General features: G+C 52.8%; 54 protein-coding genes, 3 tRNA genes and 2 pseudogenes. 25 read left to right on the forward strand and 34 right to left on the reverse strand.

Annotated features, from left to right (window positions below; translation table 11 throughout):
• Window positions 1–122 precede the first annotated feature (122 nt).
• From VA597_RS12880 to VA597_RS12910, 7 genes are all read right to left on the reverse strand, one after another.
• Complete coding sequence (locus tag VA597_RS12880; protein ID WP_128743178.1) at window positions 123–1,157, reverse strand: glycosyltransferase; 1,035 nt, start codon at window positions 1,155–1,157, stop codon at window positions 123–125.
• The gene (locus VA597_RS12885) at window positions 1,154–2,326 is read right to left on the reverse strand and encodes a glycosyltransferase family 4 protein (protein ID WP_128743179.1); all 1,173 of its coding nucleotides are present in this window, start codon (window positions 2,324–2,326) and stop codon (window positions 1,154–1,156) included. The genes VA597_RS12880 and VA597_RS12885 overlap by 4 nt, the downstream gene beginning before the upstream one ends.
• Window positions 2,327–2,364: 38 nt before the next feature.
• Window positions 2,365–3,402: a sugar phosphate nucleotidyltransferase gene (locus VA597_RS12890; protein ID WP_128743180.1), complete on the reverse strand. Its 1,038-nt coding sequence runs from the start codon at window positions 3,400–3,402 to the stop codon at window positions 2,365–2,367.
• A 181-nt stretch (window positions 3,403–3,583) separates the two neighbouring features.
• Window positions 3,584–4,570 (reverse strand): glycosidase, encoded by a 987-nt coding sequence (locus tag VA597_RS12895; protein ID WP_128743181.1) that lies wholly within the window; start codon window positions 4,568–4,570, stop codon window positions 3,584–3,586.
• Window positions 4,571–4,781: 211 nt separating this feature from the next.
• A complete protein-coding gene (locus VA597_RS12900; protein WP_128743182.1) occupies window positions 4,782–5,447 on the reverse strand; it encodes a DUF6320 domain-containing protein in 666 nt (221 codons plus the stop codon).
• Window positions 5,434–6,723, reverse strand: coding sequence for a hypothetical protein (locus VA597_RS12905; protein WP_128743183.1), 1,290 nt, complete (start codon window positions 6,721–6,723; stop codon window positions 5,434–5,436). Before VA597_RS12905 ends, VA597_RS12900 begins: the two co-directional genes overlap by 14 nt.
• A 1-nt stretch (window position 6,724) precedes the next feature.
• Window positions 6,725–7,648, reverse strand: coding sequence for an alpha/beta hydrolase (locus VA597_RS12910; RefSeq protein ID WP_442861493.1), 924 nt, complete (start codon window positions 7,646–7,648; stop codon window positions 6,725–6,727).
• A 332-nt stretch (window positions 7,649–7,980) separates the two neighbouring features.
• On the opposite strand from VA597_RS12910, the pseudogene VA597_RS12915 reads away from it, so the two are divergent.
• The 5 genes and pseudogenes from VA597_RS12915 to VA597_RS12935 form a co-directional block, all read left to right on the forward strand.
• A pseudogene (locus VA597_RS12915) lies at window positions 7,981–8,949 on the forward strand (DEAD/DEAH box helicase); the annotation flags it as partial.
• 96 nt (window positions 8,950–9,045) lie between these two features.
• Complete coding sequence (locus tag VA597_RS12920) at window positions 9,046–9,648, forward strand: DbpA RNA binding domain-containing protein (protein ID WP_442861494.1); 603 nt, start codon at window positions 9,046–9,048, stop codon at window positions 9,646–9,648.
• 795 nt (window positions 9,649–10,443) lie between these two features.
• Window positions 10,444–10,656, forward strand: a complete 213-nt coding sequence (locus VA597_RS12925) for a cold-shock protein (RefSeq protein ID WP_128743187.1) — start codon at window positions 10,444–10,446, stop codon at window positions 10,654–10,656.
• A gap of 165 nt (window positions 10,657–10,821) precedes the next feature.
• On the forward strand, window positions 10,822–10,980 hold the full coding sequence (locus VA597_RS12930) for a hypothetical protein (protein WP_164919061.1): 159 nt from the start codon (window positions 10,822–10,824) through the stop codon (window positions 10,978–10,980).
• Window positions 10,981–11,175: 195 nt separating this feature from the next.
• Window positions 11,176–11,457, forward strand: a complete 282-nt coding sequence (locus tag VA597_RS12935; protein ID WP_128743188.1) for a zinc-ribbon domain containing protein — start codon at window positions 11,176–11,178, stop codon at window positions 11,455–11,457.
• A 617-nt stretch (window positions 11,458–12,074) separates the two neighbouring features.
• Here the strand turns inward: VA597_RS12935 and VA597_RS12940 are convergent.
• From VA597_RS12940 to VA597_RS12955, 4 genes and pseudogenes are all read right to left on the reverse strand, one after another.
• Window positions 12,075–12,230: pseudogene (locus VA597_RS12940) on the reverse strand (DJ-1/PfpI family protein); the annotation flags it as partial.
• A 165-nt stretch (window positions 12,231–12,395) separates the two neighbouring features.
• Window positions 12,396–12,473, reverse strand: a tRNA-Ala gene (locus tag VA597_RS12945).
• 53 nt (window positions 12,474–12,526) lie between these two features.
• A tRNA-Ala gene (locus VA597_RS12950) sits at window positions 12,527–12,603 on the reverse strand.
• A gap of 459 nt (window positions 12,604–13,062) precedes the next feature.
• Window positions 13,063–14,289, reverse strand: a complete 1,227-nt coding sequence (locus VA597_RS12955; protein ID WP_128743194.1) for an O-antigen ligase family protein — start codon at window positions 14,287–14,289, stop codon at window positions 13,063–13,065.
• 264 nt (window positions 14,290–14,553) lie between these two features.
• Between VA597_RS12955 and VA597_RS12960 the strand changes: the two genes are divergently transcribed.
• Window positions 14,554–16,911, forward strand: coding sequence for an HAD-IC family P-type ATPase (locus VA597_RS12960; protein ID WP_128743195.1), 2,358 nt, complete (start codon window positions 14,554–14,556; stop codon window positions 16,909–16,911).
• Here the strand turns inward: VA597_RS12960 and VA597_RS12965 are convergent, their stop codons facing one another.
• The 6 genes from VA597_RS12965 to VA597_RS12990 all read right to left on the reverse strand — a co-directional run bounded on the left by VA597_RS12965 (window position 16,912) and on the right by VA597_RS12990 (window position 21,688).
• Window positions 16,912–17,775: a polysaccharide deacetylase family protein gene (locus VA597_RS12965; protein WP_128743196.1), complete on the reverse strand. Its 864-nt coding sequence runs from the start codon at window positions 17,773–17,775 to the stop codon at window positions 16,912–16,914. It lies immediately after the preceding gene.
• Window positions 17,776–17,846: 71 nt separating this feature from the next.
• The gene (trhA, locus tag VA597_RS12970; RefSeq protein ID WP_128743197.1) at window positions 17,847–18,533 is read right to left on the reverse strand and encodes a PAQR family membrane homeostasis protein TrhA; all 687 of its coding nucleotides are present in this window, start codon (window positions 18,531–18,533) and stop codon (window positions 17,847–17,849) included.
• Window positions 18,534–18,593: 60 nt separating this feature from the next.
• A complete protein-coding gene (locus tag VA597_RS12975; protein ID WP_128743198.1) occupies window positions 18,594–19,496 on the reverse strand; it encodes a radical SAM protein in 903 nt (300 codons plus the stop codon).
• Entirely contained in the window at window positions 19,486–20,331 is an 846-nt protein-coding gene (gene pgeF, locus VA597_RS12980) for a peptidoglycan editing factor PgeF (protein WP_128743199.1), read from the reverse strand. Before pgeF ends, VA597_RS12975 begins: the two co-directional genes overlap by 11 nt.
• A gap of 149 nt (window positions 20,332–20,480) precedes the next feature.
• Entirely contained in the window at window positions 20,481–20,837 is a 357-nt protein-coding gene (locus VA597_RS12985; protein ID WP_164919062.1) for a helix-turn-helix domain-containing protein, read from the reverse strand.
• Between the two features lie 299 nt (window positions 20,838–21,136).
• A complete protein-coding gene (locus VA597_RS12990; protein WP_442872777.1) occupies window positions 21,137–21,688 on the reverse strand; it encodes a superoxide dismutase family protein in 552 nt (183 codons plus the stop codon).
• A gap of 337 nt (window positions 21,689–22,025) precedes the next feature.
• On the opposite strand from VA597_RS12990, the gene VA597_RS12995 reads away from it, so the two are divergent.
• Both VA597_RS12995 and VA597_RS13000 read left to right on the forward strand, forming a co-directional pair.
• Window positions 22,026–22,346 (forward strand): AbrB/MazE/SpoVT family DNA-binding domain-containing protein, encoded by a 321-nt coding sequence (locus VA597_RS12995; protein ID WP_128743201.1) that lies wholly within the window; start codon window positions 22,026–22,028, stop codon window positions 22,344–22,346.
• An 814-nt stretch (window positions 22,347–23,160) separates the two neighbouring features.
• Window positions 23,161–23,298 carry a hypothetical protein gene (locus VA597_RS13000; protein WP_164919063.1) on the forward strand — a complete coding sequence of 46 codons (138 nt, stop codon included), beginning with the start codon at window positions 23,161–23,163 and terminating at the stop codon, window positions 23,296–23,298.
• 79 nt (window positions 23,299–23,377) lie between these two features.
• Here VA597_RS13000 and VA597_RS13005 read toward each other — a convergent pair whose 3' ends face one another.
• The 6 genes from VA597_RS13005 to VA597_RS13030 form a co-directional block, all read right to left on the reverse strand.
• The gene (locus VA597_RS13005) at window positions 23,378–24,271 is read right to left on the reverse strand and encodes a 3'-5' exonuclease (protein ID WP_128743202.1); all 894 of its coding nucleotides are present in this window, start codon (window positions 24,269–24,271) and stop codon (window positions 23,378–23,380) included.
• Window positions 24,271–26,091: a translational GTPase TypA gene (typA, locus tag VA597_RS13010; RefSeq protein WP_128743203.1), complete on the reverse strand. Its 1,821-nt coding sequence runs from the start codon at window positions 26,089–26,091 to the stop codon at window positions 24,271–24,273. Before typA ends, VA597_RS13005 begins: the two co-directional genes overlap by 1 nt.
• A gap of 191 nt (window positions 26,092–26,282) precedes the next feature.
• Entirely contained in the window at window positions 26,283–26,474 is a 192-nt protein-coding gene (locus VA597_RS13015; protein WP_128743204.1) for a hypothetical protein, read from the reverse strand.
• Window positions 26,471–26,641, reverse strand: a complete 171-nt coding sequence (locus tag VA597_RS13020) for a hypothetical protein (RefSeq protein ID WP_164919064.1) — start codon at window positions 26,639–26,641, stop codon at window positions 26,471–26,473. The genes VA597_RS13015 and VA597_RS13020 overlap by 4 nt, the downstream gene beginning before the upstream one ends.
• Window positions 26,638–26,808 carry a hypothetical protein gene (locus VA597_RS13025; RefSeq protein ID WP_164919065.1) on the reverse strand — a complete coding sequence of 57 codons (171 nt, stop codon included), beginning with the start codon at window positions 26,806–26,808 and terminating at the stop codon, window positions 26,638–26,640. Before VA597_RS13025 ends, VA597_RS13020 begins: the two co-directional genes overlap by 4 nt.
• 16 nt (window positions 26,809–26,824) lie before the next feature.
• Window positions 26,825–26,900: transfer RNA gene (locus VA597_RS13030), tRNA-Gly, on the reverse strand.
• A 255-nt stretch (window positions 26,901–27,155) separates the two neighbouring features.
• On the opposite strand from VA597_RS13030, the gene VA597_RS13035 reads away from it, so the two are divergent.
• On the forward strand, window positions 27,156–28,160 hold the full coding sequence (locus tag VA597_RS13035) for a DnaD domain protein (protein ID WP_128743205.1): 1,005 nt from the start codon (window positions 27,156–27,158) through the stop codon (window positions 28,158–28,160).
• Window positions 28,157–29,164: an ATP-binding protein gene (locus tag VA597_RS13040; protein ID WP_243112517.1), complete on the forward strand. Its 1,008-nt coding sequence runs from the start codon at window positions 28,157–28,159 to the stop codon at window positions 29,162–29,164. The genes VA597_RS13035 and VA597_RS13040 overlap by 4 nt, the downstream gene beginning before the upstream one ends.
• Window positions 29,165–29,196: 32 nt before the next feature.
• On the opposite strand, the gene prfB is transcribed toward VA597_RS13040, so the two are convergent.
• The gene (prfB, locus tag VA597_RS13045) at window positions 29,197–30,324 is read right to left on the reverse strand and encodes a peptide chain release factor 2 (RefSeq protein ID WP_128743206.1); all 1,128 of its coding nucleotides are present in this window, start codon (window positions 30,322–30,324) and stop codon (window positions 29,197–29,199) included.
• A 199-nt stretch (window positions 30,325–30,523) separates the two neighbouring features.
• Here prfB and VA597_RS13050 point away from each other — a divergent pair, with 199 nt between their 5' ends.
• The 6 genes from VA597_RS13050 (at window position 30,524) to VA597_RS13075 (ending at window position 34,597) form a co-directional block, all read left to right on the forward strand.
• Window positions 30,524–31,576 (forward strand): RING finger protein, encoded by a 1,053-nt coding sequence (locus VA597_RS13050; RefSeq protein ID WP_164919066.1) that lies wholly within the window; start codon window positions 30,524–30,526, stop codon window positions 31,574–31,576.
• 11 nt (window positions 31,577–31,587) lie between these two features.
• Entirely contained in the window at window positions 31,588–32,463 is an 876-nt protein-coding gene (locus VA597_RS13055; RefSeq protein ID WP_128743208.1) for a UTP--glucose-1-phosphate uridylyltransferase, read from the forward strand.
• Window positions 32,464–32,596: 133 nt separating this feature from the next.
• On the forward strand, window positions 32,597–32,944 hold the full coding sequence (rpsF, locus tag VA597_RS13060; protein ID WP_128743209.1) for a 30S ribosomal protein S6: 348 nt from the start codon (window positions 32,597–32,599) through the stop codon (window positions 32,942–32,944).
• A 6-nt stretch (window positions 32,945–32,950) separates the two neighbouring features.
• Window positions 32,951–33,412, forward strand: a complete 462-nt coding sequence (locus tag VA597_RS13065) for a single-stranded DNA-binding protein (protein ID WP_128743210.1) — start codon at window positions 32,951–32,953, stop codon at window positions 33,410–33,412.
• A 47-nt stretch (window positions 33,413–33,459) separates the two neighbouring features.
• Window positions 33,460–33,720 carry a 30S ribosomal protein S18 gene (rpsR, locus tag VA597_RS13070; RefSeq protein WP_128743212.1) on the forward strand — a complete coding sequence of 87 codons (261 nt, stop codon included), beginning with the start codon at window positions 33,460–33,462 and terminating at the stop codon, window positions 33,718–33,720.
• 82 nt (window positions 33,721–33,802) lie between these two features.
• The gene (locus tag VA597_RS13075) at window positions 33,803–34,597 is read left to right on the forward strand and encodes an amidohydrolase family protein (protein ID WP_128743214.1); all 795 of its coding nucleotides are present in this window, start codon (window positions 33,803–33,805) and stop codon (window positions 34,595–34,597) included.
• Between the two features lie 69 nt (window positions 34,598–34,666).
• On the opposite strand, the gene VA597_RS13080 is transcribed toward VA597_RS13075, so the two are convergent.
• From VA597_RS13080 to pyrB, 3 genes are all read right to left on the reverse strand, one after another.
• Window positions 34,667–36,385 (reverse strand): PASTA domain-containing protein, encoded by a 1,719-nt coding sequence (locus VA597_RS13080; RefSeq protein ID WP_128743215.1) that lies wholly within the window; start codon window positions 36,383–36,385, stop codon window positions 34,667–34,669.
• 43 nt (window positions 36,386–36,428) lie between these two features.
• Entirely contained in the window at window positions 36,429–37,175 is a 747-nt protein-coding gene (locus VA597_RS13085; protein ID WP_128743217.1) for a YebC/PmpR family DNA-binding transcriptional regulator, read from the reverse strand.
• Window positions 37,176–37,261: 86 nt separating this feature from the next.
• A complete protein-coding gene (gene pyrB / locus VA597_RS13090) occupies window positions 37,262–38,335 on the reverse strand; it encodes an aspartate carbamoyltransferase (RefSeq protein ID WP_128743218.1) in 1,074 nt (357 codons plus the stop codon).
• A gap of 170 nt (window positions 38,336–38,505) precedes the next feature.
• Here pyrB and VA597_RS13095 point away from each other — a divergent pair, with 170 nt between their 5' ends.
• From VA597_RS13095 to VA597_RS13105, 3 genes are all read left to right on the forward strand, one after another.
• On the forward strand, window positions 38,506–41,403 hold the full coding sequence (locus VA597_RS13095; RefSeq protein ID WP_128743220.1) for an acyl-CoA dehydratase activase-related protein: 2,898 nt from the start codon (window positions 38,506–38,508) through the stop codon (window positions 41,401–41,403).
• A 14-nt stretch (window positions 41,404–41,417) separates the two neighbouring features.
• Window positions 41,418–42,701, forward strand: coding sequence for a 2-hydroxyacyl-CoA dehydratase (locus VA597_RS13100; protein WP_128743222.1), 1,284 nt, complete (start codon window positions 41,418–41,420; stop codon window positions 42,699–42,701).
• A 202-nt stretch (window positions 42,702–42,903) separates the two neighbouring features.
• Window positions 42,904–44,172 carry a sensor domain-containing diguanylate cyclase gene (locus tag VA597_RS13105; protein ID WP_128743223.1) on the forward strand — a complete coding sequence of 423 codons (1,269 nt, stop codon included), beginning with the start codon at window positions 42,904–42,906 and terminating at the stop codon, window positions 44,170–44,172.
• Window positions 44,173–44,229: 57 nt separating this feature from the next.
• On the opposite strand, the gene VA597_RS13110 is transcribed toward VA597_RS13105, so the two are convergent.
• A complete protein-coding gene (locus VA597_RS13110) occupies window positions 44,230–45,822 on the reverse strand; it encodes an MBL fold metallo-hydrolase RNA specificity domain-containing protein (RefSeq protein ID WP_128743225.1) in 1,593 nt (530 codons plus the stop codon).
• Window positions 45,813–46,607 carry an exodeoxyribonuclease III gene (locus VA597_RS13115; RefSeq protein WP_326974742.1) on the reverse strand — a complete coding sequence of 265 codons (795 nt, stop codon included), beginning with the start codon at window positions 46,605–46,607 and terminating at the stop codon, window positions 45,813–45,815. The genes VA597_RS13110 and VA597_RS13115 overlap by 10 nt, the downstream gene beginning before the upstream one ends.
• Window positions 46,608–46,784: 177 nt before the next feature.
• On the opposite strand from VA597_RS13115, the gene VA597_RS13120 reads away from it, so the two are divergent.
• From VA597_RS13120 to VA597_RS13140, 5 genes are all read left to right on the forward strand, one after another.
• Window positions 46,785–47,300 carry a peptidylprolyl isomerase gene (locus VA597_RS13120; protein ID WP_128743229.1) on the forward strand — a complete coding sequence of 172 codons (516 nt, stop codon included), beginning with the start codon at window positions 46,785–46,787 and terminating at the stop codon, window positions 47,298–47,300.
• 11 nt (window positions 47,301–47,311) lie between these two features.
• Complete coding sequence (locus tag VA597_RS13125; RefSeq protein WP_326974744.1) at window positions 47,312–49,057, forward strand: ABC transporter ATP-binding protein; 1,746 nt, start codon at window positions 47,312–47,314, stop codon at window positions 49,055–49,057.
• Between the two features lie 201 nt (window positions 49,058–49,258).
• A complete protein-coding gene (locus VA597_RS13130) occupies window positions 49,259–49,681 on the forward strand; it encodes an Hsp20/alpha crystallin family protein (protein WP_128743232.1) in 423 nt (140 codons plus the stop codon).
• A gap of 52 nt (window positions 49,682–49,733) precedes the next feature.
• Window positions 49,734–50,159, forward strand: coding sequence for an Hsp20/alpha crystallin family protein (locus tag VA597_RS13135; RefSeq protein ID WP_128743234.1), 426 nt, complete (start codon window positions 49,734–49,736; stop codon window positions 50,157–50,159).
• Between the two features lie 95 nt (window positions 50,160–50,254).
• Window positions 50,255–50,680: an Hsp20/alpha crystallin family protein gene (locus tag VA597_RS13140; RefSeq protein ID WP_128743236.1), complete on the forward strand. Its 426-nt coding sequence runs from the start codon at window positions 50,255–50,257 to the stop codon at window positions 50,678–50,680.
• 161 nt (window positions 50,681–50,841) lie between these two features.
• On the opposite strand, the gene VA597_RS13145 is transcribed toward VA597_RS13140, so the two are convergent.
• A complete protein-coding gene (locus tag VA597_RS13145) occupies window positions 50,842–51,720 on the reverse strand; it encodes a hypothetical protein (protein ID WP_128743238.1) in 879 nt (292 codons plus the stop codon).
• Between the two features lie 198 nt (window positions 51,721–51,918).
• Window positions 51,919–53,667 carry a sensor histidine kinase gene (locus VA597_RS13150; protein ID WP_164919068.1) on the reverse strand — a complete coding sequence of 583 codons (1,749 nt, stop codon included), beginning with the start codon at window positions 53,665–53,667 and terminating at the stop codon, window positions 51,919–51,921.
• A gap of 176 nt (window positions 53,668–53,843) precedes the next feature.
• Here VA597_RS13150 and VA597_RS13155 point away from each other — a divergent pair, with 176 nt between their 5' ends.
• Window positions 53,844–55,403 (forward strand): response regulator transcription factor, encoded by a 1,560-nt coding sequence (locus VA597_RS13155; RefSeq protein WP_164919069.1) that lies wholly within the window; start codon window positions 53,844–53,846, stop codon window positions 55,401–55,403.
• Window positions 55,404–55,493: 90 nt separating this feature from the next.
• On the opposite strand, the gene rpiB is transcribed toward VA597_RS13155, so the two are convergent.
• From rpiB to VA597_RS13170, 3 genes are all read right to left on the reverse strand, one after another.
• The gene (gene rpiB, locus VA597_RS13160) at window positions 55,494–55,949 is read right to left on the reverse strand and encodes a ribose 5-phosphate isomerase B (RefSeq protein ID WP_128743243.1); all 456 of its coding nucleotides are present in this window, start codon (window positions 55,947–55,949) and stop codon (window positions 55,494–55,496) included.
• Window positions 55,946–56,584, reverse strand: a complete 639-nt coding sequence (gene dhaL / locus VA597_RS13165) for a dihydroxyacetone kinase subunit DhaL (protein WP_128743245.1) — start codon at window positions 56,582–56,584, stop codon at window positions 55,946–55,948. Before dhaL ends, rpiB begins: the two co-directional genes overlap by 4 nt.
• Window positions 56,585–56,673: 89 nt before the next feature.
• On the reverse strand, window positions 56,674–57,669 hold the full coding sequence (locus VA597_RS13170; protein ID WP_326974745.1) for a dihydroxyacetone kinase subunit DhaK: 996 nt from the start codon (window positions 57,667–57,669) through the stop codon (window positions 56,674–56,676).
• Window positions 57,670–57,671 lie beyond the last annotated feature (2 nt).

The following is a 57,671-nucleotide window of genomic DNA, read 5'->3' on the forward strand; positions in this document are numbered from 1 at the left end:
AAAACTTTGAAAGAGCCCTGCGAAATATTCAAAAAAGAAGCCCACAATAGCATTGGCTTCTTTTTGACGTATGTACCTGATATCCGCTGCCGAACGGATGGCAAGAAAGCCGGATGGGAAAATCATTTGGAATGCGTTTTCATTGCCAGATAAGCGATCCAAAAGGATACGACACTTTCGGCTCCCTGGTTCAGGTTCAATCCGTCCGGTTCCACTCCATCGTAACAGCCGCCTGTTTCCCGATCAAGCAGGCACAGCTTTTCCGAATTGTTGCCGCGGTACCAGGAAAAGCATGTTTCAGCCCTGCCGAGAAATTTTTTATCCCTGGAGACCGCATAGGCCTCAAGGAACGCAAGCGTCATTTCGCAGGCTTCTACGGGCTGTTCGTCAAACCCTGCCGGCTCCTCACCTTTTTGAAGCCAGCCATTGCAGCCGATCGGTTTAAAATAATCCTTCGTGAACGTCACGCTTTGCAGAAAATCCAGACTTTGAAATCCGATTTCCCGAAATCGTTTTTCCTTTGTAATTCGATAAGCGACAAACATTGCCCACGGCAGCGTTGCATTGCAGTAGGTCATGCTGTCTTCAAACCAGTGCCAGTCGTTATTGTTATGAAGATCATACTGTTTGGCGAGGGAAACTGCCAAATTAGAAACAGAATCATCGTAGCCTTCTCCGCCGCCAAGACATCCCAGCCCGATGACCGCGTAGGCCTTTGCTCTGGGGGAAATGAGTTTCAGGCAATTGGGCAGGGCCTGCTCAATTACTTTCTCAAGGGTGCTTTTCACGTTTTGCGGAGTGGCGGAATTGTCAAATGCGTAGCACAAAGCCCACAGGCAGCGCCCAAAACAGTCCTCGGAACCTTCTTCTTCCAGAAATTCACGGTTGTAACCCATGAAATTCCGGAAGGTTCCGCCCGCGTTCTGAGCATGGCACAGGAAAGCAGCATACCTGTAGATTAATTTTTCAAATTTTTTTCCGCCGTATCGATCATACAGGCCCACGGCCATGATCAGCGCTCTGGCATTGTCGTCGGACGTATATCCCTCTGAGAGATTGGGAACGCCGTAGGTGGAGTGCTGCAGCATCCCGGTGTCGTCGGTCATATGGAAAATATGATCTGTCTTGATTGCAGTCAAACGATCGCTTCTATTCATGCGGTGACCGCCAAGCTGTCATGTTGCTGCAGGACGTCGGCAAACAGGTTTTTATATTGCTGCGCCACATGCCCCCACAGCATCGTCTTGCCGGTTTCCAATGTCTTCTGTTCCATCCGTCTCTTTTCCTCCGGATGGCCGATCACATATCCGATGCAGCTTGCAATCGATTCCGGGTCCCTGAATTTTGCAAGCAGCCCCCTCCCCTCCGACAGCATTTCATTTGCGTAGCTGTAGGGCGTTGAAACAATGACGCGGCCGCACCCGACGGCGTAGGCCAGCGTCCCACTCACCGCCTGATCTTTGTCGAGATAGGGGGTCAGATAAAGATCGGAGAACTTCAGATAGCGGATGATCTCCTCTTTTGAGAGATACTTGTTTACAAACCGGACATTGTCTGCGATGCCAAGCTTTTCTACCAGCGCCTCCAGGGATTTCCGATAATTCTCCCCGGACGTCTTTTTGACCGCGGGATGGGTCTGCCCCAGGATGAGATAGAGTACGTTCGGATCGTCCTTTGCCACCTTTGCGATGGCCTCCACCCCGTATTCCAGACCTTTTCCCGGTCCTAGAAGCCCGAACGTGCTGATTACAAACCGCTTTTCCAGTTTGTTCTCCGTTTTCAGATTTTCTCTGGATTTCATCGGCATATCGGGTACGCCGTGGTTGATGACTGCTATTTTGGATGGCTCAATGCCGTAAGCATCCTTTAAAATGTCCACCGTGTTATGCGCCATGGTAATGACTCTTTCTCCCTTTTCTCCAAGGGCATGCAGGATATGCCGCTGTTCCGTGTTCGGCAGCGGGAGCACGGTATGCAGCGTCGTCACAAATGGAATTTTCAGGGCATTGACCAAGTCGAGCAAATATTCGCCCCATTTGCCGCCATAGATACCGTACTCGTGCTCGATCACTAAAAGCTCAATCCCCGAATGATTCAGCCTTTCCGCCATTTTTCTATAATTGTCTTTGTTGTTTTGGGCAAGCTCCAGCATGACCCTGCCGTCGTACCGAAAACTTTTGTCGCTGACGGCGACGATCCTGCATTGGCTTGTCGCAGGGATCTTGCTCAACTGCATCACGAGATCCTGCGTAAACGTTGCAAGCCCGCATTCCCTTGGGGGATATGTGCTTAAAAAGGCTATGTTCATCGGTGTTTCAGAAATCATGACAATCACTCCTTCCGTGTCTTCGTCATCTAAAACGATTACCACCCGACGCTTTCACTCACGGTGAAAGCCGTATCACTGTGAATGGTACCATCCTTGACGTTACAGTTCGAAGCAACGACTGCGCCTTTTAATTTTGCGTAAGTTCCTATATCCACGTTGTCCCAGAGGATGCTGTCAGCCACGCTGCCGCCCGTGTGGACCCAGACATGATCCCCGATCACCGCATCCGGCCCGATTGTGGTGTACGCCCCGATTTTGACATGATTGCCGATATAAACGGGACCGATGATCTTGGCGGTGGAGTCTATCATGGATTTGCCGTCTTTGATTACGCTTTGGTTGTTGAAATCCAGGTTTTCTATCAGGCATTTCCCGGCCATGATGTCTTCGTGCGTCTGCAGATATTTTTCAGGCGTGCCAATATCCATCCAGTAAGAGCCGCTTTTATAAACAGCCACCTTGCTTCCGCTTCGCAAAAGCGCGGGGAAAGTCTCCCGTTCCACCGATACCGGGCGGCCTTCCGGAATCCCCCTGAGCACTTCGGGCTCCATCACATAAACTCCAGCGTTGATGTAATTAGATCTGATTTCCTCCGCCCTCGGCTTCTCGGTAAAAGATGTGGCATAGCCGTTCTCATCCTGTTCAATCACGCCATAGGCAGAGGGATTGTCCACCTGGGTGACGGCGATCGTCACAGCAGCGGATCTTGACTGATGAAATGTCACAAGCTCCATAAAATCCATGCTACAAAGGATATCTGCATTGAACACTAAAAACGTGTCGTCAAACAAATCCCCGGCTTTCTTGATGGCGCCGCCCGTTCCCAGCGGGAGGTCCTCGCAGATATACTCTATTTTTAATCCGAATTTACTTCCGTCGCCAAAATATTCCCTGATATACCGGGACTTGTAACAGGTGCTGATCACGATTTCACGGATTCCGCACTTTTTGAGATTCTCCATGTTCCGCTCAAGCAAAGGCCTGTTCATAATTGGAACCATCGGTTTGGGGATCTCATCGGTTAAAGGCTTCAGCCTCGTTCCCATTCCTCCCGCTAAAAATAATGCTTTCATGTTTCCCTTTCTCTAAAGAAGATTACTGCCCGGAAGAATTTCACTTCTACCAGCCGGGCATGTTCCATCCCGGGATTTACGATTATGCATGCAGGATTCCACATGCATTTATAAAAAGCCGAGCCTGTTTTTACTTTCAGCAAAACAGGCTCGGCGTAATATAATATTTAATTATATCTTCCTATTTCACTTCCGGACAGGATTCGATATACTGAAGCAAATCGCTCAAATCCGCTGTGGCAAGAGCGATGCAGGTATCTGCGGCGCCGTAATACATCCTGACTTTTTCCGTAGCCGGGTCCAGCAGCCATCCGCAGGGAAATACCGCTCCGCCCACGTCTCCCTCTTTCTCATAAGTCGTCTGCGGCCCGAAGATCCACTCGTCGCTTCTTCGCAGAATCCGAAAAGGGTTTTCCCGGTCAAGGAGCGCCAGGCCCAAGCGGTAGATGGCCCCTGCGGCAGTCTGCCTCATGCCATGATACAGAATCAGCCAGCCATCCGGGGTTTCAAGCGGCTGTGCGCTTAGTCCGACCTTATTGGCATCCCACCAGGCACCTGCGCGCGCAGGAATCAGCACCTTGTGGTCTCCCCAATGTTTCAGGTCCTTTGAACTCGACGCCCAGATATGCATCCCCGGTTCCCCGCTTACCATAATCGGTCTGTGAATCAGAATCCATTTTCCGTTTATCCTTCTTGGGAATAAAGCGGCATCTTTATCCTCAGGGGGCAGGAGAGGGCCCATTCTCTCAAATTCAGCAAAGTCTTTCGTCAGCGCGAGAGAAACCATTGGCCCGGATTTTGAAAACGCGGTATAGGTAATTCCCCATCTGTCTAATTCCTCAAGCCGCGTAATCCGTGGATCCTCAACACCCCAAGCTTCCTCGGGATGGTTCTCCGGGTCCGCCTCGAAAGTCGGCTGCTTGTCGATCATCCAGTTGACGATGCCGCTTTCACTGACCGCTTTCGTAAAATGGGAAAAACCTCTCCGGTCCTCCACACGCGCAAGCAACAATATCTTATTTTGAAAAGATGTAACCGCCGGATTGAATACCGTATTGGCCGGATACGGCCAATCCTTGGCTGATAAAATCGGATTGGACGGGTAACGGACAAATAAGTCCTGATATGTATTGTCGTAGCTTTTCAGCCTGGTTACAAAATGTTGCAATAAAACGCCATTCTTTCTGAAAAATCAATTTGATAAAGTGAAATGTCAAGTAATATTTGCTACCAATGACGTCCTCTTCCCTCTGCAACGGTACCAAAATATTCAACTTCTTATAAGTTCATTATACCACTTGGTTTACATAATACAAGCAAATTCCAATATTTATTTTTTTTGGAAATATTTTCATCGGATTTTAAAGACAAATTGCCGTCTATAAATGAAATCTTCGTTGGATCTCCGCGAACAGGGCCTTTCCCTCAAAAAGCAATAATGCGGCCAAAAAAATTATGGTCGAAGCAAAACAGATCGCGGACGGAATCATCACCGCGACCTTTCCCATCACCAATAAAATAAAAGATAAAATGCCGAACACACAGTCGATGATCAGATAGAAAATATAGCTCTGAATATCGAGCTTTCTGGCTCTCGCAATCACAGACATTGCCACCATGGCGCTGGTGCAAAGGATGGGAAGCACATAGTTCAGCGACCAGCCCTGAAAACCTGTGAACCGGTCCCAGACGTAAGCCAAAATGGAAAGCACGCCTACCTGCCATAAAATGGTTTTCGGAATATTTTTTCTTTTTTTCAGCACCAGTATGAGGGAGATCCAGAAGCTGCCGATCCCGCCGATCACAAACAGAAACCACCACCCGCCGGACGGAAGGACCAGATTGACTGCCGTACAGACCGCCGCCGCGGCGATTGAGCAAAATGACAGCCAAACCATCAGCGCATGCTCGGCGTCCGTATGCAGCGGGATCGTTGGAAATACGTTCCCGTTTTCATCCGCTTCCCCTGAAAGGTCGCCCTGACACAGGGGGCAGCGCCGATAGCTTCCCGGTAAACGGACCCTGCAGTTCTTACAGTACAGCATCGGCCTCTTCTTCCTCCGACTGTTCTAAATTAGAGTTAATTTCAATATCGAGTCCAAGCTCCGCCAGGCGATGGAAAAAGCATCGCGGAAGATCGGTGCTCTCCAATTGTGAGGAGTAGCTGATCGCCAGCGCATCCCCGAAGGAGCAAAGGCAGATCTGCGGATGTCCGGTGCCCACAAAAGCGTCGAAAAGGCGGATGAAACCGGCCATTTCCGGCGGCATCGATATTTTGCCGATATTTGAGAGTGCGGCCGTATCTTCCCGTTCCGCCCGCCACCCGGCAAATCTCAGGCAGGGAATCTTGGCTTCCAGCGGAATGGCCCTGATCACAAAATTGTTTTCAAGGGAAGCGTATCGGTTGATGATTTCCAGCATATTTTCCGGGACCAGCAGTTCTTTGAAAGAGCTGCGGACTTTTGCAAGCACTTCGGGGAAAGAGGCGCCCGACCCTTTGAAATCATAGCTGATATGGATGATCCCAAAGAAATTCCGGGCCGTCTGCGTCGGGAAAAATTGTCTTAAATTCACCGGGACAGTGATGGCCACAGGTTTCAGCCGGTCTCTGACGGCCATGCCGTCGTTGATGGAACAAAGCAGAATCGCCGTCAGGAATTCACTCATGGAGGCGCGGCATTCATGGGCATTTTTCAGGACGGCTTTCGTCGAAAGAACGCCTTCGACGATCCCGATGCGGTGATCCGGGAGATGCGCCCCTCTCAGGCGATAGGCGTGATTTGCCTTCTCACGCCGAACTTTTTTATCCTTGTCATAATATTGCTCGAAAGCATCCTGCCGGATCTGTTCCTGCGAAGAAGCGCGCCCGTCAAGCTGAAGCTCTCCTCCGGCGCAATCCGGATGTTTTTCTGCTAAGTAGAAATAAACAAGGGTGCGCAGGAACTGCACGGCTCCCACGCCGTCTGTCAGGGCGTGGAAAACCTCCAGGTTAATCCGCTTTTTGTAATAACAAACACGGAAAAGCAGCCCCGGCCGGTCTGCGCTGTAGAGAGGGGCGCAGGGAGATTCGTTTTCCTCTTTCACAATCGGGCGCTGTTGGCTTTCTTCGAGATAATACCAGAACATCCCTCTTTTTAAAATGGATTTGTAGAACGGAAACCGCACAATCGTCCGGTCCAAAGCATGCTGAAGGACTTGCGGGTCCACCGTCTCATACAGCTCGCAGGTAAAGCGGAACACGTTGGAATCATGTTTCGAGCTGGTTGGGGGGAAGATTTTGGCGGCATTGTCCAAACGGCTCCACTTTTGAATCACCTTCATGTCAGATATCCCTCTTGGCTAAAAATTCATTGATCACCTGATAGGCCCGTTTTACATGGACAAAACGAGACGGAAGCATGAGGAAAGCGTGCAGGGCGTCCTTCATCCGGTAGATCTCGACCTCGTTTCCGGCATCGCGCAGCTTTTTTCCGTAACATTCACCTTCGTCCCGCAAGGGGCAAAACTCCGCTGAAATAATCAGCGTGCGGGGCTGGCGCGAAAAATCACGGGACAACAGAGGGGCAAAATACGGATTACCGAAATCATCTTCCGATCCGCTGTATAATTCCATGAAGCTCTGAACCCGTCTGGAAGTGAGCAGATACTTTGTTCCATTCTCTTTCACCGAGGGAAACGGGGAACTGTCGCCGTAATCGTTAAAGGTGGCGGGGTATAACAGAATCTGCCGCCGGGGAATAAATTCCCCCCTGTCTCTCGCCATCAAGGAAACCGCCGCGGCCAGATTGCCCCCGGCGCTGTCGCCTATCAAGGTAATATTCTCCTGCCTGACAGGAAGGATATGCCCCATAAAAAATTCTCTTGCAACGGCATAGCAGTCTTCCGGTGCGGCGGGGAACCGGTATTCCGGCGCTAGATGATAATCCACGGAGGCAACCGTGTGCCCCGTCGCTTTTGCGAGATCAGCGCACACGCCCGTGTAGTTCTCGATTCCCCCGGTGACCCATCCGCCTCCATGAAAAAACAAGAGGACGGGGAAAGGGCCGGCGCCTGCCGGCCGGAACATGCGCACGGGGACATTATGATCTCCGCACATGATCTTTTGGTCCCACATCTGATAATCAGTTGGTCTGCCCCGCAGCCTCGCCAAGAGAAGTTCAGCCTGACGCTCAGCCTTATAGCTTTTCTTCACATCGGCTTCCAACGCCGTAATTGCCTTTAACGCCGCGCGCATCGCCTTATTGATTGCCAACAGCGCATCTCCTTCTCATAATGGTCCGGGGCGGGTTTTGCGGTCCCGGCAGATTTCCGGCCTGATGCGAAGCCTGTCTTTCTTTTATTATACACTATCGTGGCATGGCGCGTTAAATGCGAAAAAAATAAATGCGGCAGATTCGTCCGAGAATTGGCCCCGCAGTCGGATTGCCCGCGAAAAGTCCTCAGATTCTTCAAATAGAATTATAAGTGCAGGATACACTTATTTCCCTATCGTTTCGTGATATGCTGAATATATAATCCGTTCGGCAAGATAAGAAAAGATGAGAAATAAGAATCATGCAATTTAGCGAAATGAATTTAATGCCTGAAATCCTACGGGCAGTGGAGGAAATCGGATATACGGAAGCAACTGACATACAGATCGGCGCGTTTCCCGTGATGTTGGAGGGCAGGGATCTGATCGGCCGTTCCAGCACAGGCACAGGAAAGACCGCCGCCTTCGGAATCCCGATCGTTCAGATGGTTGCTTAAAGCGATCAGGGGCGAGGCCAAGTACTGATCCTGAGCCCTACGCGGGAACTTGCCATACAGACCAGTGAAGGAGTGCGCAAATTTTCAAAATACCTTCAAAATGTCAAAGTGACAATCGTCTGCGGCGGACAGTCCATACAGATACAGATCCGCCAGTTGCGCACGGCGCAGATCATCATTGGAACTCCGGGCCGTATTATGGATCACATGCGCCGCAGGACCTTGTCGTTGGAGAATCTGAAGACGGTCGTTCTGGATGAAGCGGATGAAATGCTGAACATGGGCTTTTTAGAGGATATTCAAACCATCCTTAAGCAGTCTCCCGAAACCAGGCAAACCGTCCTGTTCAGCGCGACCATGCCGCCCGCCATTATGAAGATTACGAAAGAATTTCAAACCGACCCGCAGATCATAGCAGTAGACAAAGGTCAAAAAGCAGTCGATACCATCTCGCAGTTCTACTACAACATCCCCCGGGTCGATAAGACAAAAGCATTAAAACTATTGCTTGAGTATCATCGCCCCAAGCGGGTGCTGATTTTCTGCAATACGAAAAAGATGGTTGACGAGCTCTGCGGGCAACTGAACGACAGCGGATTTCAAACGGCCGGCCTTCATGGCGATTTAAAGCAAAATCAACGCAATCAGGTGATGAGCGACTTTAAAAACGGCCGTACCGTTATCCTCGTTGCGACCGATGTGGCGGCGCGCGGAATTGATGCCGAAGACATCGACGCCGTGTTCAACTACGATATTCCCGATGAAGATGAATATTACGTCCATCGCATCGGCCGCACAGGCCGCGCAGGCAAGGCGGGAGCATCGTATACTCTGGCAGCGGGCAGGTCCCAGCTTCAAAGGGTGCATTCACTGGAAAAATTCATGGACTTAAAAATGGAAGAAGCCTCTGTGCCCGATATTGAGGAGATTCAGAAACGGCATCTTAAAAAATTCAGAGGAACCATCAAACAGTTTATGGATAAAAACAGCGGCTCCGAGTGGACATCGTTTATCGACGAGCTGGAACAGAACGGATATGAAGCAAAACGGATCGCAGCGGCTCTCTGCAAACTGCTCTATGATAAAAGCAGAAAAACCGGCGCCTTAAAAAATGTCCGAAAAATTGAGCCGACTTCCCCTGAAGAGGGAAAAGTCAGGTTAAAAATCGACATCGGCACCGACAACAAAATAATACCTGATTTTATCATCGGCACCATCGTCGAGACAACCGGATTGCCAGTGGTCGCAGTCGGAAAAATCGATCTTTACAGGGAGCGTTCCATTGTTGAAATGGAACCGAATGACGCGGATTTAGTCTTGAAAAAAATGAACGGATACCGAATGAAACAGCGCGTCGTACACATTGCTGCATTGAAAACGAAAGGATTGGGCCACAGAGATCATGCGTATCCGTCTGGTTCTAAACGGCGCATTGACAGCAGAAATCGTTATGGGGCCGGTTCGGCGCATAAATATAACCGCAGCAGAAGCAAATGAAAACAATTTACCCATGTGCGTTGCAACGAAATTATGATACTGTGCGAAAGGGATGGATGAGTATGATAAACGATAAAAAATTAGGTGAATATTGCAGCTTCTTGAACAAGTACGTTCCGGTGCGCATAAGATATTCTTCTAATGATCTTGCTGTAAAATCTTGCGATAACGCCTCCTGCGGCAATGCAGGCTGCAATTTGTGCGACGCCTTTGCAGGAGATAGGTCTAAGGGGAAAGATTGCTTAAATCCAGGTCTTAATCGAAAATACGGACGGAGTTAATCTGCCCGTTTTTCATATCAGGTGCGAGTAAAAATCAATCTATAAAGAATTAAAAAAGCGCTCGCCCAAAGGCAAAGCGCTAAAAATTAAAAATATTAAAAATATAGATATCTCACGAAAGTGGATATCTATTCATATTTTGTCCCGTGTAACGCCCGGGTTATCGACTGCTTACCCACTTTTGTCAAGCCAACAAACAGTTCCTCTTTGACATTAACACCGAATTTGAAGCCTTCGGTTTAGCATGAAAAGATAGGCTTATTGGATATTTCCAACCCGTTAATTATATCATGCTTTTGGCAATCTGTCAAGGAAAGCGCTCAGCGTCAGGGGAACCCCTTTTCAAGAGTAGAGGATTTTCTTGACATCTTTGCGATGCTTATGATATACTGACTGTGTATTCTAAATGTACGAATTGCCTCACATTTTTGTAAGTCATTCACATCGTGAAGACTTGCAAAAATGTGAGTTTTTTATACGGCGGATACAAATAAATTTATGGGGGTACCTGTCTATGAACAACGGTACAGTAAAATGGTTTAACGAAACAAAAGGATTTGGCTTCATTTCCAACGACGACGGCAGCGGAGACGTGTTTTTCCATTTTTCCGCCGTCCAGTCTGCTGGGTATAAAACTCTTGCAGAAGGCCAAAAAGTTTCTTATGACATTGAGACTGATCCAAAAGACAGCAGCAAAATGCGTGCCGTCAATGTTCGTGTCGCATAAATTTCCGGTTTGCCAGACCGCCCATTCGGGCGGCTTTTTTATGTTTACCCTGTGAGGTCTCCTAATGTACAGTCTCTTCTTCGTTCTATGGCCAATCGTTCTCGTTCATGTCGGGTCCATATCTTTGCTGTATTATGTAAACAAATGAAGTCCATGGAGGTTCATATGAGTCAAAATACAAAAGCGGTTTTGAAAAGCAAACTCGCCGTGTATACGGTCTGCTATCAGGAGGCCAAAAAGACAAAAGACTTGAAGCGTATAGCTTTGATTGGGCCTATTATTACAGACCTGCAGGATGAACTTGAATTGCTTCTCGAAGAATAAGTAAAGTATAGCGGCAAACCCAGATTTCGCTCTTAGCCCGTGCCGGGCTTTGCCCTGCAGCATGCCAGGGATGGAATAAAAATAACTTTCGCCATAATTCCCTCTAATTAAAAAAATTGACATTGGTGCATATCCAGCGTATAGTAATTGTAATATCATCCCGTCAGGCATTAATTTTATAATTTGAGGTGTTTCATGTACACAGACAAAACGTTAGTTTGCAAAGATTGTGGTCAGGAATTTGTATTTACTGCCAGCGAGCAGGAGTTTTTCGCTGAAAAAGGCTTTATGAATGAACCGCAGCGATGCAAATCCTGCCGAGACACACGGAAAAACTCCAAAGAAAGATCCGGCGGCAGCCGTGAGATGTTCGATGCGGTTTGCGCTTCTTGTGGCAAGCCGTGCAAGGTTCCTTTTCAGCCGAGAGATGGTCGCCCGGTATACTGCAGCGATTGCTTCGCGAAAAACAGAAGATAAAAATCTGAAGATTTCAGTGCGCCTTTTTGGGCGCACTTTTTTGAGTAAATTGCCTTATTCTTTCTGTCCTTCCTCGAAATACTTCACGGCCGTTCATATGCTTCATTGGGCGTCTTAGATCATTCTTCATCCCCGCCTCTGTCCGGTAAACGGTCTTTGCCAAGCTCGTGAATCTGTGTCTGAGCTCTTCGTATGCTTGATGCTGATAATCGAGTAACTGCCGCAGGCGTCACAGCCGGGCGGTCGTGGTGCGCGCTTCTTCGTGGCCTTGGAGGGAGGATGGCGGCGAAACAAAAAATTTCTTATTTATAATAATTCTTTCTTTCCTGCATTTCGGTGCTTCTCCAGCGTAGAATAAAAAGGAAAGAAGATGATACAAATGGGCCTTTCAAAAAAAGTCACCGGATACGATCGTTTCGTGGACAAATTCAACAGGAAGAACAAACAGACAGATAATTTTCAGCCAAAGAGCCATTTAGGCAATAAACCCATCGCACACGCCCCGAAAAACAGTCCGGGAAAGTAGAACCAATTTGGCACAGATTTTGCAAGCGTTCTGAAAACAGGCCAACTGCTTTTAGAGCGTTTTTTGTTTTCCTCTTCCGGCTTTCGGGCGTATCAACATAAACCCCATCAATCAGTCGATCCACTATGACTGGAACATTAAAAGTGCTCAGAACTGTTTTTGAGAATTAGCATGTTATCACATCAATGCCATAATAATAATCATTTTTCGCCCATCCAAGTGTGTCTACGAAAGCACTAAACTCCATTGTTTCAAAACCTTTAGCTAAAAAAGCAAAACTTTCATTTAACCATCCCAATAAATTCCAATTTATCTGCCCGTTTTATAAATAAGCTGGATCCACTGACATTTTACCATATATTAAAGATAAAGAAGCCGATCATCTATGATCGACTTCTTTCGACGAATATTTTGGTGGACCCGAAGGGGATCGAACCCTCGAACCTCACGGATGCGAACCGTGCGCTCTCCCAAACTGAGCTACGGGCCCATGATGTATGAATTTGTTTTAATATTGCAGATAGGTTACTGTTGTGATGGCACTGAGCCCGATGTGGTTTTACGACCAATCCTCGACCTTACGGATGCGAACCGTACGCTCTCCCAGCTGAGCTACGCCCCCAAGTTGTGGAATCTGTTCAATTTTTAGTTTTTGCTTTGTGCAGGTTGTCAGGTGGTCGGGGCCCGCTTTGCGGATCACTTGCTCTCCCAGCTGAGCTACGAGCCCATGTGTTATTCAATTTTGTGATGTGACCGATATGACTGCCAAGCGAGTTACGTACCGTTGCGAAAACCATTCCGCCCTGCTCTCTCAGCTGAACTACAGGTCCATGTGTTACCTCAGCAACGGTTGCTATTATATCACGTTGCGTTGAAAAATGCAACCACCAATTACATTTTTCTGCCTTTTTCTAACTAGTTAGATTCATCCAGCACATCTGAAAGACACAACCAAAAAAGAACCCCTTGCATCCCGAAGCGCCCAAATCCAGTTACAGTCCGTCCGTAGCGGTCATCATCGGGAGTAATTATCCGATTTACTGGATTTGTTTGCAGGGACAACAAGGGTAGGTTTTCAACTAATTTTTAAGATACAGTGCCGCAACGGAGTCGCCCGAATACTCCGGGAGAAGACTGGGAACATGAACACTTTTCTCAATGTATCCTGAACCGATTCCAGTGGAAGAATAAATCAGTGCAAAAAGAACGCCGGTCTGGATCCAAAGTATTGTGACATCCGTCAATCCATGGACAAAAACAGCGGCGGAAGCGGCCGCCATTAAAATGTTCATATCCATGCAGATGTTATTGCGCACTCGAAGGAACAACAGCTTTAACTGTACGCCGACATAGATCCCGATGCAGGCAAAGCCGACGATTCCGAAATTCAGCAGAACATCAAGAAATAAATTGTGACAGTGATACGTTTTGTATCCGGAAAACTGTTCGTAGATCATCTGATAGGCCATCGCACCGCGCCCAAAAAACAGGTGCTGCTCAATTCCCTTGACGGAAGCCGTCCAGATGGAAAGTCTCTGGGCCAGCGTTCGGTCAATCGCCTGCGAACCGCGTGGTAAAAGCTGAGGGAAAACAGCCAGCAATCCAACGAAAACAACAACCGAAAGAATAAAGGCAACCGCAATTTTATTTTTCTTTTTCAAAAAAAGCATAACGGCAACCGCCGCAAACATCGCGGTAAAGGATGAAAAGCTGGCGGTCAGATACAGGCCTATGAAATTAAGTCCGATCACTGCAAAATAGAAAGCGCTGAGTTCCGCATTCGTAAAAATACGGTAAAGCGCAATGATTACGACGAATTCGATGATCATGCCATAATAGTTCGCATTGATAAATACCGACACCGGACGATAATCCGGTATGGTGGAAAGCGCAGAAGCTTTTTGATACAAAGCGACAAACAGGCTTATAATGCTGCCGACACAGATCAGGTCCATCGCCTCGTTAAAGATGGAGCGCGTCATGATGCTGCGGATATAAAGCGCGCAGCTGACCACCGCGTAAATCAGAATGGAATACGCCATACCGATGTAATTATTGTATATTGCCGCGACAAAAAATGTAACAATTAAAAACGCAAACAGAAATTTTGTATAAGGCGCCTCAAATGCGCGAACCCTTTTCTTGCAGTTGATCATCGTCATCAGCGCGATCCCGATTACGACAACCATGCTGACATAAAACGGGGCAAAGATAGAAGCGGTCAGTAATATTACCAGAAGCCGATCAAAATCCGCATAGACCAGCTGAACGTTCCGCAGAAAATCAAATCGGATACTCTCTTTCACAGCTTGAAGAATAACGGTCAGCTCCTTTTCTTAAAATTTCCTCTCCTCATGCCACAACTGATAATTATATCACACCACCGGAACGAAACAAGATCAATTCTAATTGAATCGCCAAATATTAATCAAATCTATTTGTTAATTATAACGAAAAAAATGAACATAATTTTAAGTTTTTAACAATTAATTGGAAACATTCTATGATTTCATCTTTTTTATGATACGATAGAGGTAAATAAAATGTTAAAACGAAGCGGAGAAAGTTGAATGATGGAAAACACCAACTCTTATTGTGAACGGTTTCATCCGGACTATTCATCCGGGCTGAACTCGGAACAAATCAAGGCCCGGCAGAATCAGGGGCTCGCGAACGGCCGGGAAGAATCCGGCACCCGCACCACCGGTCAGATCGTGCGGAGCAATCTCGTCACTCCGTTCAATATCCTGAACTTGATTCTCGCTTCTCTGATTATTATGGTCGGCTCCTACAAAAACCTGCTGTTTCTCGGCGTGATCGTCTGCAACACCCTGATCGGCACCATACAGGAAATCCGGGCAAAAAAAATGATCGACCGCCTGTCGCTGATCACAGCGCCGAAAGCGCATGTGATCCGAAACGGGAAGGAGAGCGAAGTCCCGGTCTCAGAGCTTGTCCTGGACGACGTAATGCTTCTTTCCACGGGAAATCAGGTCTGTGCGGACTGCGTCATTTTAAACGGAGAGTGCGAGACGGATGAATCTTTGATCACCGGCGAATCCGATCCTGTGCCAAAGCGCAGCGGCGACAGCCTTTTCAGCGGCAGCTTTCTGGTCGGCGGCAGCTGCAGGGCCCAGGCGGAACACATCGGCGAAGACAACTACGCCTCCAAAATCGCCGCGAGCGCCCGCTACCTGAAAAAACCGAATTCCGAGATCATGACCTGGATGAACCGCATCATCAAAATTACAGGATTTGCCATTCTGCCGATCGGCATCCTGATGTTTTACAAACAGATGACCGTTTCCGGTCAGGCTCTCCGCCCCGCGGTAGTCAGTACGGTCGCCGCGCTGATCGGCATGATTCCGGAGGGGCTCGTGCTGCTCACCAGCGTAGTGCTCGCGGTCGGGATTCTCCGCCTTTCGCGGCATAAGGCGCTGGTGCAGGAGCTGTACTCCATCGAAACGCTCGCGCACGTGGACACTCTTTGCCTGGATAAAACCGGAACTCTGACGCAGGGCACGCTCCAAGCCGAGGCTGTCGTTCCTCTGTGCGACATTCCCCGGGAAAGAGCGGAAGAGGCCCTTTCGGCTCTCGCGGCCGCCATGGACGACCATTCTCCAACGATGAACGCTATCCGGGAGATCATGCCGCAGCCGCCCGAATGGACCTGTGAGAGCAATGTTTCCTTTTCCTCCGCCCGCAAATGGAGCGGCGCCTGTTTCAAGGACAAGGGGAGCTTTGTTCTCGGCGCGGGGCAGTTCGTTCTGAAAGACCGGTTTGAAGATGTCCGTCCTCAGGTGGAAAAATACGCGGGCCGCGGAAAACGCGTTCTTCTTCTCGCCCACTCGGACAAGCCTCTTGGGGACCGGGAGCTGCCCGAAGGCCTTAAGCCCTTGCTGCTTGTCCTGCTCAGCGACAGGATCCGGCCGGGCGTCCGGGAAACGCTCGCCTATTTCGCCGATCAGGGCGTTGAACTGAAAGTGATTTCGGGCGACGATGTCCACACCGCTGCAAGCATTGCCGAAAAAGCGGGATTGAAAAACGCGGACCGCTGCGTGGATGCATCCAGCCTGAAAAGTGAAGAGGAGGTGAAGGAAGCCGCGGAAGCCTATACGGTATTCGGAAGGGTCACTCCGGATCAGAAATTGAATCTGATCCGGGCTCTGAAGGAGAAAAAACACACTGTCGCCATGACGGGCGACGGGGTCAACGACGTCCCCGCCCTGAAGGAAAGCGACTGCAGCATCGCGATGGCGTCCGGAAGCGACGCCGCGCGGACGGTTTCGCAGATTGTGCTGATGGACTCGGATTTTTCCTCCATGCCCCGCATCGTGGCGGAGGGACGCCGCTGCATCAACAACCTTCAGCGGTCCGCGTCTCTGTTCCTGGTCAAGGCGATCTTCTCCGCCGTCATCGCGGTTCTGTTTCTTTTTCTGACCTGCGCCTATCCGTTTCAGCCGATTCAGTTTACGCTGATCAACGCCGTCTCCATTGGGATCCCGTCGTTTTTTCTCGCGCTGGAGCCAAACCGGGATCGTTTGCGCGGAAGCTTTATCGGAAACGTCATGCAGAAATCGGTTCCGGGGGCGGCAGCTATGACTCTGAACATCGTGCTTCTGGTCGCCCTCTCCTCCTTCCTGGGCTTCTCCCGCGCGGAACAGTCCACACTCGCCGTGCTGATCACCGGTTTTACCGGACTTCTGATTCTGTTTAAGATCTGTTTCCCTTTCAACACGGCGCGGGTCATCCTCTTTTTGACCATGGCAGTGCTCTTTGTTCTTGCGCTTGTCTTTTTCCCTTCCCTGTTTGAGGTGACCGTCCCGACCATTCCCATGCTGCTGATGCTGGTTCCGATGTTTCTATTTGCCGCAAGCGCGATGGCCGTCATCTATCATCTGATCGAACGGATCTTTCTGCGAAAATAATCACCGAAGCCCGATTTTCTTAAAAAAGGAGTCGCTCGAAAGACCCGCGGGCCTGATATACCTCCCCAATCCAAACAAACACTCCGGCGTATTTGTAATATAGTTCGTCTTTTTCATGCAGTTCATGCTCGCCTGAAATCCGATCTCTTTGAGAACCGGAACCGATTCCTTGCTGACGGCCCCGAACGGGTACACAAAAGCCGTCGGTGCCTGCCCGGTATGTTCCAGCATCTCCGTCTGCATCTTTCCCAGGTCCTTCCGCAGGACCGACTGGTAGGAAACCGCGCTTTCCCATCTGAGCTTCTGGGCGCCGTATCTCCCTTTGGTTGCGTGGAGGTTATAGGAATGGTTTTGAATTTCAACCAGGCCGGAATCTGCCATTTCCTCGATCTCCCCCCATGTCAGGTAGGAATAGTTCGGGTGATCGGCGTCGCCTTCCGTATACTGGTCTGTATAGTAGCCTACCGGAGAAATCACGATTTTGGCCTGATATTTCTCCGCGATTGGATACGCATAATAATAATTGTTGTAAAACCCGTCGTCAAAGGTGATCATCACGGGCTTCTCCGGGAGCGGGACCTGCCCGTACACGTAATTCAGGAGGTCGCGGACCACGACTGTATGATAACCGTTTTTTTGCAGCCATGCAAAATCGCTTTCCAGCGTTTCCGGCGATACGGTATAATTCCCCTGAAAACGCGCCTCCCGCAGGATGCTGTGGTACATCACAATGGGCAGCGGCACCCCGTTTTTCTTTTCCGCTTGCCGGACCGCGGCCACTGTCCCCCCGCAGAAGCAAAACGCGAGCAGAACCACAGTCAGGGCAGACAGAAAAAAGCGATGGATTTTTATCGATCGAAACATAAATAACCCGCCCCCGTTTAATATATGGAAGCGGGCCGCAGGATATCACTGATTTCATCCCATCCCGGTTTTCAGAAAGGCACCGCAATGCGGTAAACGACAAAATAATGGAATATGCTCCCGGCAAGGACAAACAAATGCCAGACGGAGTGAATGTATTTTCTTTTTTTCCCGATTCCGTACAAAACGGCCCCGACTGTGTAAAAAACGCCGCCAAGCACCAAGTTCCGAATCGAAGTTCCATCCAGATGGGCGATCAAAGGCTTTAAAAAGAAAAGGACCAGCCACCCGAGCCCGATGTAGCAGATCATCGAAAAGACCCGGAACCGTTGGACGCTGATCGCATTCAACGCGATTCCAACGGCGGAGACGCCCCAGACAATCGCAAACAGGACCCAGCCGGTCGCGCCGCCGAAGGAAAGCAGCGCGACCGGCGTATAAGTGCCGGAGATCAAAAGGAAAATCGTGCAGTGGTCCAAGGTGCGCAGCACCCGTTTTCCCCTGCAGACGCCTAAACCATGATACAGGGATGAAATAAGATAAAGCAGGATCATGCTGCCGCCGAATACCGACACGCTGACCAGGGTCAGCGTGTCCCGCCGGCAGTTGAGAAGGAGTAAAACCAGCCCCGCGGCCGCGGCCAGCATGCCGATGCCATGCGTCGCCGAATTCAGAATCTCCTCCGGCACGGTATAAGAAGGCAGTCCCAATTCTTCCCTGCTCAGCTTGCGCCCGATTTTTTTGACGTCGCCGCTCATGCTCTATCAGCCCCATTACATGTAGTTTTAATTACTATGTGTAATAGTCTATATCATTATTTATTGCATGTCAAGCCGGTCCAGGCCTTCCATCCGAAACGAAGGAATAAAATTTTTGCTGGCGGACCGCCGTTCCTGAACATATCCATCCAGATTCAAGGAAAAAAGATGGTTCTGGACCTTTTCATATTCCCTCGCCGTGATCCTCCTGTTCAGATCCGGAAGGCGCTCCGCCTTCCCGCAGGGCACGTATTGGGCCATCAGGCTGACGGGAACTCCGGGCAGATTGGCCGCGAGCCAGTCCAACACGGCGATGGAATCCCGCGTGTGGCCGGGCAGCATCAGGTGGCGCACAAGGGTCCCCTTTTGCATCATCCCGTCCGCGTCATACTCAGCGGTCCCCGTCTGCCGCGCCATTTCGAGCACGGCGGCGCGGGAAACAGCCACATAGTCTTCCGCGCCGGAAAGCCGTCGGGCCAATCCGCTGTCCGCGTACTTGAGGTCCGGCAGATAGATGTCGACCAGCCCGTCCAGCATGCGCAGAGTTTCAATGGTCTCATAGCCTCCGCAGTTGTAGACGACCGGGACAGGCGGACTCCAGAGGGACAGCGCCTGGGCGACCGCCGGAACAAAATGCGTGGCCGTGACCAGGTTGATATTGTGCGCCCCCTGCTTCACCAGGCTTCGGAATACGGCTGAAAGCTCCTCCGGCGTCAGGATTTTCCCGGCATTCCTCCGCGTGCTGATCTCATAATTCTGACAGAAAACACACTGCAGCGAGCAGCCCGTGAAAAACACGGCTCCGGAACCGCGCGTTCCGCTCAGGCAGGGTTCCTCCCAAAAATGAAGCGCCGCGCGCGCCACCACGGGATCCGCGCCCATGCCACAGAAGCCCTTCCCCTCTTTCGCTTCGCGCAGCGCACCGCAGCGCCGGGGGCAGAGCCCGCAGTGTTCAATCCGCATCCATGTCCTCCTTCAGCGCCAGGAACGCCGCCAGGCCGCCGCGCTTCCCCCGGCTGGCCCGATGGGAAAACAGGAGGTCGGGATGACATTGGGTGCAGAGTCCGGAGACAGAGATATTTTCCCCCCGCACTCCGGCGCTCATCAGAATGCGCCTGTTCGCCTCCCATAAATCAATATGGTATTTTCCCTCTCCGTCTTCCCTGATCCATTCCCACGGGGAAAGATCGCGCATCCCGGCAAAAGTTTCATAGACGGGAGCGTCCACTTCAAAACAACAGGGACCGATCGACGGGCCGATCACGCAGACGACGTCCTCCGGACGGCTGCCGAATTCCCGGGCCATCGAACGCACCGTCTCCGCGCCGATCCGGGCCGCGGTCCCGCGCCAACCGGCATGGGAAAGTCCAGCCGCCTTTCTGACCGGGTCTGCGAAATAGAGCGCGGCGCAGTCCGCATGGTGCGTCACAAGCGTTACTCCGGGCTCGTCGGTGATCAGTCCGTCCACGCCCGAAGGCTTTTGCTTTGTAAAGCCTTCCCCGCGGTTTTGCCTGCCGACCCGCCGGACCACCGTTCGATGGACCTGCGCCGAGGACACCAGCGAATCCGCGCCAAACCCCGCGGCCTCACAGATGCGGCGGTAATTTTCCATCACGTTTTCGTCGGGGTCCCCTCTTCCGAACGCCAGGTTCAGCGAAGAAAACTCATTCCGGCTGACGCCTCCGATCCGGGTGGAAAACGCGTGGCGAACAAACGGCAGGGCTTCGAGCGCCGGAAACGTTAAAAATTCAATTCCGTTTTTCCGATTCAGCTTCACCTGTTTTTCCTGCAATACCATAACAAGCCTCCGAATTTTTCTGCGACTTCGATTGTAGCACAGAATGCCGCACGGCACAACGTAAATGTTCCTTTCTGTCCCAGCCCCAAAAAAAGAGAGCTGTTCGCTCTCCGGCCTTGAAGTGCAGTTGTCCCGCGGCATGAAAACCGCTACTCTTTTGTATTCTTTTGCTGCTCCTGAGCCAATTTGAAAATGCGGGCCATTTCCAATAACTTTTGTCTGTTTTCTACGGTAAGTCCCCTGATCTCACTCTGGATCGCACAGGTAAAGTCATCGAACGCCGCCTCCATCTTTCGCGGCTGACAGGATTCTCCCAAAAGGCCGCTGATTGGCACATTCAGAATTTCCGCATACCGATTGGCAACCGTTATTTTCGGCGTGCGCTGATTGGTTTCGTAACGGCTGATAACCTGTTTTGAGGTCCCGAGAAGTCTTGCAAAATCCTCTTGCGACATGCGGTGCTCCAGGCGGATTGCTTTGAGTCTGTCTCCAAATCTTTGTTCCAATCCCATCACCCGTATTTCTCTAATGCTTTCATTAAAGCATAAATCGTCACCAAATGCAAGACGGCAACTTCTCCCCAAAAGCCTGATATGGCAGTTGCAAGTCCTAAAGTTTGTACAATCGCCGGACAATTGATAAAAAACAGTATTATTTTAAGCTGGTGTCGGCAAGCTTTCCGTAAATTTTTTTGCGTCACATGTCACCAATCGGGTGACTGCGTTTGCCTTGCTGCCTCCGGCCCAATCATCACAAGGGTGTCATTGACCTCTGCGGAAATAAATAGAATTAAAATTGATATATACTAATGATAAAGAATGCCCGCAGGCAAAATCCGGCCGCAGGCTATTTTAGTTCCCGAATTTCCGGATGGCTGAGTCGTGAAATCATCCGGCGACGCATGAATAATGACCGTGCGGCCGACAACCTCTTTCACCGTAAACCTGTCAGTGAAAAATGCCATGAAGGCATAACCCCGATTTCCGAACAGCGGGGGAAGATCGCCGGCATGCGCGGGATGCGGGCAACCGCGCGGATTGTAGTGACCTCCGGCATTTGCAAAGGGGTCCTCATCGTTTCCGGTACAAGAAGTGCCCTCGTGAATATGAAATCCGAACACATTGGATGCACATGTCTCTTCGGCGGGAAGGCCATGAATCTGCGCGACGAGCAGCACCCCGTCCACAGCCTGATAAAACGAAACCGCCCCATGTATGTCGGGATGATCATGGCTGCCAGCCATGATGGCACGGGCTTCAGGCACCCTCCTCAGCATATTTTGCAAATGATTGATTCCAAACTGTGGCAAAGGAACCACCTCCTGAATTATTCTATGCGGGAGAAAATAAACTGCCAACAAAAAGTAAGGAAGCGTTTTATGAGTACAAACAGCGATTTGATTTTAGCTTCTTATCCGGAAAAGACCCGGCCCAAAATGCTCCGGGGCAAGATTCCCCCGGCCGGAATCTGCTTCAACGTCCGGCACCCGGAGCGGCGGCCCGCATATGCCGGATCTAAAATCCTGGTCTCACCCGGACAAAAGATTTGTTCCGCACCGTCCAGACCGGCTCGGACTTTTTCAGGAGGGAATGCCGTTTCTCCGGCTGCAACCAAATCCGGCTCCGCAACGATCATGAGGACAAGGACGATCTCTGCAAACGCGAAAAAACAGAAGCTGAACAGGAGGATTCACAATGAGTCAATCAGCGGGAATTGTCCGACTTTTAGATGATCTTGGAAGAATCGTGATTCCAAAAGAACTGCGCAAGGCCATGCGGCTGGAAGCCGGGACACCGATCGAAATTATCGGACAGGGCGACAGCATCCTTCTCCGCAATTACAGGCCGGACCCGCTCGAGACTGAAAACGAGGAACTCCGCCAGCGGCTGGCTGAAATCAACAATCTGGCCGCGTCTTTCGAGCAGGAGGGGCCATTCGACCCGCAGGAAACATTTGGCCGGATGCAGGAAATCAAAGAACTGAGCTTTTGGGAAACCGACGACAAGGATGTTTGATCACAATGCGCATCGAAGGCCGGCCCCTCCGCCCAGCCGGGGACAAAGGAGAAACGAATAAGCCCTCCCGGCTCCACCTGAGCTGAGAGGGCTCCATTCTATTTCCAACAACGGTATTTCTTATGCTTGTGGTGTCCTTTGTGGACCGGCTCTAAAAAAATAATAATGCTGCCCATTACAATTCCGAGAAGCATTGGTGCAATAAACCTCATCATGACAGTGCAACTCCTTTTTTCAAAATGGTCTATCATATTATGCGCATTTCCGCTAAAATTAGCCGTTCGTCTTTTTTTAGAGTGCTTTTATGATAGCCTTCGACACGCCACCGGGCCGAACCCGCAAAGCGCCTGTCCGGCTTGAATTTGGAACTTTATCAGCAGTTTGACAAGCGTTTTTACAGGCCAGGGGCAGAAAAGATCTTTTCCGAGCGGCCTAACTCCGGATATCCAGAATGATTGGCGGGAAACAGTGAAACTTATAGTTCAATGATTTTTGTAGAAGAGAACAAACATAGCGATTAAGAGCAATGAAACAATGGAAAGCAATATGTTCAAAACTGTATCTATAAGAATCAAATCCATAAGTATGCCTCCTTCAGACGTTCTTCCGTATGGAACTAATTGGGAAGAAAATAGTAAAAAAGTTGTAATAATTGTAACAAAAATGTAATCATTTTGCAAGTGAAAAATTTTCCAGTTGTTTGGAAACAGGAAAATTTAGTGGCGGATCCCGATATCCGGCCATGTCTGGCAGGGTAAGGTACAATAGGATAGGCCGCTTTTTGCGGTACATATTTGCCGGAGGCATCAAACTAATGGACAAAGAATTGAAACAGCAATTGGAATGGATGAACACCAACCTAAACACCATCGCAATGAACCAAGCGATCCTTTATACCGAATTAGAACAGATCAAAGAACGGCTGCCGCAGTCGGATGAACCGACCGGCTGATAGGACAAAGCCCCGCCGGAAGGATGGCGGGGCAAAATTTTATGCCGCTTTTCGCGTTGTATCATAAAAAAAAAGAGAGCTATTCGCTCTCTTTTTGCGCCTCGGCAGCTCGTGTTTCCGCCGTATCCTCAGATTCCTCCCGAAACGGCAGAATTGTTTTTTTCACGACCATTCCTTCATATTTCAGCTTAAACTGGACCCGGCCGAAAAAACGATGGCCGCAGTGACGGCAGGTAAACGGGGCGCGGAAGCTCTTGTTATGAAGCTGCCATTTGCCCGACCTGCGCGCGCGGCGGCCGCACTGGTCGCAATAGAAAATAAGGTCCGACGGCTGGATCTGAGGATGGTTCAGATTGCAAACCGCCACGGTGCGGAACTCGACGCGGTTGTAGAATTCCTCCGTCTCGGCATCCTGCAGAAACGGCTCCAGTTTTACCGGATCGTAAAGCTTTTGCAGACAACGCATCGAAAGCAAGCTGTCGCCCAGCGCCCGGTGATGATCGAAGCCGCTCTCATCGATTTTCAAAAGCTGGGCGGCCGTCGAAAGTCCCATCTGCTTCGTACAGTCGTAGGAAAGACATCGCTCACAGTAAGCCTGAAGATTCACATAGCGCCGAAGGAACGGAATGCGCCTGCTTCCGCAGAAATATTTGTAATTTTCAATCAGCGCGAGAATGTCCGAAGTGCCCCAGGTCATGATGACACAATCCCCGGCCCAGCGCCGGAAACGGCTGACAACCTGCAGAAACTGCGGCCCGTCCGCCAGCTCTTCGTTCGTAATGCTGGTCAGGTCTCTGATTTTTCCGCTGATTTTCTTGCCAACCTGAGGGCGGATCAGCATTTCAAACGTATCAAGAATATGAAATTCCTCATCCACCTTGACGGCGCCGCATTCGATGATCTCATTCATAAAGCCCTTGAGCCGTCTGCTGTAAGCGCCGTTCCATTCCAGGTCCAATATCACGAATTCCATTATTTTTTCCTGGCGGCCTGCTTCATCCGAAGCTCCTTGCTCAGAATCATTTTGCGCATGCGGATGCTTTTCGGCGTAACCTCGACAAGTTCGTCGGCGCGGATGAATTCCAGGCACTGTTCCAGGCTCATAATGCTGGGCGGAGTCAGCTTGAGCGCTTCGTCGGAGCCGGAGGCGCGGGTATTGGTCGCGTGCTTTTTCTTACAGACATTGACGACGATATCGTCCGATTTTGGGCTTACGCCGACGATCATTCCTTCGTAGACCTCAACGCCGGGGCTGATAAAAAGCCTGCCGCGGTCCTGTGCGTAAAAGAGGCCGTACCCCGTGGATTCGCCCGCCTCGTGGGCAATCAGAGAGCCCTGCGGACGCTGGACGATTTCACCCTTGTAAGGCTCATAGCTGTCGAATACGTTGTTCATGATGCCGTTGCCGTTCGTATCCGTCAGGAATTCCTGCCGGTAGCCCATCAGTCCGCGGGCCGGAATCTTGAATTCCAGGTGGGTCGTGCCGTTGCCGCGCGCACCCATGTTCACCAGCTCCGCCTTGCGCGTTCCCAGCTTTTCCATCACCGCACCCACGTAATTGTCGGGAACCTCGATCATCAGCAGCTCGATCGGCTCACACTTTTTGCCGTTGATCTCCTTGTAGATCACCCTCGGGCCGGTCACCTGAAACTCGAAATCCTGACGGCGCATCTCCTCGATCAGAATCGAAAGATGCAGTTCGCCGCGCCCGGATACCTTGAACGTGTCAGGGGAATCCGTTTCCTCCACGCGCATCGCGACATTCGTCTCCACTTCCTTGAAGAGACGGTCGCGCAGATTGCGAGAAGTGACGTATTTGCCCTCCCGTCCGGCAAACGGACTGTTGTTGACCATAAACATCATGGAAACGGTCGGCTCGTCGATTTTGACAAAGGGAAGCGCTTCCACGCAGTCGGGAGCACAGATGGTCTCGCCGATATTCAGGCCGGTGATGCCCGACACGGCGACCAGGTCCCCGAGGGACGATTCTTCCACTTCCCGGCGCTTCAGGCCCTCGAACTGGTACAGCTTGGTAATTTTAACGTTGGCCGTCGTCCCGTCCCGATGGCAGAGGACCGCGCTGTCGCCGACCCGGATATGCCCGCGCTCAACGCGGCCGATCCCGACCCGGCCGATGTAGTCGTCATAATCGATGTTGGAAAACAGGATCTGCATCGGTCCGTTCGCCTCACCGGACGGAGCCGGGATATTTTTCAGGATCGCGTCGAACAGCGGCTTCATGTCGCCCTCGCGGGCGTTCGGGTCGCCGGAGGCATAGCCGTCGCGCGCGGAAGCGTAGATCACCGGAAATTCGAGCTGGTCCTCATTGGCGCCCAGCTCGATGAACAGGTCGATCACCTCGTCGATCACTTCATCCGGCCTCGCGCCCGGGCGGTCGATCTTATTGAGGACAACCAGCGGCTTTTTACCGAGCCCCAGCGCCTTTTTCAGCACAAAGCGCGTCTGCGGCATGCAGCCCTCGAACGCGTCGACTAAGAGCAGCACCCCGTCGACCATCGTCAGGATACGCTCCACTTCCCCGCCGAAATCGGCGTGGCCGGGAGTATCCACAATATTGATTTTAACGCCGTCATACATGACGGCTGTATTTTTCGCCAGAATCGTAATTCCGCGTTCGCGCTCCAGATCGTTTGAATCCATAACCCGTTCGGCGACGGCCTCGTTCGCACGGAAAACGCCGCTCTGCCTTAGGAGCTGATCCACCAGTGTCGTCTTGCCGTGGTCGACGTGCGCAATAATCGCGACATTTCTGACGTCGTTTCTTACATCCATTGATTTCCCTCTTCTTTCAAATTCGCAGACGTATTATTATATCACATCCATTTGTATTTGTGAACAGTGAAGGCAAAATATAAAAGGTTGGCCGCAGTATCCGAGAAAAGCCGCCGCGGAAATTCCGCGGCGGCCCCTTCAGTGCTTCATTCAGATAAAAAACTCAAGGCGGATTACACAAAAACGGCTTCTCAACACTGAGAAGCGCGAATCGGCCGCAGGTTCAGCCTGCTGGAGCAAACGACGAGGCTCGGGCAGTGCAGTTCCGGGCCGCGTTCCGCGGACCCCTGCACGGGGTCCGGAGATACGGAAAGCGGGTTCGGTCCTCCGGGCTGCGCCGGAGTTCTCGCCTCGCGGCAACTCAAAAGCAAGGACCGGCTCACTGCCGGCCCTTCTTCTTGGAGCGAACGACGAGGCTCGGGCAGTGCAGTTCCGGGCCGCGTTCCGCGGACCCCTGCACGGGGTCCGGAGATACGGAAAGCGGGTTCGGTCCTCCGGGCTGCGCCGGAGTTCTCGCCTCGCGGCAACTCAAAAGCAAGGACCGGCTCACTGCCGGCCCTTCCCCTTGGAGCGAACGACGAGGCTCGGGCAGTGCAGTTCCGGGCCGCGTTCCGCGGACCCCTGCACGGGGTCCGGAGATACGGAAAGCGGGTTCGGTCCTCCGGGCTGCGCCGGAGTTCTCGCCTCGCGGCAACTCAAAAGCAAGGACCGGCTCACTGCCGGCCCTTCCCCTTGGAGCGAACGACGAGGCTCGAACTCGCTACCTCCACCTTGGCAAGGTGGCGCTCTACCGGATGAGCTACGTTCGCAACACTTTAATGCAAGTGCTATTATAGCCAAAATGCCTCGGTTTGTCAAGCCGGAACAATAAAAAATCCCATGGGCATTTTCCATGTTTTCTATTTCGTCGGGTTTATGTTATAATAACCTCACGGCGGAAGCGGAAGCAAAGCTTCCGACACCTGAGAGAACACTGAACCATGATTGCGGGCCGATCACGTTTTCTCCGGCTTCGCGGTTCATGTTATAATACGTTTGACATACGAATCACAGGTAGGGATAAAATGAGTTATTCGATAAATCTGGGAGCTTGGAATTCGGTTTTTGCGGTTCCCTGCTCCGTCGTCGATCAAAATCTGAAGCTGGCCGGGTCCGTGCAGCTCAAGGTTCTTCTCTGGACTCTGCGCCATGCGGGAGAGCCGTTCGAGGCGCAGGATATCGCCTCGGCGCTGGGCATCGAGCGGGCCGACGTAAGAGACGCGCTGCTCTACTGGCAGGAAGCCGGGCTGTTTTCCTCGGGCGGAACGGCGGAATCTGCTAAACCGGCAAGGCCGGAAACACAAGCCCCCAGCCAGCCGGCCGGGGAAACGGCCAAGCCAGCTCCCGCGGCGGAAACGCGGCGCGTGCTTTCCCGCCCGCAGAAACCGGACAGCGGGTTCGTCGCAAAGCGGATTGAGGAATCGACGGATATTTCCTGTCTGATGCAGTCCGCACAGCAGGTTCTGGGGCGGCTGATTTCGGGCGGGGAATCCGCGACGCTTTTGATGATCCACGACGAGTTCGGTCTGCCCAGCGATGTGATCATCATGCTGCTTCAGTATGCCGCAAGCATTGGGAAGGCGAACATGCGTTACATAGAAAAAACAGCGATGAACTGGGCGGATGAGGAAATCAACACCCACGAAAGGGCGGAGGAGAAGCTCCTTCGCCTGACCGAGTGCCGGCAAGCCTGGCGGCAGGTGGAGCAGGCGCTGGGAATGCCCCACCGTTCACCCTCTTCGAAAGAGGAGGCGTTTGCGGACACCTGGGTCGCGCAGTGGAAATTCGGCGGCGACATGATCCGCGAGGCATACGACCGGGCCGTGGACGCGACCGGAAAGTTCAGCGCAAGCTACATGAACCGGATTCTGGAGCGCTGGAAAAAAGCGAATATTTCAACTGTGCAGCAGGCACAGAGGGAGACGATGGAACGGGCGGCGGCACGCAGGGACAGCAAGGGCAGTCCCCTCTCCCAGGAGCTGGATGAGTTCGAACGCTCGGGAATATTTGACAATTTCGACAGGAAGTGATTCTGACGGGATACGATCGGGAAGTCTACGAAGCCGCGGACCGGATCCTGCGGGAGCGCCGCCGGGAAGCCGAGCTGCTGCAGGAAAAGCGCCGGACCGTTTTTTACAGCGTCTGCCCCGAAGCTCAGAAGTTGGAACAGCGCCTCGCTAAAACCGCCGTGCGCGCCGCAAAAGCCGTGCTCGGCGGAAAAAATGCGAGGGAGCAGCTGGAACTTCTCCGGGCGGAAAACTTACGGCTCCGTTCCCAGTGGAACGAGCTGCTGCGGTCGGCAAATATGACAGAAGAAGACCTGGAGCCGGCGTACCGATGCAAAAAATGCAGAGATATGGGCTACGTCGACGGCAAAATGTGTTCCTGCCTGAAAGACTTGCTGCGCGAGGAAGCTTACCGCAGGCTGAACGCTCTGACGCCTCTTTCGCTCTCAACATTCGAGAGTTTTTCGCTTGAATATTACCCCGACAGAGTTGAACAGGGCCCCGGCCGCTCCCCTCGGAGCGCGATGCGCGAAATTCTGGAAAACTGCCGGAAATACGCCGAGGCCTTCTCCCCCGCCTCTTCGCAGAACCTGATCATGCAGGGCGCTACCGGGCTGGGCAAGACCCACCTTTCACTCTCGATTGCGAATGAGGTGCTTCAAAAAGGATTCGGCGTCGTCTACTGCTCCGTCAACAATCTGATCGCCCGGCTGGAAAACGAACATTTCGGTCGGGATGAAACCGGTGATTCCGGCAGTCTTCTGGAATCCTGCGACCTTCTGATTCTGGATGACCTCGGGACGGAATTCCGAAGTTCTTTTTCCATTGCTGCGGTGTACAACATTGTCAACACGAGACTGCTGCTTCGCAGGCCGACCATCATCAGCACCAACCTGTCTATGCGCGAGCTTCAGGACCGGTATTCCGACCGGTTCGCCTCCCGCGTCGCCGGAAGCTATGTTCGCCTGATGTTTCTCGGCCATGACAACAGGATGCAGCGGCTCCTCGTTCAGCACGGAAAAAAATAAGGATGCTCCCGGCATCCTTATTTTGAAAGCGTTTACCTATTTTCGGAATCGGTGTTTTCCCTGCTCTGGGATTTCAGATACGCGTTGATAAACCCGTCCAGGTCGCCGTCCATCACGGCGTCGATGTTGCCGGACTCATATCCGGTACGGTGGTCCTTCGCCAACGTATAAGGCATAAAGACGTAGGAACGGATCTGGGAGCCCCACGCGATTTCCTTCTGCACGCCCTTGATGTCCTCGATCCGCTCCAAATGCTCCCTCTCCTTGATTTCCATCAGCTTTGACTTGAGCATTCTCATGGCAACGTCGCGGTTCTGGTACTGGCTGCGCTCCACCTGGCAGGCGACGACGATGCCGGTCGGAATATGGGTCAGCCGGACCGCGGAGGACGTCTTGTTGACCTTCTGCCCGCCGGCGCCGCTCGCACGGAAATAATCGATTTTGATGTCGTCCGGGTTGATTTCGACTTCAATCGTGTCGTCGATCTCCGGCATGACCTCGAGCGAGGCAAACGAGGTGTGCCTGCGCCCGGAGGCGTCGAACGGAGAAATCCGGACCAGGCGGTGGACGCCGGACTCCCCTTTCAGAAAGCCGTAGGCGTTCTCCCCGGCAACCAGGATGCTGGCGCTTTTCAGGCCGGCCTCTTCCCCGTCCAGATAGTCCAGCGTCTGTACGGTGAATCCGTGGCGTTCGCCCCAGCGGCAGTACATGCGGTAAAGCATCTCCGCCCAGTCCTGCGCCTCCGTGCCGCCCGCTCCCGCGTGGAACGTCAAAATCGCGTTCTTCGCGTCGTATTCGCCGGTCAGCAGCGTCGTCAGGCGCATGGAATCCAGTCCCGCGCGGAACTGTTCCAGTTCCTGCTGCGCCTGCGGAAGCAGGGAAAGATCCCCTTCTTCGTCCGCAAGCTCGATCAGCGCCATCAGGTCCTCATAGGAGGATTTCAGGCGTCCGTATGATTCTATTTTATTCTTGAGCGAACTGGACCTCTGCAGAATCCTCTGGGATTTTTCCATATCGTCCCAGAAATCCGGCGCGGTCGCCTTTTGGTCCAGCTCGGCGATCTCTTTGCGCATGCCTTCCAGGCCGAGCGCGTCGGCTAACTCCTTCAGCTCCGGCTCCAGGCCCTGGAGGGAAAGCCTCAGTTCTTCATATTGCAGCATTTGATTCATCCTTCAGAATAAATTCCATTCGTTTGATTATAGAATATTTTAAGGATAAAGTCAAAAGTTACTTTCTCCCGCGCGCTATTTTATGTTGGGAAACAGGTGAATTTATGAATTAGTTGAAAACTTATGGGGCAAAACATTGAAGTTTTCCTAAATTTTTTATAAAATGAAATTATTAAAAGGAGGCTCCTGTATGACTGATTATGTCGGTTTGAATTGTCCGGTATGCGGAAAGACATTCACTGCCGAAGACGATATCGTTGTTTGCCCCATCTGCGGCGCACCATACCACCGGCACTGCTACGCCGAGGCCGGGAAATGTGTTTTTGAAGAAAAGCACGGAACGCCGGACGCCTGGGCACCGCCCGGTAAGGGAAAAGAGGCCGGGGAGCAGGGCCGGACCAAACGGTGCCCTCGCTGCGGTTCCTTCAATTCCGACCAGGCGCTGTTCTGCGAGCAATGCGGCCAGTCTCTGGAGGGAAAGCGCCCGAACGATCCCGGAGCGGCCCCTCCCTATGTCCCGCAGAATAACGCCCCGTTTGCCGGAGGGCAGCCGGACGGCAACCCGTTTGGCCAGAACGGCTTTCCCGGAGGACCGCCGCCGTTCTATCCCGCCGCCGGGATCCCCGGTCCGAATGAAACGATCGACGGCGTTCCCGCCGGCGATGTTGCCCGTTTCGTGCAAACCAACACACAGTACTATCTCACTGTTTTTATGAACCTGAAACGGTTCAGAAGGAACAGGTTTAACTTCTGCGCCTTTTTGTTCCCGGGCGCGTGGATGCTCTACCGCAAGCTGTACAAAGCCGGTTCCATCGTCACGGCGGTCATGTTCGGCCTGTACATAGCGTCCGCCTGGGTAACCGAACATTTTCTCAATCCGATCATCCAGTTTCTTTTCCTGCAGACCGGGATTACCGGCGACACGCTCACCCCAAGCAACGAACAGATTGAAAAGCTCATGGAATTGATTGAAAAGCTGCCTTCGTACCAGGTGACTCTGATGGCGGTGCCGGCTTTGATCTTCCTGACTCAGCTGATTCTGATGCTTGTCTTCGGTTTTTCCGCAAACCGGATGTATCTGAAGCACTGCATCGGTAAAATCACGGCCATCCGGAAAGAAACCACACGGCCATCCGATAACGCTGTACGGATGCAGGAAGAGGGCGGGGTCAATCTTTCCCTTGCCATCTGTCTTGGGATCTGCTATTTCATTCTTTCCTATATCCCATCCATTTTTTACTAGGAGAATCGAACATGAAAGTCACAAAAGCCGTTATTCCGGCGGCGGGACTCGGCACCAGAGTCCTGCCCGCCACAAAATCCATGCCAAAGGAAATGCTTCCCATTGTGGACAAGCCGGCGATTCAGTACATCGTGGAAGAGGCTGTGCGCTCCGGCATCACGGACATCTTAATCATCACAAACCGGGGCAAAGGGCTGATTGAAGACCATTTCGACCGCGTCCCCGAGCTTGAGGCAAGGCTGACGCAGAGCGGCCCCGAAAAGGAAGAAATCCTGAACGAAATCGTCGGGATCGCCCACAAGGCGAATTTCTTTTTCGTTCGGCAAAAGGAGACGCGCGGCCTGGGCCACGCGGTCGGCTGCGCGAGGTCCTTTGTCGGAAACGAGCCGTTTGCAGTGCTGTACGGCGACGATGTGGTCATCGGGGAAGACCCCGCCTGCGGACAGCTGATCCGCGCTTACGAGGAGTACGGCAAGGGCGTCCTCGGAGTCAAGATGGTTTCTGAGGAGGCGATTTCGAAATACAGCTCCCTGAAAGTGGAACCTCTGAGGGGCAACTGGTTTTCCTGCACCGACATGGTGGAAAAGCCCTCGCCGGATCAGGTTCTCTCCCTCTATTCCATTTTGGGGCGCTGCATTCTGACTCCGGAAATTTTCGATATTCTGGACCACACGGACCCGGGCGCGGGCGGAGAGATTCAGCTGACCGACGCCATGCGCACCCTCGCCCGCCGCGACGGCATGATCGCGGTCGAATATTCCGGGACGCGCTACGATATGGGCAACAAGCTCGGGATCATGAAAGCCCAGGTCGAAGTCGGCCTGAACCATCCCGAAATCGGGCGGGAATTCCGGGCTTATCTCAAAGAGATCTGCCAAACCCTGTAATAACCGCTACAAATTTTCTATTGACGGAGTTCCCGCCGGCTGATATAATAGTCCTGTTAAGCCGCTATTGCGGCTTTATCCTTGCTCCGGACACAGTTCCGGGGCCATAAGTCCAAAAGGAGGTGTTTTGACAATGGCAGATGTAAAGAATTCCTATGAAACCGTTTTTATTCTTTCCACCAAATTGGGAGAAGAGGGGATTACTTCCACAATTCAGAAGTTCAAGGATCTGATTGCGGAACACGCCACCATCGACAATGTTGACGATTGGGGCAAACGCAGACTGGCCTATCCGATCCAGAAGGAAGAAGAGGGCTACTATACGCTGATTGCTTTCACCAGCTCCCCGGAATTCACTGCGGAACTGGACCGTGTCTACAACATTACGGACGGCGTGCTTCGTTCCCTGATCGTGAAAAAGGAAGCTCCGGATCAGGCTAAGCCTGAAAAGGACAAGACGGAAGAGAAAAAGGAAGCGTGACCTGAAATGCTGAATGTCGCTGTTCTGATGGGAAGGCTCGTCGCAGACCCGGAACTGAGGCACACGCCGAACGGGATTTCCGTGACCAGTTTTACCATCGCCGTGGATCGATCCTATGTAAAGGCCGGAACCGATCGGCAGACGGATTTTATCGACGTCGTGGCGTGGCGCAACAACGCTGAATTTGTGTGCAAATATTTCCGGAAAGGCCAGCTGGCCGCCGTCCAAGGTTCCATTCAGACGCGGACCTACACCGATAAAGACGGAAACAAGCGCAAAGCGGTTGAGATTGTTGCCGACAATGTCCATTTTGCGGAACCGAAGCGGGAAAGCGGAGGTTCTTCCGGCGGTTATTCCAGAACCGGAAATCCGGCGAACGACCACATCGAGCCACCGCCACCCGCATATGCAAACGGCGATACAGGTGATTTCGAGGAAATTCCATCCGATGATGATCTTCCCTTCTGACCTTTTGACACAACCGATTGAAGTAAAATAGAATAAGGAGGTTTCTCATGGCTGACAATCAGAACGACAGACCCGTCAGGGAGCGCAGAGGCGGCCGCAAGGGCCGCAAAAAAGTCTGCAGCTTCTGCGTGGACAAGGTCGAAACCATTGATTACAAAGATGTCGCAAAGCTGCGCCGCTTTGTCTCGGAACGGGCAAAGATTCTTCCCCGCAGAGTTACCGGCACTTGTGCTCATCATCAGCGCGAATTGACGGTCGCGATCAAGCGTGCGCGCCACCTTGCATTGCTTCCGTTCAGCAGCGACTGATTCAGCGGATAAAATCGGGCTGCTCTGGGAATCCGGTTCACACCGGTACCAGAGCAGTTTTCCTTTTTCAGGAGGCGGCCATATGCTCTTTGACATGCACGCTCATATGTTCAGCGACAAAATCGCAGAAAAGGCGCTCTCACGCCTGGCTCTGCTGTTCGGTGACCAGCCCATTACAAACGGGACCGTCGGCGACACCGAGCAAAAGATGAAGGAATGGGGAATTACCGCTTTCACGGCTCTCAATATCGCGACAAAGCCGGGCCAGCAAAAGGTGATCAACGACTGGGCCGCGTCCGTCCAAACCGATTCCGTCCTCTGCTTCGGAACAGTGCATCCGGACGCGCCGGACGCTGCGGAGGAAGTCCTGCGGATTGCCCGTCTCGGCCTGCACGGCATAAAGCTTCACCCCGATTCTCAGAAATTCCTGATTGCGGAGCCAAGGCTCTACCCGATTTATGAGGCGGCCTCCTCCCTCGGCCTGCCGATCACCTTTCACGTAGGGCGGGATCCGGACAGCGTGCGAAGCCCCCGCGCGGCGGCATCCGGCATCACCAGAATCTCCCGCCTGTTCCCCAATCTGACGATCATCGCCGCCCATATGGGCGGCGCAAGAATGAGCGATGAGGCAGAGCAGGTCCTTGCGGGGAAAAACGTCTATCTCGACACTTCGCTCTCAAATGTTTTTTGCCCGCCGGAACAGTTCGTCAGAATCGTCAGGAAGCACGGTTCGGAGCGTATTTTATTTGGAAGCGACTGCCCATGGCAAAGCCCGCTGGAAGAATTCAGATGGATCGAACACCTGGATCTTCCCAGCGCGGACAGAGAGAATATCTATTGGAACAACGCGGTGCGAATCCTGAAGATCGCCAAATGACGCTGCGGGGATGCCAATCCCACAGCAAAAAGAATGCCGGGGCTTTTGCCCCGGCATTCTTTTTGCTGTTCACCCCGCGGAAGAAGCGGATGACGACGCGGACGGATTCGGATTAGGCCCTTTGCTGACGACAATGACCACCTTGGAACCATACGCCATCTGGCTGCCTTCCTTCGCATTCTGATACCCTATGACCAGACCGGAGGGCACCGAACCGCTGTACGCCTCCGCCTTCGTGGGAACGAATCCCGCAGAGGTCACATTCTCGGAAGCATCCGGCAAGGTTTCACCTGAAATTTCAGGCAGCGTGCGCACGGCCGCTCCCTCGCTGACAACCACCACAATCGCCGTTCCTTTTGCCATCTTTCCGTTTGCCGCCGGCTGCTGGGAAATAATGCATCCCTCCGGGACCGTATCGGAAAACTGCCTGGTCGAAAGAAGGATCTGATAGTCCGTTCCCTGACTGGAAGACACGTCCTCAACAAACTGATCGTAGTTCTGTCCCACCAGATTCGGAACCGTTATTTTGTTTTCGTCAGATGAATCCGCGAGCTGGTCTGCCGAAGACTTTTCCAGCAAAACCGCCGAAGAAGAATCGGAAGCATCCGTCGCGGCTCCCGCCGCCAGTCCGCGGTCGTCGGTCGGGGTGCGGCTGATCCAGAACATGCCGATCGCCGTAAACACGATCAGCATGACCGCGCAGGAGGCCAAAACCCAGACAAAGCCGGGCAGCTCGCGCTTTTTTTTCTCATCGGGACCCGCCCCGCCCGTTTCCATGCGGCCGGGCATCCGGCTGATCCGCCGGGTTTCTTCCAGCGCGGCCGTCACGGAAGAAGCAGCGGAAAGCTCCACCCTCAGGCGCTCAAACGTCGGCGTCCGGCGGTCCGGTGAAACCTGAAGCGCATTGGCCAGCGCCGTGACCAAATAGGGCGGCAAAGTGTGAAGCACGGCCGTGGGAATAAACAGCCGCGAATCACCCCGGCGCTTCAGCGCATCCGGCGGAAGGGTCCCGGTCAGGGTAAAAAACAGCGAGGCCGCAAAGCCGTAAACATCCGTCGCTTCATTCGGCTGATAATCCATGACGTACTGTTCGATTGCCGCGCATCCATCCGTCATGTCCGGCGGAAGATCGGTATCCATTTGCCGGACCGAACCGATCGAAAAACCGCCGAGTTTCATCCGGCCGTCTTCCATAATAAACAAAGTATCGGGGGAAATCCCCAAGTGGCCCACGGAATGGGCGTGAAGGACGCTCAGCGCGGAAAGCACGGGCATAAACAGCTGCCTCGCAGCGTTCCAGCTGAGTCTTCCGCCGCTCCGTTCCACAAAATAGCGGAGCGTAATGCTGTCGTTCCATTCGGACACCGTATAAGCCGTATGATTTTCTTCAAAGATATCATAAATCTGCACAATGGCGGAAAGCTCGCGCATGTGGGCGATCTCTCTGGAATAACTTAAAAACCGGGCAAACGACTCGTTGAAAATGATTTCACTGCCGCCGACCACGCGCACATCCGTGCCGTTCGCAGCCCGTTCGCTGAGCGTCTGCGGAAAAAACTCGTGCAGCTCGATCGGAATATTCAGAACGGTGTCGTAGCCGATATAAATAATTCCCTCTCCATTGCTTTTTTTCGCAACGCCGACCAGATACCGTTTCTGCAGCATGGTTTTCAGAGGAAGGGCATGCGTCATCTGGGGCTCATCCCCAAGCCAGCCACAGCGGGGGCAAGCCGCTCCGCCTTCTTTTTCGGACATGCAGTTCATACACAGATTTGCCGGATCAGTCATATTGCCGCCTCCGAACTGTTGTTAAGGCCGTTGCCGCACTTGTTTAGTTTTCTTCATCCTCATCCGAATTATCCCAATTGTGCCAAACATTCTGCACGTCGTCGTTGTCTTCCAGGGTATCGAGCAAACGCTGCATTTTAGCGGCCGCATCCGGATCCTCCATTGTTACGGTCGTGCTCGGCACCATTTCAACCTCCGCGGAAACAAATTCATATCCTTTTTTCTCAAGGTCGCTCAGAACGCCGCTGAAATCGTCCGGTTCCGTGTCGATCTCAAAAACGTCCTCATCGGATTGGAAATCGGAGGCGCCGGCTTCAAGCCCGTCTTCCATGACCTTGTCTTCGTCGAGCCCTTCTTTTTCGATCAGAATGACTCCCTTTCGCTCAAAAAGAAAGGAAACGCAGCCATTCTGCCCCAGGTTGCCGCCGAATTTGTCAAAGTAGTGCCGGATGTCGCCCGCCGTGCGGTTGCGGTTGTCCGTCAGGGTCTCCACAATCACGGCGATGCCGTTCGGACCATATCCTTCGTACTGGATGGTCTCGTACTTATTCTCGTCTCCGTCGCCCGCGGCCTTCTTGATGATCCTCTCGATGTTGTCGTTCGGAACATTGGCGGCTTTCGCCTTGGCGATGCAGTCCCTCAGACGGGAATTGGCATTGGGGTCCGGCCCGCCGCCCTGTTTGACCGCCACTGCGAGCTCACGGCCTATTTTTGTGAAAACTTTCGCTTTGGCCCCATCTGTTTTTTCTTTTTTTCGTTTAATATTATTCCATTTTGAATGGCCCGACATAAAAAAAGTCCTCCAAACTTCAATAGCGCTTGATTTTTATCATAGCACAGTTTTTGCGGAATGGCAAGGGCGGCACCGGCGGCCGGTCAAATCAGGGTGCCGCTGTCACAGTAGGAACACAGCAGCATGTCTCCGACCTCCGTAAAAAGGCCCGGCAGGTAGCGTTCCGTCTGCGTGATGCACTTGGGATTGGAGCAGCGGTGCGGATGCGTGGGGTGCGGAATTTTCCTCTTCCGAGGCCGGTCCCGGCTTTGCAGGATGGTCAGGATCAGCGCCATTCTGGCGTAAACGCCATAGACGGTCTGTTCAAAATAAGAAGCGCGCGGGTCGCCGTCCACGTCCACGGAGATTTCATCCACGCGGGGCAGCGGATGCAGAATTTTCAGGTCCGGCTTTGCATTCCGGAGCTTCACGCTGTCCAGGACAAAGACGCCCTTTTGCCGTTCGTACTCCTCCCGGCTTGAAAAACGTTCCTGCTGAATGCGGGTCATATACAGCACGTCCAATTCCGGCAGGGCCTGCTCCAGGCTTTCCGCGGCAGAACAGGTGCAGCCCGCGGCGTCGATCACGTCCAGAACGTATTTCGGCAGAGCGAGCTCCGGGGTGGAAATCAACACAAAGGAGGAGCCTGGAAAGCGGGTCATCGTCCGAATCAGCGAATGGACGGTTCTGCCGTATTTCAGATCTCCGCACAATCCGATTCTCAGGTGGTCCAGCCTTCCCTTTTCATTGGAAAGGGTGACAAGGTCCGTCAAAGTCTGCGTCGGATGAAGATGCCCCCCGTCCCCCGCATTGATAATGGGGGATTTGGAATACAGCGACGCGGCCGCCGCCGCCCCCTCGCACGGATTCCGCATGACGACGATATCCGCGTATCCGCTGACGACCGTGATCGTGTCCTTCAGGCTCTCCCCCTTGGAAACCGACGTGTTTTCCGGATTGTCAAAGCCGATCACTTCGCCTCCCAGGCGGTACATGGCGGTCTGAAACGACATCTTGGTGCGCGTGGACGGTTCATAGAACAGCGTCGCCATGATTTTCCCGCGGCAGGATTCCCGATAGGCCCACGGATTTTTGCGCATACTATCGGCAAGAGCAACCAGCTCCCTGATCTCTCCCACCGAGAGCTGGTCCAGGTCTATCATATCGTAAAGCTGCATCCCTTTCACCCCGAGCTTTCTATATATATTGAGTAATATTTTAACATCGCTCCGGCAAAAGCACAAGACGGCTTTGTAATTTTAAAGGGAATCTATTGACAGATTTGCTATGATTGCATTAGAATGAGTTGTTAACACAGAAACGACTGGAGAAATGGCAGGGCGTTGCAATGAAAATCGGACTCGACGTTGGTTCCACCACTATAAAATGTATTGTTATGGATGAATCCGGCAAGATCTTGTATCGTTCCTATCAACGGCATTATTCCAAGATCACGGAAAAAATGACGGAGCTTCTGGAAAAAGTCCGCCGTGAATTCAACCTGGACGAAACAGCGATGCTGACTGTTTCCGGTTCTGCCGGAATGGGAATCTCCCAGACGTGCGGTCTTCCGTTCGTCCAGGAAGTCTACGCGACCCGCATCGCGGTCGGCCGGCTGATTCCCGACGCCGACGTGATTATTGAGCTCGGCGGCGAGGACGCCAAGATCCTGTTCCTTTCCGGCGGGCTGGAGGTCCGCATGAACGGCTCCTGCGCGGGCGGGACGGGGGCCTTCATCGATCAGATGGCTACCCTCCTGAACCTGTCGCTGGAGGAGATGGACCGGCTCGCCTCTCAATATGAAAAAATCTATACGATCGCATCGCGCTGCGGGGTCTTTGCCAAATCGGATGTCCAGCCCCTGCTGAACCAGGGCGCCCGAACGACGGATATTTCCGCCAGCATCTTCGCCGCCGTGGCAAACCAGACCATCGCCGGGCTGGCCCAGGGCCGCCCGATCCGCGGCAAGGTGGTCTATCTCGGCGGGCCGCTGACGTTCCTGCCGCAGCTGCGGGGCAGTTTCGACCGCGCTCTGAAAGTGACCGGCGTCTGCCCGGAGGATTCCCTTTATTACGTCGCCATCGGCGCGGCATACTGCGGCGCGGTCGAGACAAACCTCGGGGAAGCGCTGGATCGGATCCGCAAATACGGCTCCACGGGAAGCTTTCTCTCCATTCCCCCTCTGTTCCGGAATGAAGAGGAGTACGAGGCGTTCCGCGAACGGCACGCACAGTGCAGGGCTCCGCGGGGAGACATCGCGTCCTACCGCGGCGATGTCTGGCTCGGCGTCGACGCGGGTTCGACCACGGTCAAAGCCGTGCTGCTAGGCAAAGACGGAGAAATCCTCGATTCCGTCTATCAGAACAATTCCGGCAATCCCGTCCCGATCATCCGGGATTACCTGCTCGGCGTCTATCAGAACCATCCGGATCTCCGCATCGCGGGAAGCGCCGTGACGGGCTATGGGGAAGAACTGCTGAAAAACGCTTTCGGCATCGACTACGGGATCGTTGAAACGGTCGCCCACTTCACCGCCGCAAAGCACTTCCGCCCGAACGTGGATTTCGTCATCGACATCGGCGGGCAGGACATGAAATGCTTCAAGATCCGGGGCGGCGCGGTGGACAATATTTTCCTGAACGAAGCCTGCTCCTCCGGGTGCGGCTCCTTTTTGCAGACGTTCGCCAGCACGCTCGGCTATGAGATACCGGAATTCGCAAAGCTCGGCCTGTTCGCGGAGCATCCCGTGGACCTCGGTTCCCGCTGCACCGTCTTTATGAACTCCCAGGTCAAGCAGGCACAGAAGGACGGAGCGACGACGGAGGACATCTCCGCGGGCCTTTCGGTCAGCGTGGTGAAAAACGCGATCTACAAGGTGATCCGCGTCGCGAGCGCCGAAGAGCTCGGCCGGAACATCGTGGTGCAGGGGGGCACGTTCCTGAACGACGCCGTGCTTCGCGTCTTTGAAAAGGAGCTCGGCGTGGAGGTCACCCGCCCGGACATCTCCGGCCTGATGGGCGCTTACGGCGCGGCGCTCTACGCTATGGGCAAGCCGAAAAGCGAAAGCTCGCTGATCGGCCTTGAGGAACTTCAGGATTTCAAGCATGAGGTGAAAGTGACCAACTGCGGACTGTGCAGCAACCACTGCCGCCTGACCATCAATATCTTCGGCGGAAACCGGCGCTTTATCGGAGGCAACCGCTGCGAAAAGCCGGTCACCAAAAAAAATGCGAAGAGCGAGCTCAATATGGTGGCATTCAAGATGGATCTTCTGTCCGCTTACCGTGCGTCGGAGCCGGGACCGCGGGGAAAGATCGGGATTCCGATGGGCCTGAACCTGTACGAACTGCTCCCGTTCTGGCATCGCTTCTTCACCTCCCTCGGATTTGAAGTCGTCCTCTCCCCCCTTTCGGACCGCGAGCTGTACCTGAACGGACAGAGCACCATTCCGTCCGACACGGTCTGTTTTCCCGCAAAGCTGATGCACGGGCATGTGCAGGCTTTGATCGACGCAGGGGTCCGGAACATCTTCTACCCCTGTATGTCGTACAATTTCGACGAGGGAATCTCCGACAACCATTACAACTGTCCGGTCGTCGCCTACTATCCCGAGGTGATCGCGGCCAACATGGGCAGTCTTTCCGATTATAATTTCATCCACGACTATGTGGGGATCCACCGCAAACACGACTTTCCGATCAAGATGCACGGAGTTCTTCAGAAAAGCTTTCCGGACATCACCGTCCGCGAAGTCAAACAGGCTGCAAAAGCGGCTTACGGGGAATATGACCGCTATATGGAGCAAGTCCGCCGGAAGGGCGACGAAATGATTCTTGAGGCCGAGCGCGAGCACCTGCCGATCATCGTCCTGAGCGGCAGACCGTATCATCTCGACCCGGAGATCAACCACGGAATCGACAAGCTCATCGTCAGCCTCGGTGCCGCCGTGATTACGGAAGACGTCGTCAGCCCCAGAGCCGGAAAAATTCACACGGACGTCCTGAACCAGTGGACTTACCACGCCCGGCTGTACGCCGCGGCCAAATACGTCTGCACAAGGCCCGACATGAACCTGGTGCAGCTCGTGTCCTTCGGCTGCGGAGTCGACGCGATCACGACCGACGAGGTCCGCAGGATCCTGGAAGAGGGCGGCAAAATCTACACCCAGATCAAAATCGATGAAATCACAAACCTTGGCGCGGTGAAGATCAGGCTGCGCAGCCTGTTTGCCGCCCTGGAGGCGTAGGAGGTGCGGCAAGCATGGCAAAGTTGAAATACAATAAAAAGGGGCGCCTTCTGTTTACGAAGGAAATGAAAAAGGAATACACGATTCTCGCTCCGATGATGGCGCCGATCCATTTCCGCCTGATCGTCAACGTGATGAACAACTGCGGCTACCATTTCGAGTTGCTGGACACCACCGGGCCGAATATCGTGCAGGAGGGACTGAAGTATGTCCACAACGACACCTGCTACCCCGCTCTGCTGGTGATCGGGCAGTTTATCGACGCGCTGCACTCCGGAAAATACGACCTGAACAAAACCGCGCTGGTCATCACCCAGACCGGGGGCGGGTGCCGCGCTTCCAATTATATCCACCTGCTGCGCAAGGCTCTGAAAAAGGCCGGCCTCACACAGATTCCCGTCATCTCGATGAACCTGTCGTTTCTGGAGCACAACCCGGGATTTCAGATCACCCTTTCCATGATCCGCAAATTCGTCGCCGGCATCGTTTACGGCGACGCGCTCATGCTGCTGCACAACCAGACGGAAGCCTATGAGGCCAACAAGGGGGAAAGCGGACAAAAAGTCGAGAAATGGATTGCGGAGCTTTCCGATCAGTTCAATCACGGCCACGGCCTTTCGCTCCGGGAGCAGACGGAGAATCTGAACCGTATCGTTCACGATTTCGCCGCTGTTCCGATTCAAAACGTGCCCAGGGTCAAGGTCGGAATCGTCGGTGAAATTTACGTCAAATACGCCGCGCTGGGGAACAATAACCTGGAGGATTTCCTCAAGGAACAGGGATGCGAAATCAATGTGCCCGGCCTGATGGGCTTCGCCCTGTTCAAGGTCGATAACCGGCTGGACGACATCCGCCTCTACGGCGGAAACCCGGTCAAACATTTCGTTGTCAAAAAGTTGATGAACTATCTTCTGAAAATGCAGGACATTCTGATCGAAGCGGTCAAAACAGAGCCGCGGTATCTCGCCCCCACTCCATATGCCCACACAAAGAGCCTGGTCAAGGGCGTGATCGGCTACGGCGACAAGATGGGAGAGGGCTGGCTCCTGACGGCGGAAATGATGGAGCTGACCGAACAGGGATACGGGAATATCGTCTGCGCGCAGCCGTTCGGCTGCCTGCCGAATCATATTTGCGGCAAGGGAATGATCCACAAGATCAGGGCGGTTGACGAACGCTCCAACATCGTTCCGATCGACTACGATCCAAGCGCCACCAGGGTCAACCAGGAAAACAGAATCAAACTGATGCTGGCGGTGGCAAAAGAAAAACTTGCGCAGCAAGAAAAGGAGCGGTAATGTTTTCTAAAAATAAATTGAATATTTGTTGCTATTCCCGGAATTGCCTTCCGCGGATAAAATTGGTTGCATAGAATCCTCCATCGACATATACTTTATATATTGACTGTGGTTCCCGTCAATAAGTAAAACGGCAAACCCGCCGAAAGGCCGGGATGCCAAGCCATGGGGCCGGACGTGGGACAGATTGGAGGAGTTCTCCGTGAAGGGCAAGTCTTTCTGGTTCCAGATCCTGGGCTTTTTCCTGTCAGCCGTCACCTTTGCCTGTCAGACGAACGGATTCCAGGAAAGCAGAATGACTCCGGGGCCGCTGATTCTTTCCGCCGCGGTTTCTCTTTGCCTGCTTTTAATCGTCTGGTACCGCTATGTCGACAAGCCGACCGGCGATTTCCTTCATACAATCCACCGGGCGATCGGCGGCGACTACGGCGCCCGGTTTTCCTGTTATGCGGAAAACGATAATTTTCGCCGCCTGTCCGCCGCGTTCAACCGGCTGATGGGCCGCGTGGAAAGCCAGACGGAAGAACTGACGGAAAGCCGGCAGCTTCAGAGCCTGCTTTACGAAAATGAAAAAATATACCGTTCCGCGCTTGAGCTTACCTGCGAGCGGGTTTTTGAAGCGGACCTCACCCATGACCAGCTGATTTATGGATATGAAACCTATCAAAAGGTCTTTTCCTTTCATCATATCGAACGATTCGAAGATCTGATCGGCAAGCTCGCGGATCAGGCCGTGCATGAGGAGGACGCCGAAAAATTCCGCCGGACTTTCGACCGGCGGAACCTGCTGGAGACTTTCAACAGCTCCGGCGTGCCGGAAATCGTTCTGGAGTATCGGCAAAGGCTGCCGTCCGGCGAGGTCACCTGGGTCTCCACCTCTGTCATTCGGAGCGGCGACCCGGAAAACGGGCTGAAGGTCATCGGTTACGTCAAGAATATCGACGCGCGAAAACGAAAGGAACTGGAGATTTTAAAGCAGTCTCAGAAAGACGGGCTGACCGGGATCTACAACAAACGGTGCACCCAGTCCCTGATCGAGAGCTTTCTGGCGGGCAGCGGAAACGGCGGCCGCCATGCGGCAATCATGCTTGATATCGACGATTTTAAACGGATCAACGACACGCTCGGCCACATTCAGGGAGACGCGGCGCTTTTAAACGTCGCGCAGAGGCTCTCCGCCCTGTTCCGCAGCTCGGATATCGTGGGCAGGATCGGCGGAGACGAATTTTTCGTTTTGATGAAGGACTGCGGTTCCCGCGAAGTCCTGACAGAAAAGCTGGACGCGCTCACGGGCATGTTTGGGGAAATCCATCTGGAAGATCCCTCTTTTCAGGTCAGCGGCAGTATCGGCGTGGCTCTTTACCCGGAAGACGGAACGGATTACCGGGAGCTCTACAAAAAAGCGGATGTTGCACTCTATTACTCCAAAGCTCACGGTAAAAATCAATACCGTATTTACTCCCGGCAATAGACCGGCGCCGTTGCAATTTCCTATTGCAGCGGCGCGTTTTATTGTTTATCAGCACGGTCACCGGCTCCATTTGTCGCTGAGCGAATTGATCTGGTCGGCAAATTTGGCAAGGTCTTTATTTGCGCCGCCTTCGTTTTCCTGAATGACGCGCATCAGGCGGCGTCCGGCTTCCACCAGACGCGCAAACGCGGCCTGCACTCTTCTCGCCTTTGCCTTGACGCGGGCGGGCTCGGTCCCCTCTTCCAGGATGGTGTTGCTGATCAGATCCGCGACCGCCCGGAAATTCGGCGCGTAAGCGTGGTAGCCCAGCGCGTTCAGCTCCTCCGTAAATTCCTGGCAGATCTCCTGCTCGCCGTGGACAACGAACACGCGGTCCGGCTTTTGAGCAAACGACCCGATCCAGCGCAGCAGGCCCTTGTGGTCGGCGTGCCCCGACAGCGCCTTGAAATTGTGGACGCGGGCCTCGACGGCGATTTCTTCTCCGAACAGCTTGACCTGTTTCGCTCCGTCGACCAGGATGCGCCCCAGCGTTCCGTTTGCCTGGTACCCGACGAAAACGATCGAACATTCCCTTCTCCACAAATTGTGTTTCAGATGATGACGGATGCGGCCCGCCTCGCACATTCCGCTGGAGGAGATAATCACCTTGGGCACGCCGTCTTCATTCAGGGCCCTGGACTCCTCGACGCTCTCACAGATGTGCAGGTTGGAAAAGCGCAGTGGGCGGAATCCCTCGCGGATCACACGGACGGTGTCCTCGTCCGCATAGCCGGTCAGATCGCCGCTGTAAATTTCCGTCGCCTCGGCGGCGAGAGGGCTGTCCACATAGACCGGAAAATCCGGCACGCTTTTCACCAGCTTTTTTGCTTTCATCTCCCGGATGAAATAGAGCAGCTCCTGCGTCCGGCCGACCGCGAAGCTGGGAATCACCACGTTGCCGCCTGCGGCCAGCGTTTCATCGAACACCTTCGCAAGGTCCGGAATATAGCTCGTGATCGGGTCGTGCTCCCGGTTGCCGTAGGTGGATTCCATCACTACATAGTCCGCTTCCCGAATATACTGGGGGTCCCGGATAATCGGCTGGTTCAGGTTTCCGATATCGCCGGAAAACACGATCTTTTTCGTTTCCCCGTTTTCTTCCGCCCACAGCTCCACGGAGGCGGAACCGAGCAGGTGTCCCGCGTCGACCATGCGGAACCGGACTCCCTCGCACAGAGGAACCATTTCGTCGTAAACGCAGGGTTCCAGACGCCGGATCGTATCCTGCGCGTCCTCGACCGTATACAGAGGTTCTTCCGGTTCCCTGCCGGCCCGTTTTCCCTTTCTGTTCTCGTTCACGGCGTCCATTTCCTGAATATGCGCGCTGTCGCGCAGCATAATGGACAGCAGGTCGCAGGTAGCCCCCGTCGCGTAAATTTTACCCCGGTATCCGTTCCTGACCAACAGCGGAAGACGCCCGCTGTGGTCGATATGCGCGTGGGTGACGATCACATAGTCGATCTGCTGCGCGTAAAACGGCAAGTCCCTGTCGCCGCCTCCGTCCGCGCCCTGCTGAAGCCCGCAGTCAATCAGGATCCGTTTCCCGCAGGCCTCCAGACAATGGCAGCTTCCCGTCACTTCCTTGTCCGCTCCGTAAAAAGTCAGCTGCATCTTTCTTCCTCCTGTTTTCCATTCCGCACAGCCCCGTCCCTGAGCACAAGCTCCACCGGGCAATGGTCGCTTCCCATGACATCGGTCAGGATCCTGCTGTCCCCGACCCGTTCCCTCAGCTCATCCGACACCAGGAAATAATCGATGCGCCAGCCGGCATTCTTTTCCCGCGCGTGAAACATGTATGACCACCATGAATAAGTGACCGTGTCCGGATAAAGCCAGCGGAAGCTGTCTGTAAAGCCGGATTCGAGCAGCCGGGTCATTTTTTCCCTTTCCTCCTCGGTAAAGCCGGCGTTGCGCAGATTGCTCTTTGGATTTTTCAAATCGATCGCCTCGCGGGCGACATTCATGTCTCCGCACACAATCACCGGCTTATGCGCGTCAAGGCCGGACAGATATTCACGGAACGCATCCTCCCACTGCATGCGGTAAGAGAGCCTGGCCAGCTCGCGCTGGGAATTCGGCGTGTAAACCGTGACAAGCATATAATCAGGAAATTCCAGCGTAATGCAGCGCCCTTCCGTGTCGTGCTCCGGAATCCCGATCCCGTACCGAACGGAAAGCGGCTCAACCCTGGAAAACACCGCCGTCCCGGAATATCCCTTTTTCTGCGCCGAATTCCAGTACTGCCGATATCCCGCCAGCGTCAGCTCCGCCTGGTCCGGCTGCATCTTCGTTTCCTGAATGCAAAAAACATCGGCTTCCGCCTGTTCGAAAAAGTCCAAAAATCCCTTGTTCAGACACGACCTCAGGCCGTTGACATTCCATGAAATCAATTTCACCGGCATTTCCCTCCCTTTTTAAACATAGTATACCATATTCGTCCCCCATTCGTCATCATTTTGCATTGATTTCCATTCTCCATTCAGGTTTTGCAAACTCCGTCTTGTATAAAACGGATTTCCCGGCTATAATGGGATTATTGTCCGGACCGAATATCACAAATGGAGGATTGCTTCATGAAATATCCGATTGTTACCATGAAAACTTCTAGGGGCTCGGCCGAGATAGAACTTTATCCCGATATCGCCCCAAATACTGTGAACAACTTTATCTCTCTGGTCCAAAAGGGGTTTTACAACGGGACGCTGTTTCACCGCGTGATTCCCCATTTCATGGTTCAGGGGGGCGACCCGCTTGGCAATGGAACCGGCGGCCCCGGCTACAGCATTCGCGGAGAATTCACCTCGAACCGCTTTCAAAATGACCTGAAACACGCAAGGGGCGTCATTTCCATGGCGCGGACCGTGGAACCGAACAGCGCAGGCTCCCAGTTCTTCATTATGGTGGAGGATTCCCCTTATCTGGATGGTGAGTACGCGTCTTTCGGACGGGTCATCTCCGGCATGGAGGAAATCGACCGGATCGTCAACGTGCCCCGGGACTATGACGACAAGCCTCTGGAGGACGAAGCCATCGACTCCATGACGGTGGAAACCTTCGGTGAAACCTATGAAAAACCAAAAACCGTTTAAAGGAAAGCAGCATGTCCGTATTTAAAAAATTTATTCGATATTACCGGCCTTACAAAGCCATTTTCTACTTTGACATCTTCTGCGCGCTTCTTCTCTCCGCGATCGACATCTCCCTGCCGCAGGTTCTCCGCTGGCTGACCAGCGGGGTATTTGCCCAGGGACCGGAACAGATCCTGCGGATTCTCTGGCCGCTTGCCGGCCTTCTGCTCCTGATGTGCGCCGCCCGCTACGGCTGCCAGTATTTCATCACCTCCTGGGGCCACGTGATGGGCGCGCGGATGGAAAGCAACATGCGGCAGGACCTGTTCGACCACTTCCAGCGCCTTTCCTTCTCCTACTACGACCGGAACAACACGGGCGACCTGATGAGCCGCCTTGTCTCCGATCTGTTTGATATCTCGGAACTGGCGCATCACGGCCCGGAAAACATTTTCATCTCCGTGGTCAAGCTCCTCGGTTCTTTTCTGCTTCTGCTGTTTATCAACGTTCCGATGACGTTGATTCTGGCGGCCGTGACCGTGGTCATGGTGCTGTTCAGCATCAGCCAGAACAAAAAGATGCGCGCGACCTTTATGGACAACCGGAGGAAAATTTCCGGCGTCAATTCCCGCGTACAGGACAGTCTGGCAGGGATCCGCGTGGTGAAATCCTTCGGGAACGAGGCGCTCGAACATGACAAATTTGAGCGGAGCAACCTGATGTTTCTCGATTCAAAAATCGACAACTATAAGATCATGGGGATTTTCCGCGCCGGCAATTCTTTTTTTGAAGGCCTTTTGTACCTGACCGTTCTGATCAGCGGCGGATACTTCATCGCTTACGGCGGGCTGAAACTTTCGGACCTCGCCGTTTACGCCCTGTATATCACGATCTTCATCAACCCGATCGACGTTCTGGTGGAATTCACCGAGCAGTTCCAGAAGGGATACTCCGGTTTCAAGCGGTTTCTCGAAGTCATCGAGACCGAGCCGGAGATTGTGGACCGGCCCGGCGCCGTGGACCTCGGCGAAGTGAAAGGAAACATTGAATACCGGGACGTTTCGTTCAGCTACAACGAGTCCGAACAGGTCCTGAACCATATTGATCTGAAAATCGACGCAGGGCAGACCATTGCGCTGGTCGGCCCCTCCGGCGGAGGCAAAACGACGCTCTGTTCCCTTCTCCCCCGCTTTTACGACGTGACCGGCGGAAGCGTTTCGATCGACGGAATCGACGTGCGGAAAATCCGCCTGGAATCTCTCCGGAACGCGATCGGCATCGTGCAGCAGGACGTTTACCTGTTTTCCGGCAGCATCCGCGACAATATCGCCTACGGCAGACCGGACGCGTCGGACGAGGAGATCGTCGAGGCCGCGCGCAACGCCAACATCCACGATTTCATCATGGGTCTGGAGGACGGCTACAACACTTATGTCGGAGAGCGCGGCGCGCGTCTTTCCGGCGGTCAGAAGCAGCGCATCTCCATCGCCCGCGTCTTTCTGAAAAACCCGAAGATCCTGATTCTGGACGAAGCCACCAGCGCCCTGGACAACGAAAGTGAGCGCCGGATTCAGGCGTCGCTCGACCTGCTCAGCCGGGACCGCACCACCGTCGTAATCGCGCACCGGCTGTCCACCATACGGAATGCCAACGAGATCGTCGTCATCGGCGACGACGGCATTCTGGAGAGCGGCACACACGATTCTCTGCTGCGCGCGGACGGGATCTACGCAAGGTATTACAATCTTCAGTATGAAGGGCTGGAGGAGATGGAATAATCGAACGGCCGCGGGGCCGCCCGGATCCGGGCGGCCCCGTTCTTTTTATAAAGTTTTAGCACTCTTTTCATTAGAGTGCTAAAATTCATAATAATTCAAAGATTATTTCAAAAATTATTCATATATGGCAGATATACTGTAGTTGTTGAAAGGGAAAACAAAGAATTCCCGATAGATCAAACGGAAACGGAGGTTTCGAGTATGTTTGATTTGATTCCTTTTAGACACAGCGAAAGCAGTTTGTTTGATGAATTCGACCGCATGATGGGCGAAAGTTTCTGGAACGGTATGGACTCTTTTCATTCCTTTCGGACCGATATCCTTGACAAAGGCGATCGATATGTTCTGAAAGCGGATCTGCCCGGATTTCAAAAGCAGGAAATCAACATCAGCGTGGAGGGCGACCGGCTGGTCCTGAGCGCGGAACATAAAGAAGAAGGAAACGAAAATAAAAAGAATTATCTTCGCAGGGAAAGAAGATATGGGGCGTTCAGCCGGAGCTTCGATATCAGCGGCATCGACCCTGGCCGGATCAACGCAAGCTACCAAAACGGCGTGCTGGAATTGGAACTGCCGAAACTGGTCCAGGCAAAACCGCAGGAAAAAAGAATTGAAGTAAAATAGCCGGCTCATCATAACGGCAGATGAATCACTAAAAAAACAGGAGGTTTTTTCTATGTTTGACTTGGTTCCTTTTGATAACAGATCCGGCGGGATCTTCGACTACTTCGACCGGGTGATGAACAACGGATTTTTCGGCAGCCCGGACGCCGACTGTGCTCCCTGCCGCGCGGATATCCTCGACCAGGGAGACAAGTTCGTGCTGATGGCCGACATGCCCGGCTTCCGGAAGGAAGACATCAAGATCGGCATCGACGGCGATGTGCTGACCCTTTCCGCCGAGCGCAGGGAAGAAGCGAACGGCAGCGGAGAGAATTTTGTGCGCAGGGAGAGGAAATACGGTTCCTTAGCCCGCAGCTTCGACATTCAGGGCATCGACACCGGAAAGATCAGCGCAAGCTATCAGGACGGCGTATTGACCCTCGATTTGCCGAAAATCGTAGAAACGAAGCCCTCTTCCCGTAAAATTGAGATTCAATAATACGAAAAGTATTCCTTTGCAAGGCTCCGTCAGCGCGCCCTTCGCGCAGGACTTTCAAAATATGACTCTGATTCAATTTAAAGGAGGTTTTCAGTATGTTCGATTTGGTTCCATTTGAAAGCAGGTCCGGCAGCATCTTTGACACATTCGACCGGATGCTGAACAGCAGCTTTTTCGGTGAATTCGGAGCGGAGTCCGCTCCCTGCAGAACCGACATTCTGGAGGAAAATGACAAGTTTGTGCTGAAGGCCGACTTGCCGGGATTCAAAAAAGAGGACATCAAGCTCTCCGTCGACGGCGACAGGCTGCAGCTGACCGCCGAGCACAAGGAAGAATCCGGCGGCGGCCAGAAGAACTATGTCCGCCGCGAAAGAAGGTACAGCGCCTTCAGCCGCAGTTTCAACCTCCAGGGCATCGACGCCGACAAGATCAACGCGAGCTATCAGGATGGCGTTTTAAACCTGGAACTTCCGAAACTGGCTGAGACAAAGCCCGCTTCGCGTAAAATCGAAGTGAAATAATACGCCATGTACAAAAAAGAGGATGCGCATGCATCCTCTTTTTTGTTATTGTCCGCTTTTCGTAGAATCCAAAGAAAAAGTGAATTCCATTTCCGGATTCCTTGGCATGGATAAAAACGGGATCCAGATTTCCACCTGCTCCGGAACGGATTCGGCCGGGTTCAGAAAAGCCTGCCTGACGGGGAAACCGCGCCGCCCGGCGGACGGAAAATAGCGACCGGCCCGTCCGCCATGCCGATCCATCCAACCGCAACCGCATCATCGGAAGAAGAAGATGCAGTCCGCGAACCGACTTGCCGTATCTCCAGCTTTTCCGCGTCAGGCAAGGGCGGATCGATCATATACCGCAGACAGGGACAGTAACGCCGCGCGAAATCCGGTGAACTGGAAAGAATCTGGTGCAGGTCCACGCATTCCAAAGCATCAACAATAAGGCGGTGCGCATTCCCCGTTACCGGATGAATAAATTCGATTTTTCGGTCCTCGGCCATTTTCCCGACCGGAAGGAAAAAGCGGGCCCCGACGGGGAAAGAACGCCGGGTCTCATGCAGGCAAACCGTCAGGGTTTTCAGCGCGAGGAGGGAGGAAACAGGCACATGGCACCGCGTCCATGCGAAACAGGCGTCTTTTAAAAACCCGTTTTCCCCAATCAGCGGCTGCAGCTCTCCCCCGTCGTGGGGGTCCCAGGGAAAATAGAATCTTCCCTGCCCGCGCCATCCGTTTTCGATTTTCTGACCATTAATCAGAAAGCCTTTTAACGGAAGGGCCTCAATGAACGGCAGCTGCGCCCAGGCAACTTCCCTTTCCTCTTCCGACAGGGTTTCACCTTCGTCATGGCACCGGTCATAAAAAACGCGGGCCGCTCCATTCTCAAGCACGGCAACCACGTCAAAAACAATTCCCTGATCGAACAGATAAATCAGGGGAATACGGTACTCAAGCCCGTCGTAAGAAAAGCTCCAGTCAACACGCAGCGGCCGGCCCGGCTTTTCACCGGCGGGCGCTTCCTGCCCGGGGCAGATTTTCCAATAAACATCCATGCGGGGTCCCCCTCTCTAAACCGAAGGCCATGATTTCAGCTGCCGGACCGGACGGACGGTCTTCGCGGAGCGCTCACACAAGCAGAAGCGGCAGGCCGTTTTCCCGCGCGGCTGTGCACATTGGTATCATTATATCACCGCCGAATCAAAAAATCCACGTCCGGTCCGGCCGAAGGGTGCGCGGGAGGAACATCTAAATTACGGTTTGTCTTTTTCGATTGGCAAAGTGATTTCGGCGGTCGTTCCGGAGTCCGGCACGCTGTGGTAGGAAAGCCCATATCGGGATCCATAGTTAAGCTGGATTCTCTCCTGGATGTTTTTCACTCCAATATTGTTGAAGCGTTTGTCATTTTTGAATCCGGAATTGATCTGCTGAAGCTTTCCGATATCCATCCCGCAGCCGTTATCGATCACTTTGATATGCAGCATATCATCAAGATAGTAAGAGGTGATCTGGATTCTGTAGACCCGCTCGGCATCCCTGAAGCCGTGAATAATGCTGTTCTCAACCAACGGCTGCAGCAGAAACCGGATCATCTTATGATTCAGCGTACCCTCGTCCAGGGAAGTCGTCAGTTCGAACATATCAAGATACCTGAGTTTTTCGATCGTAACATAATTCGTCACGCTGTTGATTTCATCTTTCAGAGTTGTCAGGGAATCATGAGGAGAGAGATTGTATTTCAGCAGATTGATGAGCGCTGTGATCATTTCCACGATATTGTCCATATTCTGCATCGCCGCCAGCCATTTGATGGAGTCCAGCGTATTATAAAGAAAATGGGGATTGATCTGAGCCTGCAGGATCTGAAACTGCATCTCGGTCTTTTGTTTTTGGTTGTCGAGCTCTCTCTTCAGATAAACATTGATTTTATCGATCATCAGATTAAAGGAATGGCACAGCTGGCTCATCTCGTCCTTGCCGCGGATTTCAACATGGTAGGAAAGATTTCCGACTTCCACACTTTTGCAGGCGTCGTTCAGGGCCCGGATCGGTTTGGTGAATTTTTGGGCCAGCAGCATGGAAAACAGCAGAGAGATCCCCGCAGCCAGCAGCAGGACGATTTTAAAATAAACGTTCATTTTCTTTGTTTCGATCGTAACCAGATCGGCGGGGATCACACGGATCACTTTCCAGTTGATATTGTTCAGCTGCTTGCAGACAACGATGTTGTCCACTCCGAAAACCTTTTTATCCTGAACGAAATCGTTGTTCATCAATATCTCTGGGAACTGCCTGATCACCGGCTCAAACGAAGTGGAAAGCGGATATTCAAAGATGATCTTGCCGCCGGGACTGCAGATGAATGCGCTTTCGTTTTCCTCAATCGCAAAATTGACAAATTCTTCTTCTATGTATTCGTAACTGATGTTAATCACGATATAAGCCTTATCCTCCGGTTCCTGTGAATTAATGATCGGATAGATGTAGGAAAAAACATCGGAAACATTTTTGGGATATTTCTGGACCAGCGTGTGTTTTTCAGTCCAAAAAGGCGTATCGGAGCCTTCCATTCTGATTTGCTTCGTATAAAAGTCAAGCGTATCCGCCGTATTGATGACGGAATCGGTTGCGCCGATCTGCCCGTCGTCTCCAATCACCTGAATGCTGTTTACATATGGTTCCAGACTTGAAATGTTTTGTAAAAACAGATTCATGGCCGCCACATTATTGTCCGAAATATTTTTATTGACCTTCTTGTAAAGGAAAGGCTCCAGCTGACTGCTGGTGGACAGAATCGTGGCGGTGTGCTGAGAATTTTCTATGATCCCGTCCAATTCGGATTTGATTTTATCCGTGGAAAGCACATTATAATTGATCTCATTTTGATAAAGACTCTTCGCATAGGTGTCGTTAATGACAATCCAAAAGAACAAAAGGAATAGGATCAGCAGACCAAATATGGCAAAAAACATTTTATACTTGATCGAATATATTTTTTTCATATCCTGCTCCTCCATGTTTTAAGAACCCGGTCCGCCCGTGCGGGCACGTTTCCAATTATTGTAAATTTGCTTCTATATTTTATCATATTTGCATATTTTTCTTAATGTCAATTTAAATAATTCAGAAATTATATAGAATATAATTGGCGTATTGGAAATTGGGAGGTGTAATAGTGTTGCGAAAAGTATTAATCGTCGACGATGAATTTTTAGTCCGATTAGGTTTGAAAACAACTATTAACTGGCCCCAGTACGGTTATAATATCGTAGGCGAAGCTTCAAACGGACTGGAAGCCTTGAAATTGTTTGACAGATTAAAGCCGGACGTATTGATGACCGACATTAAAATGCCGGATATGGACGGGTTGGAGCTCATCTCCGAAATCAAGAAAAAGGGCAAGGAAATCCAGATCATCATCATCAGTAATTACAGGGATTTCGATTACGCCCGTCAGGCAATAAAATTCGGCGTCTCCCAGTATCTGATTAAATCGGAAATAAGCCAAAAAAGTTTGCTGGATACCCTAAGTACGCTTTCTTTTGTAAATAAGCCTCAGCCGCTGGCAGAGCTGGACGGCGGGCAAAAAGAATATATCCGCAGCCAGGTCTACAATGATGTCGCACGCAGCGGCCTCACTTCCGGCGCGTTTGCCGTTCCGCCGGAGGGCCTGTTCCCCGAACCCGCCTATGTCGTCTTGATCTGTTCCTGCGATTCCTCCCAGCTTGCGGCCAATACCGCGAATATTTTAAGCAATATGCTGAGTTCCTTAATCGATCTGCATTTCCACAATGCATTTTCCTATGTCACGCAGATGCAAAATAAAATCATCTCGACGGTGGTCGCGCCGGTTTCCTTTGCAAAAACGGATATCAAAGAGCTTTTGCTGAACCAGAGCAGAATGCTTGCCCGCAACATCAAACAGTACAGCAACGTCGACCTGAACATAGGTTTAAGCCTTCCCGGAAATTTTCTTCGTTTTCCCGAAATGTTCGTGGAAGCGGAAACGGCAAAACAGGACTGTTTTTTTATTTCTGACACAGTCTCCATGTATCGCGGCAGAACGGACGCATCCTTTGACATGCGGCAAAAAATAAATATTGAAACGATCAGGGAGTTTGTGGACAAAGGCGACGCCGCGGGGCTGGATCAATATATTGCGGACATCTTCACCCAGTTGAGGAAAGCAAAAAACTTTAAATATTTTAAAAACTGTTATATTGATTTCCTGGCCTTCGCCAAGTCGATCTATAAGAGAACCGGCGGGGAGAAAGATTCCGCTTTCGCCAAGAATTTTGACTATGAAAGCCTGAACCGAATCTCCTCCATCAGCATCGCGGAAAAATATGTTCACAATTTGTATTCGCAGATCTTGAATCTTCTGCAAAACAAAAGCTGTGGGTACAGTTACTTTATCAAAGTCTGTTTATCTTTCATCGAAAGCCACTATTCCTCCAGCATCACATTAACGGACGCCGCAAAAGCAGTTAACATCAGCAGCAGTTATCTGTCGCTTGTGTTCAAACAGGAGACCGGGATCAATTTCAGCGATTATCTGATGCGGTTCCGGATCGGCAAAGCAAAGGAACTCCTGAAAACTACAAATCTGAGGATCTACGAAATAGCGGAAAAAGTCGGATTTTCAAGTCCATATTATTTCAGCAAGGTATTTAAGGATGTGACAAAACTAACTTGTAAGGAATATAAGGACAAATTCATTCAGATTTCCCCTTCATAAGAAACGGCATGGAAAATGAGCCGTGAAATGAGGCCGATCCGCTGACCGGCTTTAAAAAGAACTGGCACCGGACGCCCGGTGCCAGTTCTTCTATTTTTGCTTTTTGTACAGATCGTCATAGTAGCTGATGCGGTCAACCTTCGGCTGAGAGCGGCCCCCGGAGAAATCAGAAGCCAGCCAGATGTCGGCAAGCTGCTTGGCAAGCTCCAGGCCGATGACGCGCGCGCCCATGCATAGGATCTGCGCGTTGTTGCTCTTCCTTGCCCGCTCCGCCGAATAGCAGTCGTGGCACACCGCCGCGCGGATTCCCGGCACCTTGTTGGCGGAGATCGACATCCCGATCCCCGTGCCGCACATCAGGATGCCCCGGTCCGCTTCGCCGTCCGCGACGGCCTGGGCGACTTTTACGGCAATGTCCGGGTACAGGACCGGCCGGCCGTCATAAGTCCCTTTATCCACGATTTCATAGCCTTCCGAAATCAGGTACTCCTTGATCTTTTCCTTGAAGTCATACGCGGCTTCGTCGCTTCCAACGATCAGCTTCATAGCAGCGCCTCGATTCCGTCCGCCATCGCTTTCAAAAGAATACAGCAGGATACCGAGCCCGCGTCCAGAACGCCCCGGGAGCGTTCGCCCAGCCGGCTGGAACGGCCGAACTTGGCGACCAGATTTTTGGTGGAATTCATCCCGTCCTCCGCGGCTGTTTTCATTTTTTCAAGGGCCGCTTGGAACTCTCCGCCCTCCTGCACGGATTCTTTCAGGGAATCGCCCGCGGGGCCGAGGGTATCCATCAGCGTCTTGTCCCCGACCTGCGCCTGCACGATTTCCCGCAGCCCGGAAAGACCCTCTTCGACCATTCCGGAAAAATCACGGAGGGAAATCTCCGTCAGGTCCCGGCCCCTTTCCGCCATGCCCGCAAAAATCGTGCCGTAAATCGGCCCCATGGACCCGCCGATCTCCGTCATCAGAACCGTACTCAGTTCGTCCAGGCCCTCCGCAAAAGAAATGTCACGGTCCGCGATCCGCTCGCCGAACAGGGTGAAGCCTTTATTCATATTCATGCCGTGATCGCCGTCCCCGATCAGACCGTCGATATCGCCGAGATACTTTTTATTTTCCTGAATTGCCTTGACCATCCCGAGAAGAATGCTTTTCCCCTCCGCATTTTGAAAGGTTGACATGTTTTTCCTCCCTTAACGCCAGTCGATGGATTCCCTGCCCGCCGCCCGCCCGCGGCCGGAGGGAATCGTGCGCGCCAAAAGTTTTTGGGTTAAAACTGCTTCAGTCCCACGGTATTGACTGGCAGATCCATCAGCGTTTTTAATTCGTCGTCCAGCTTCATCACCGACAGCGTCGCGCCCATCATCTCCATGGAGGTAAAGTAGTTGCCGACATACGCGCGGTGGACCTTCAGCCCCTCGGCGTTCAGAATTTTTTCAATCTCGCCGTACAGGACGTAAAGCTCCATGACCGGGGTGGCGCCGAGGCCGGAGACCAGAACCGCCACTTCGTCACCGGCGGTGAACGGATAATCCGGCAGAACGACCCCCGTCATGCGTTTCGCCATCTGCGCGGCCGTCTCCAGCTTGCAGACTGCGATTCCGGGCTCGCCGTGGTGGCCGATGCCGACTTCCATGGTCCCGTCTTCAATCGTGAAATTGGGATGCCCTACGGCGGGAAGCGTGCAGGGGGTCAGCCCGATTCCAACGCTTCTGGTGTTGTCGATCGCCTTCTGCGCGGCCGCGATGACTTCCTCCAGAGAGGCCCCGGACGCCGCTTTCGCTCCCCCGGCCTTCCACATGAAAATCTCGCCCGCAACGCCGCGCCGTTTTTCCCGCTGATCCTTTGGAGCCGAGGCCACGTCGTCGTTCGCCACGACCGTTTTGACCTCAAGGCCCTCCTTCTTCGCCATTCTGACGGCCATTTTGACGTTCATGTTGTCTCCCGAGTAATTGCCGTACAGGCAGGCGACGCCTTTCTTTCCATCCGCCGCGCGGAAGGCGTCCAGAAACGCGACCGCCGTCGGCGAAGAGCAGATTTCCCCTACCGCCACGGCGTCGACCATGTTTTTCCCGCAGTAGCCGATGAACGCGGGATCGTGCCCGGAGCCGCCGCCCGTCACGACGCCGACTCTGTCGCCCGGGAATCCCGCATACCGGATCGCCCTCTGATTGTCCGTCCCCGCGATCAGATCCGGATGCGCTTTCAGGAACCCTTCCAGTTCTTCGTTTACAATGTCGTCGGGGTTGTTTAAAATTCGCTGCATAT

It is taken from the genome of Caproicibacter sp. BJN0012 (assembly GCF_035986805.1).
Lineage (GTDB): Bacteria > Bacillota > Clostridia > Oscillospirales > Acutalibacteraceae > Caproicibacter.

Bases quoted from the DNA above. Each gene is read 5' to 3' on its own strand.
- VA597_RS12880 (WP_128743178.1), bottom strand. From the start codon at position 1,157: ATGAATAGAAGCGATCGTTTGACTGCAATCAAGACAGATCATATTTTC.
- VA597_RS12885 (WP_128743179.1), bottom strand. From the start codon at position 2,326: ATGATTTCTGAAACACCGATGAACATAGCCTTTTTAAGCACATATCCC.
- VA597_RS12890 (WP_128743180.1), bottom strand. From the start codon at position 3,402: ATGAAAGCATTATTTTTAGCGGGAGGAATGGGAACGAGGCTGAAGCCT.
- VA597_RS12900 (WP_128743182.1), bottom strand. From the start codon at position 5,447: ATGCTGTACTGTAAGAACTGCAGGGTCCGTTTACCGGGAAGCTATCGG.
- VA597_RS12905 (WP_128743183.1), bottom strand. From the start codon at position 6,723: ATGAAGGTGATTCAAAAGTGGAGCCGTTTGGACAATGCCGCCAAAATC.
- VA597_RS12920 (WP_442861494.1), top strand. From the start codon at position 9,046: ATGGAAGAAGCCTCTGTGCCCGATATTGAGGAGATTCAGAAACGGCAT.
- VA597_RS12925 (WP_128743187.1), top strand. From the start codon at position 10,444: ATGAACAACGGTACAGTAAAATGGTTTAACGAAACAAAAGGATTTGGC.
- VA597_RS12930 (WP_164919061.1), top strand. From the start codon at position 10,822: ATGAGTCAAAATACAAAAGCGGTTTTGAAAAGCAAACTCGCCGTGTAT.
- VA597_RS12935 (WP_128743188.1), top strand. From the start codon at position 11,176: ATGTACACAGACAAAACGTTAGTTTGCAAAGATTGTGGTCAGGAATTT.
- VA597_RS12960 (WP_128743195.1), top strand. From the start codon at position 14,554: ATGATGGAAAACACCAACTCTTATTGTGAACGGTTTCATCCGGACTAT.
- VA597_RS12965 (WP_128743196.1), bottom strand. From the start codon at position 17,775: ATGTTTCGATCGATAAAAATCCATCGCTTTTTTCTGTCTGCCCTGACT.
- trhA (WP_128743197.1), bottom strand. From the start codon at position 18,533: ATGAGCGGCGACGTCAAAAAAATCGGGCGCAAGCTGAGCAGGGAAGAA.
- VA597_RS12975 (WP_128743198.1), bottom strand. From the start codon at position 19,496: ATGCGGATTGAACACTGCGGGCTCTGCCCCCGGCGCTGCGGTGCGCTG.
- pgeF (WP_128743199.1), bottom strand. From the start codon at position 20,331: ATGGTATTGCAGGAAAAACAGGTGAAGCTGAATCGGAAAAACGGAATT.
- VA597_RS12995 (WP_128743201.1), top strand. From the start codon at position 22,026: ATGAGTCAATCAGCGGGAATTGTCCGACTTTTAGATGATCTTGGAAGA.
- VA597_RS13000 (WP_164919063.1), top strand. From the start codon at position 23,161: ATGGACAAAGAATTGAAACAGCAATTGGAATGGATGAACACCAACCTA.
- VA597_RS13005 (WP_128743202.1), bottom strand. From the start codon at position 24,271: ATGGAATTCGTGATATTGGACCTGGAATGGAACGGCGCTTACAGCAGA.
- typA (WP_128743203.1), bottom strand. From the start codon at position 26,091: ATGGATGTAAGAAACGACGTCAGAAATGTCGCGATTATTGCGCACGTC.
- VA597_RS13035 (WP_128743205.1), top strand. From the start codon at position 27,156: ATGAGTTATTCGATAAATCTGGGAGCTTGGAATTCGGTTTTTGCGGTT.
- prfB (WP_128743206.1), bottom strand. From the start codon at position 30,324: ATGCTGCAATATGAAGAACTGAGGCTTTCCCTCCAGGGCCTGGAGCCG.
- VA597_RS13050 (WP_164919066.1), top strand. From the start codon at position 30,524: ATGACTGATTATGTCGGTTTGAATTGTCCGGTATGCGGAAAGACATTC.
- VA597_RS13055 (WP_128743208.1), top strand. From the start codon at position 31,588: ATGAAAGTCACAAAAGCCGTTATTCCGGCGGCGGGACTCGGCACCAGA.
- rpsF (WP_128743209.1), top strand. From the start codon at position 32,597: ATGGCAGATGTAAAGAATTCCTATGAAACCGTTTTTATTCTTTCCACC.
- VA597_RS13065 (WP_128743210.1), top strand. From the start codon at position 32,951: ATGCTGAATGTCGCTGTTCTGATGGGAAGGCTCGTCGCAGACCCGGAA.
- rpsR (WP_128743212.1), top strand. From the start codon at position 33,460: ATGGCTGACAATCAGAACGACAGACCCGTCAGGGAGCGCAGAGGCGGC.
- VA597_RS13075 (WP_128743214.1), top strand. From the start codon at position 33,803: ATGCTCTTTGACATGCACGCTCATATGTTCAGCGACAAAATCGCAGAA.
- VA597_RS13080 (WP_128743215.1), bottom strand. From the start codon at position 36,385: ATGACTGATCCGGCAAATCTGTGTATGAACTGCATGTCCGAAAAAGAA.
- VA597_RS13085 (WP_128743217.1), bottom strand. From the start codon at position 37,175: ATGTCGGGCCATTCAAAATGGAATAATATTAAACGAAAAAAAGAAAAA.
- pyrB (WP_128743218.1), bottom strand. From the start codon at position 38,335: ATGCAGCTTTACGATATGATAGACCTGGACCAGCTCTCGGTGGGAGAG.
- VA597_RS13095 (WP_128743220.1), top strand. From the start codon at position 38,506: ATGAAAATCGGACTCGACGTTGGTTCCACCACTATAAAATGTATTGTT.
- VA597_RS13100 (WP_128743222.1), top strand. From the start codon at position 41,418: ATGGCAAAGTTGAAATACAATAAAAAGGGGCGCCTTCTGTTTACGAAG.
- VA597_RS13110 (WP_128743225.1), bottom strand. From the start codon at position 45,822: ATGCAGCTGACTTTTTACGGAGCGGACAAGGAAGTGACGGGAAGCTGC.
- VA597_RS13120 (WP_128743229.1), top strand. From the start codon at position 46,785: ATGAAATATCCGATTGTTACCATGAAAACTTCTAGGGGCTCGGCCGAG.
- VA597_RS13125 (WP_326974744.1), top strand. From the start codon at position 47,312: ATGTCCGTATTTAAAAAATTTATTCGATATTACCGGCCTTACAAAGCC.
- VA597_RS13130 (WP_128743232.1), top strand. From the start codon at position 49,259: ATGTTTGATTTGATTCCTTTTAGACACAGCGAAAGCAGTTTGTTTGAT.
- VA597_RS13135 (WP_128743234.1), top strand. From the start codon at position 49,734: ATGTTTGACTTGGTTCCTTTTGATAACAGATCCGGCGGGATCTTCGAC.
- VA597_RS13140 (WP_128743236.1), top strand. From the start codon at position 50,255: ATGTTCGATTTGGTTCCATTTGAAAGCAGGTCCGGCAGCATCTTTGAC.
- VA597_RS13145 (WP_128743238.1), bottom strand. From the start codon at position 51,720: ATGGATGTTTATTGGAAAATCTGCCCCGGGCAGGAAGCGCCCGCCGGT.
- VA597_RS13150 (WP_164919068.1), bottom strand. From the start codon at position 53,667: ATGAAAAAAATATATTCGATCAAGTATAAAATGTTTTTTGCCATATTT.
- rpiB (WP_128743243.1), bottom strand. From the start codon at position 55,949: ATGAAGCTGATCGTTGGAAGCGACGAAGCCGCGTATGACTTCAAGGAA.
- dhaL (WP_128743245.1), bottom strand. From the start codon at position 56,584: ATGTCAACCTTTCAAAATGCGGAGGGGAAAAGCATTCTTCTCGGGATG.
- VA597_RS13170 (WP_326974745.1), bottom strand. From the start codon at position 57,669: ATGCAGCGAATTTTAAACAACCCCGACGACATTGTAAACGAAGAACTG.